Source organism: Pseudomonas sp. 14P5.3.2, assembly GCF_057799175.1.
This window is the reverse complement of the sequence record NZ_JBYOKU010000005.1, coordinates 1-56,070: the sequence shown is the minus strand read 5'-3', so window position 1 is coordinate 56,070 and position 56,070 is coordinate 1. Positions and strand designations below refer to the sequence as shown.

The 56,070-nt window shown below is 59.6% G+C and carries 63 protein-coding genes (1 of these 63 only partly in view); 29 read left to right on the top strand and 34 right to left on the bottom strand.

Annotation, left to right across the window (positions count from 1 at the left end):
• From AC27VU_RS05780 to AC27VU_RS05665, 24 genes are all read right to left on the bottom strand, one after another.
• Positions 1-214, bottom strand: the 5' portion of a protein-coding gene (locus tag AC27VU_RS05780) for a phage tail protein (RefSeq protein WP_488723634.1). Its footprint begins 632 nt before the window's first position; the window shows 214 of its 846 coding nt (coding positions 1-214); it begins with the start codon at positions 212-214; its stop codon lies off the left edge, out of view.
• Between the two features lie 9 nt (positions 215-223).
• Positions 224-2,674, bottom strand: coding sequence for a phage tail tape measure protein (locus tag AC27VU_RS05775; protein ID WP_488723633.1), 2,451 nt, complete (start codon positions 2,672-2,674; stop codon positions 224-226).
• 155 nt (positions 2,675-2,829) lie between these two features.
• Positions 2,830-3,144, bottom strand: coding sequence for a phage tail assembly protein (locus AC27VU_RS05770; RefSeq protein WP_488723632.1), 315 nt, complete (start codon positions 3,142-3,144; stop codon positions 2,830-2,832).
• Between the two features lie 11 nt (positions 3,145-3,155).
• Positions 3,156-3,659 carry a phage major tail tube protein gene (locus tag AC27VU_RS05765; protein ID WP_103368783.1) on the bottom strand — a complete coding sequence of 168 codons (504 nt, stop codon included), beginning with the start codon at positions 3,657-3,659 and terminating at the stop codon, positions 3,156-3,158.
• Between the two features lie 12 nt (positions 3,660-3,671).
• Positions 3,672-4,838, bottom strand: coding sequence for a phage tail sheath subtilisin-like domain-containing protein (locus AC27VU_RS05760; protein ID WP_488723631.1), 1,167 nt, complete (start codon positions 4,836-4,838; stop codon positions 3,672-3,674).
• 102 nt (positions 4,839-4,940) lie between these two features.
• Positions 4,941-5,366 (bottom strand): phage tail protein, encoded by a 426-nt coding sequence (locus AC27VU_RS05755; RefSeq protein ID WP_488723630.1) that lies wholly within the window; start codon positions 5,364-5,366, stop codon positions 4,941-4,943.
• A 9-nt stretch (positions 5,367-5,375) separates the two neighbouring features.
• Positions 5,376-6,875, bottom strand: coding sequence for a phage tail protein (locus AC27VU_RS05750; RefSeq protein WP_488723629.1), 1,500 nt, complete (start codon positions 6,873-6,875; stop codon positions 5,376-5,378).
• Positions 6,872-7,477 (bottom strand): phage tail protein I, encoded by a 606-nt coding sequence (locus AC27VU_RS05745; RefSeq protein WP_488723628.1) that lies wholly within the window; start codon positions 7,475-7,477, stop codon positions 6,872-6,874. The genes AC27VU_RS05750 and AC27VU_RS05745 overlap by 4 nt, the downstream gene beginning before the upstream one ends.
• Position 7,478: 1 nt before the next feature.
• Complete coding sequence (locus AC27VU_RS05740) at positions 7,479-8,363, bottom strand: baseplate assembly protein (protein ID WP_488723627.1); 885 nt, start codon at positions 8,361-8,363, stop codon at positions 7,479-7,481.
• Positions 8,360-8,686 carry a GPW/gp25 family protein gene (locus AC27VU_RS05735; protein WP_103368789.1) on the bottom strand — a complete coding sequence of 109 codons (327 nt, stop codon included), beginning with the start codon at positions 8,684-8,686 and terminating at the stop codon, positions 8,360-8,362. Before AC27VU_RS05735 ends, AC27VU_RS05740 begins: the two co-directional genes overlap by 4 nt.
• Before the next feature lie 5 nt (positions 8,687-8,691).
• Positions 8,692-8,922 carry a hypothetical protein gene (locus AC27VU_RS05730; RefSeq protein ID WP_485613881.1) on the bottom strand — a complete coding sequence of 77 codons (231 nt, stop codon included), beginning with the start codon at positions 8,920-8,922 and terminating at the stop codon, positions 8,692-8,694.
• A 53-nt stretch (positions 8,923-8,975) separates the two neighbouring features.
• Positions 8,976-9,563, bottom strand: coding sequence for a phage baseplate assembly protein V (locus AC27VU_RS05725; protein ID WP_488723626.1), 588 nt, complete (start codon positions 9,561-9,563; stop codon positions 8,976-8,978).
• Entirely contained in the window at positions 9,560-10,081 is a 522-nt protein-coding gene (locus AC27VU_RS05720; protein WP_443526358.1) for a hypothetical protein, read from the bottom strand. The genes AC27VU_RS05725 and AC27VU_RS05720 overlap by 4 nt, the downstream gene beginning before the upstream one ends.
• A gap of 1 nt (position 10,082) precedes the next feature.
• A complete protein-coding gene (locus tag AC27VU_RS05715; protein ID WP_488723625.1) occupies positions 10,083-10,739 on the bottom strand; it encodes a hypothetical protein in 657 nt (218 codons plus the stop codon).
• Positions 10,736-11,050 (bottom strand): head-tail joining protein, encoded by a 315-nt coding sequence (locus AC27VU_RS05710; protein ID WP_488723624.1) that lies wholly within the window; start codon positions 11,048-11,050, stop codon positions 10,736-10,738. The genes AC27VU_RS05715 and AC27VU_RS05710 overlap by 4 nt, the downstream gene beginning before the upstream one ends.
• Positions 11,050-11,268, bottom strand: coding sequence for a hypothetical protein (locus AC27VU_RS05705; protein ID WP_488723623.1), 219 nt, complete (start codon positions 11,266-11,268; stop codon positions 11,050-11,052). Before AC27VU_RS05705 ends, AC27VU_RS05710 begins: the two co-directional genes overlap by 1 nt.
• A 1-nt stretch (position 11,269) precedes the next feature.
• Positions 11,270-12,298 (bottom strand): major capsid protein, encoded by a 1,029-nt coding sequence (locus tag AC27VU_RS05700; RefSeq protein WP_488723622.1) that lies wholly within the window; start codon positions 12,296-12,298, stop codon positions 11,270-11,272.
• A 13-nt stretch (positions 12,299-12,311) separates the two neighbouring features.
• Positions 12,312-12,662 carry a head decoration protein gene (locus tag AC27VU_RS05695; protein WP_488723621.1) on the bottom strand — a complete coding sequence of 117 codons (351 nt, stop codon included), beginning with the start codon at positions 12,660-12,662 and terminating at the stop codon, positions 12,312-12,314.
• Between the two features lie 12 nt (positions 12,663-12,674).
• Positions 12,675-13,907, bottom strand: a complete 1,233-nt coding sequence (locus AC27VU_RS05690) for a S49 family peptidase (protein WP_488723620.1) — start codon at positions 13,905-13,907, stop codon at positions 12,675-12,677.
• 2 nt (positions 13,908-13,909) lie between these two features.
• Positions 13,910-15,520, bottom strand: a complete 1,611-nt coding sequence (locus AC27VU_RS05685; protein WP_459668325.1) for a phage portal protein — start codon at positions 15,518-15,520, stop codon at positions 13,910-13,912.
• Positions 15,521-15,522: 2 nt separating this feature from the next.
• On the bottom strand, positions 15,523-15,738 hold the full coding sequence (locus AC27VU_RS05680) for a hypothetical protein (protein WP_083366729.1): 216 nt from the start codon (positions 15,736-15,738) through the stop codon (positions 15,523-15,525).
• Positions 15,739-15,748: 10 nt separating this feature from the next.
• The gene (locus AC27VU_RS05675) at positions 15,749-17,737 is read right to left on the bottom strand and encodes a phage terminase large subunit family protein (protein WP_488723619.1); all 1,989 of its coding nucleotides are present in this window, start codon (positions 17,735-17,737) and stop codon (positions 15,749-15,751) included.
• A complete protein-coding gene (locus AC27VU_RS05670; RefSeq protein ID WP_488723618.1) occupies positions 17,682-18,206 on the bottom strand; it encodes a DUF1441 family protein in 525 nt (174 codons plus the stop codon). The genes AC27VU_RS05675 and AC27VU_RS05670 overlap by 56 nt, the downstream gene beginning before the upstream one ends.
• A 134-nt stretch (positions 18,207-18,340) precedes the next feature.
• Complete coding sequence (locus AC27VU_RS05665; RefSeq protein WP_459668322.1) at positions 18,341-18,679, bottom strand: phage holin family protein; 339 nt, start codon at positions 18,677-18,679, stop codon at positions 18,341-18,343.
• A 99-nt stretch (positions 18,680-18,778) separates the two neighbouring features.
• Between AC27VU_RS05665 and AC27VU_RS05660 the strand changes: the two genes are divergently transcribed.
• Complete coding sequence (locus AC27VU_RS05660) at positions 18,779-19,075, top strand: hypothetical protein (protein WP_488723617.1); 297 nt, start codon at positions 18,779-18,781, stop codon at positions 19,073-19,075.
• A gap of 508 nt (positions 19,076-19,583) precedes the next feature.
• Here AC27VU_RS05660 and AC27VU_RS05655 read toward each other — a convergent pair.
• From AC27VU_RS05655 to AC27VU_RS05635, 5 genes are all read right to left on the bottom strand, one after another.
• Positions 19,584-19,943 carry a PA0613 family protein gene (locus AC27VU_RS05655; protein ID WP_103520668.1) on the bottom strand — a complete coding sequence of 120 codons (360 nt, stop codon included), beginning with the start codon at positions 19,941-19,943 and terminating at the stop codon, positions 19,584-19,586.
• Positions 19,936-22,152: a VapE domain-containing protein gene (locus AC27VU_RS05650; RefSeq protein ID WP_488723616.1), complete on the bottom strand. Its 2,217-nt coding sequence runs from the start codon at positions 22,150-22,152 to the stop codon at positions 19,936-19,938. The genes AC27VU_RS05655 and AC27VU_RS05650 overlap by 8 nt, the downstream gene beginning before the upstream one ends.
• Positions 22,142-22,369: a TraR/DksA family transcriptional regulator gene (locus AC27VU_RS05645; RefSeq protein ID WP_098968436.1), complete on the bottom strand. Its 228-nt coding sequence runs from the start codon at positions 22,367-22,369 to the stop codon at positions 22,142-22,144. Before AC27VU_RS05645 ends, AC27VU_RS05650 begins: the two co-directional genes overlap by 11 nt.
• Positions 22,362-22,880 (bottom strand): phage regulatory CII family protein, encoded by a 519-nt coding sequence (locus AC27VU_RS05640; protein WP_473014954.1) that lies wholly within the window; start codon positions 22,878-22,880, stop codon positions 22,362-22,364. The genes AC27VU_RS05645 and AC27VU_RS05640 overlap by 8 nt, the downstream gene beginning before the upstream one ends.
• 331 nt (positions 22,881-23,211) lie before the next feature.
• Positions 23,212-23,472 (bottom strand): hypothetical protein, encoded by a 261-nt coding sequence (locus tag AC27VU_RS05635; protein WP_488723615.1) that lies wholly within the window; start codon positions 23,470-23,472, stop codon positions 23,212-23,214.
• A gap of 79 nt (positions 23,473-23,551) precedes the next feature.
• On the opposite strand from AC27VU_RS05635, the gene AC27VU_RS05630 reads away from it, so the two are divergent.
• A complete protein-coding gene (locus AC27VU_RS05630; protein ID WP_488723614.1) occupies positions 23,552-24,283 on the top strand; it encodes a LexA family protein in 732 nt (243 codons plus the stop codon).
• A gap of 6 nt (positions 24,284-24,289) precedes the next feature.
• Here AC27VU_RS05630 and AC27VU_RS05625 read toward each other — a convergent pair whose 3' ends face one another.
• Complete coding sequence (locus tag AC27VU_RS05625) at positions 24,290-25,267, bottom strand: putative phage abortive infection protein (RefSeq protein ID WP_488723613.1); 978 nt, start codon at positions 25,265-25,267, stop codon at positions 24,290-24,292.
• Positions 25,268-25,724: 457 nt separating this feature from the next.
• Between AC27VU_RS05625 and AC27VU_RS05620 the strand changes: the two genes are divergently transcribed.
• The 11 genes from AC27VU_RS05620 (at position 25,725) to AC27VU_RS05570 (ending at position 36,425) form a co-directional block, all read left to right on the top strand.
• Positions 25,725-26,315 (top strand): hypothetical protein, encoded by a 591-nt coding sequence (locus AC27VU_RS05620; protein WP_488723612.1) that lies wholly within the window; start codon positions 25,725-25,727, stop codon positions 26,313-26,315.
• 10 nt (positions 26,316-26,325) lie between these two features.
• Complete coding sequence (locus AC27VU_RS05615; RefSeq protein WP_488723611.1) at positions 26,326-26,610, top strand: phage antirepressor KilAC domain-containing protein; 285 nt, start codon at positions 26,326-26,328, stop codon at positions 26,608-26,610.
• Positions 26,611-26,768: 158 nt separating this feature from the next.
• Positions 26,769-27,086, top strand: coding sequence for a pyocin activator PrtN family protein (locus AC27VU_RS05610; protein ID WP_488723610.1), 318 nt, complete (start codon positions 26,769-26,771; stop codon positions 27,084-27,086).
• A 58-nt stretch (positions 27,087-27,144) separates the two neighbouring features.
• Positions 27,145-27,576: a hypothetical protein gene (locus tag AC27VU_RS05605; RefSeq protein ID WP_488723609.1), complete on the top strand. Its 432-nt coding sequence runs from the start codon at positions 27,145-27,147 to the stop codon at positions 27,574-27,576.
• Positions 27,573-28,214: a hypothetical protein gene (locus AC27VU_RS05600; protein WP_488723608.1), complete on the top strand. Its 642-nt coding sequence runs from the start codon at positions 27,573-27,575 to the stop codon at positions 28,212-28,214. The genes AC27VU_RS05605 and AC27VU_RS05600 overlap by 4 nt, the downstream gene beginning before the upstream one ends.
• Complete coding sequence (locus tag AC27VU_RS05595) at positions 28,115-29,263, top strand: tyrosine-type recombinase/integrase (RefSeq protein WP_488723705.1); 1,149 nt, start codon at positions 28,115-28,117, stop codon at positions 29,261-29,263. Before AC27VU_RS05600 ends, AC27VU_RS05595 begins: the two co-directional genes overlap by 100 nt.
• A 22-nt stretch (positions 29,264-29,285) precedes the next feature.
• Positions 29,286-29,831, top strand: coding sequence for a GTP cyclohydrolase I FolE (folE, locus tag AC27VU_RS05590; protein ID WP_010456659.1), 546 nt, complete (start codon positions 29,286-29,288; stop codon positions 29,829-29,831).
• A gap of 104 nt (positions 29,832-29,935) precedes the next feature.
• On the top strand, positions 29,936-30,307 hold the full coding sequence (locus tag AC27VU_RS05585; RefSeq protein WP_003223187.1) for a glutathione S-transferase N-terminal domain-containing protein: 372 nt from the start codon (positions 29,936-29,938) through the stop codon (positions 30,305-30,307).
• Positions 30,308-30,588: 281 nt separating this feature from the next.
• Positions 30,589-33,792: an efflux RND transporter permease subunit gene (locus AC27VU_RS05580; RefSeq protein ID WP_488723607.1), complete on the top strand. Its 3,204-nt coding sequence runs from the start codon at positions 30,589-30,591 to the stop codon at positions 33,790-33,792.
• Position 33,793: 1 nt separating this feature from the next.
• Positions 33,794-34,984: an efflux RND transporter periplasmic adaptor subunit gene (locus AC27VU_RS05575; RefSeq protein WP_400499212.1), complete on the top strand. Its 1,191-nt coding sequence runs from the start codon at positions 33,794-33,796 to the stop codon at positions 34,982-34,984.
• Positions 34,977-36,425 carry an efflux transporter outer membrane subunit gene (locus tag AC27VU_RS05570; protein WP_201138324.1) on the top strand — a complete coding sequence of 483 codons (1,449 nt, stop codon included), beginning with the start codon at positions 34,977-34,979 and terminating at the stop codon, positions 36,423-36,425. The genes AC27VU_RS05575 and AC27VU_RS05570 overlap by 8 nt, the downstream gene beginning before the upstream one ends.
• A 6-nt stretch (positions 36,426-36,431) precedes the next feature.
• Here AC27VU_RS05570 and AC27VU_RS05565 read toward each other — a convergent pair whose 3' ends face one another.
• Complete coding sequence (locus tag AC27VU_RS05565) at positions 36,432-37,598, bottom strand: aminotransferase-like domain-containing protein (protein ID WP_488723606.1); 1,167 nt, start codon at positions 37,596-37,598, stop codon at positions 36,432-36,434.
• Between the two features lie 82 nt (positions 37,599-37,680).
• Between AC27VU_RS05565 and AC27VU_RS05560 the strand changes: the two genes are divergently transcribed.
• The 3 genes from AC27VU_RS05560 to AC27VU_RS05550 all read left to right on the top strand — a co-directional run bounded on the left by AC27VU_RS05560 (position 37,681) and on the right by AC27VU_RS05550 (position 40,512).
• Positions 37,681-38,127 carry a MarR family winged helix-turn-helix transcriptional regulator gene (locus AC27VU_RS05560; RefSeq protein WP_045122353.1) on the top strand — a complete coding sequence of 149 codons (447 nt, stop codon included), beginning with the start codon at positions 37,681-37,683 and terminating at the stop codon, positions 38,125-38,127.
• 318 nt (positions 38,128-38,445) lie between these two features.
• Entirely contained in the window at positions 38,446-39,795 is a 1,350-nt protein-coding gene (locus AC27VU_RS05555) for an NCS2 family permease (RefSeq protein ID WP_003223176.1), read from the top strand.
• 90 nt (positions 39,796-39,885) lie between these two features.
• On the top strand, positions 39,886-40,512 hold the full coding sequence (locus AC27VU_RS05550) for a LysE family translocator (protein WP_003223174.1): 627 nt from the start codon (positions 39,886-39,888) through the stop codon (positions 40,510-40,512).
• 192 nt (positions 40,513-40,704) lie between these two features.
• Here the strand turns inward: AC27VU_RS05550 and uraH are convergent, their stop codons facing one another.
• Positions 40,705-41,058, bottom strand: a complete 354-nt coding sequence (gene uraH, locus AC27VU_RS05545; protein ID WP_003223171.1) for a hydroxyisourate hydrolase — start codon at positions 41,056-41,058, stop codon at positions 40,705-40,707.
• A gap of 421 nt (positions 41,059-41,479) precedes the next feature.
• On the opposite strand from uraH, the gene puuE reads away from it, so the two are divergent.
• The 8 genes from puuE to AC27VU_RS05505 all read left to right on the top strand — a co-directional run bounded on the left by puuE (position 41,480) and on the right by AC27VU_RS05505 (position 49,681).
• Positions 41,480-42,406 (top strand): allantoinase PuuE, encoded by a 927-nt coding sequence (gene puuE / locus AC27VU_RS05540; RefSeq protein WP_003223169.1) that lies wholly within the window; start codon positions 41,480-41,482, stop codon positions 42,404-42,406.
• Positions 42,403-42,918 carry a 2-oxo-4-hydroxy-4-carboxy-5-ureidoimidazoline decarboxylase gene (uraD, locus tag AC27VU_RS05535; protein ID WP_003223167.1) on the top strand — a complete coding sequence of 172 codons (516 nt, stop codon included), beginning with the start codon at positions 42,403-42,405 and terminating at the stop codon, positions 42,916-42,918. Before puuE ends, uraD begins: the two co-directional genes overlap by 4 nt.
• An 88-nt stretch (positions 42,919-43,006) precedes the next feature.
• The gene (gene alc / locus AC27VU_RS05530; RefSeq protein WP_003223166.1) at positions 43,007-44,002 is read left to right on the top strand and encodes an allantoicase; all 996 of its coding nucleotides are present in this window, start codon (positions 43,007-43,009) and stop codon (positions 44,000-44,002) included.
• A gap of 117 nt (positions 44,003-44,119) precedes the next feature.
• The gene (locus tag AC27VU_RS05525; RefSeq protein WP_007960046.1) at positions 44,120-44,623 is read left to right on the top strand and encodes an ureidoglycolate lyase; all 504 of its coding nucleotides are present in this window, start codon (positions 44,120-44,122) and stop codon (positions 44,621-44,623) included.
• Between the two features lie 51 nt (positions 44,624-44,674).
• Positions 44,675-45,988 carry a urate hydroxylase PuuD gene (locus AC27VU_RS05520; RefSeq protein ID WP_488723605.1) on the top strand — a complete coding sequence of 438 codons (1,314 nt, stop codon included), beginning with the start codon at positions 44,675-44,677 and terminating at the stop codon, positions 45,986-45,988.
• Between the two features lie 236 nt (positions 45,989-46,224).
• Complete coding sequence (locus AC27VU_RS05515) at positions 46,225-47,577, top strand: nucleobase:cation symporter-2 family protein (RefSeq protein WP_003223161.1); 1,353 nt, start codon at positions 46,225-46,227, stop codon at positions 47,575-47,577.
• Between the two features lie 159 nt (positions 47,578-47,736).
• Complete coding sequence (locus tag AC27VU_RS05510; RefSeq protein ID WP_400497475.1) at positions 47,737-48,522, top strand: outer membrane protein OmpK; 786 nt, start codon at positions 47,737-47,739, stop codon at positions 48,520-48,522.
• A gap of 373 nt (positions 48,523-48,895) precedes the next feature.
• Positions 48,896-49,681, top strand: coding sequence for an outer membrane protein OmpK (locus tag AC27VU_RS05505; protein ID WP_003223156.1), 786 nt, complete (start codon positions 48,896-48,898; stop codon positions 49,679-49,681).
• Positions 49,682-49,804: 123 nt separating this feature from the next.
• Here AC27VU_RS05505 and AC27VU_RS05500 read toward each other — a convergent pair whose 3' ends face one another.
• Positions 49,805-50,977, bottom strand: coding sequence for a patatin-like phospholipase family protein (locus tag AC27VU_RS05500; RefSeq protein WP_488723604.1), 1,173 nt, complete (start codon positions 50,975-50,977; stop codon positions 49,805-49,807).
• Positions 50,978-51,012: 35 nt separating this feature from the next.
• Positions 51,013-51,948 carry a lipid A biosynthesis lauroyl acyltransferase gene (locus AC27VU_RS05495; protein WP_103485989.1) on the bottom strand — a complete coding sequence of 312 codons (936 nt, stop codon included), beginning with the start codon at positions 51,946-51,948 and terminating at the stop codon, positions 51,013-51,015.
• A gap of 117 nt (positions 51,949-52,065) precedes the next feature.
• Here AC27VU_RS05495 and minC point away from each other — a divergent pair, with 117 nt between their 5' ends.
• The 5 genes from minC (at position 52,066) to AC27VU_RS05470 (ending at position 56,021) form a co-directional block, all read left to right on the top strand.
• Positions 52,066-52,803, top strand: a complete 738-nt coding sequence (gene minC / locus AC27VU_RS05490; RefSeq protein WP_045122352.1) for a septum site-determining protein MinC — start codon at positions 52,066-52,068, stop codon at positions 52,801-52,803.
• A gap of 199 nt (positions 52,804-53,002) precedes the next feature.
• Positions 53,003-53,815, top strand: a complete 813-nt coding sequence (gene minD / locus AC27VU_RS05485) for a septum site-determining protein MinD (protein WP_003223148.1) — start codon at positions 53,003-53,005, stop codon at positions 53,813-53,815.
• Entirely contained in the window at positions 53,815-54,069 is a 255-nt protein-coding gene (minE, locus tag AC27VU_RS05480) for a cell division topological specificity factor MinE (protein WP_003223146.1), read from the top strand. The genes minD and minE overlap by 1 nt, the downstream gene beginning before the upstream one ends.
• A gap of 168 nt (positions 54,070-54,237) precedes the next feature.
• Positions 54,238-54,873, top strand: a complete 636-nt coding sequence (locus AC27VU_RS05475) for an RluA family pseudouridine synthase (RefSeq protein ID WP_003223144.1) — start codon at positions 54,238-54,240, stop codon at positions 54,871-54,873.
• Positions 54,874-54,923: 50 nt separating this feature from the next.
• A complete protein-coding gene (locus AC27VU_RS05470; protein WP_488723603.1) occupies positions 54,924-56,021 on the top strand; it encodes a hypothetical protein in 1,098 nt (365 codons plus the stop codon).
• The last annotated feature ends 49 nt before the right edge of the window (positions 56,022-56,070 follow it).

Here is a 56,070-nt window from a genome sequence, read left to right as displayed (position 1 = left end):
CCTGCGCGGCGTTGACGCTGCGCATGACACGCTGCAGCTTTGCCCCGACCGCCGGCCCCACGATTGGAATACCTTCCAGCTCCGAGGCCGCGCCGCTGATCTCGCTGATGGCACCGTTGACCGGCCCCATCATGCCGTCGAGGCTACGTCGTCCAGTCTCCCCCGCTGCAGCCAGACTCTTCAGACCGGACTGCAGCTGTTCCATGTAGGCCATTAGCCCTCCTCACACATGCGGTTCGTCGTACAGCTTGCGGTTCTGCAACTGTTGCGTGGCCTGCTGCATCTGCTGCGCGATGAAGGGCTGCAGCTCACGCGCCATTTGCGCCGGATCCTTCGCATCGCCTTGGACGGTGATGTGCAGCGGCGCCGAGATTTGGACCTGTTGCTCGATTTTCGGCGACTCGGCTTTCGTAGCAGGAACCGGTGCAGCCAGAAGAGCCGGTGGCACTGGTGCACTGGCAGGTGCGGCCAACGACCTGGCCACATCGCCCATTGCTGCAGCAGGTGCCAAAGGACCATTGGCCGGCTTGGGTCCGAAGGACCGGGCAATGTCGCCCATCACTGGCGACAGATTTTTCCCAGCATCGACCATCATCAGCGGGCCGGCATCCGGTACCCGCTTCAACGACTCATCGGTGCCGAACAGCTTCTTACCCAGAAAGCCGCCGGCTGCATCGCCACCCATGTAACCTAGGTAACCGCCGATCAGGCCGCCGACGATGTTGCCAATGATCGGCACCGCCGTACCGATGGCTGCACCGGCAGCCGCACCGGCCAAGGTACCTGCCAAACCGCCGGCCGCTTGTCCGTAGCCTTCCGCCTTTTCATCCTGGGTCTCGGCATTTTCATAGGTGTCGTAGGCTTTAAAACCAGCATCGACCACCGCCAGCAGCGCTGGACCTTTCATGCCTCCGACAATCTTGGCGCCACGACCACCACCTCCTCTCCCGCCGCCTTTCCCCCCTTTGCCTTTCTTGCCTTCACCACTGGCATCGAGATCACCGCCACTCAGCCCGCCACCAGCACCGGGAAGGTTGGTGACGATCACCTTTTGCGGGATGTTTGGGTTGCCCATCAGGGTGCCGCGCCCGAGGTTCATAAGCCCCTTGCCGATCTTGTAGGTATGAACCACACCACCCAATGCGACCAGCGCTGCCACGGCCGTACCGATACCGACCACCACGCGAGGGAATTCGTCGGAGAGGCCCGACAGTTTGCGACTGACGTTGTTGATGCCGTCAGCGACGGAATCGGTAACCGGTCGGATCGCATCGCCGATGCTGCGCATGGCATCGTCCATCGACTGGGCCATTTCAGACCATTTCTGCGCCGAGGTTTGCCGGCGCTCGGCCAGGTTCTTGTCGAGGATTCCGGTCGCCCCGGCGGAATCCTTTTTCAGCTGCTCATACAGATCCTTGTTCTGCATGTACGCGGTCAAGGCGGCCTTGACCTGCATATCAGCGAACAGGTCACCGGTGCGCAAAGCCTCCTCCAGAGACTTCATCATCGCCTTGGCTTTCTCGGGATCGGCCTCTTTGCTGATCGCGGCTGTGGCCTTGGCCATCTCGGCAGCCCGCTTCGGATCAGTCGCTTCGATGTACTTCTGAGCCAAGGCAAAACTGGATTCCAGTGTGGATTTGCCATTCTGCAAACCGGTCTGCATCGACCCCTTATAGTCGATCCCGGCCTTCTGGTAGGCCTTGACCGTTTCACCGGAGCCTATTTTCTCCATCCAGTTTTTGAGGTTGTTCGCCGCCTCGTCCGAACCACCGGCCGTTTTCATTTGCACCTGCAGCATCGCGCCCAGTTGCGTTACCGAATCCATGCCGGTGATACCCAGTTTGCCCATGCCGGCCAGCAACTCGGGAAACCACTTGGCCATGTCGACCGCTTCAAAACTGCCAGCCTGACCCTGGTAGGCGATGGCCTCCAGCGCCTGCTGCATCACTTTGGGGTCAGTGATCTTGGCGTTTTGACCCAAGGCGTTGATCATCTTCGCCGTTTCAGTGCCTTCCGATCCTTGGCCCACCGCAAATTTGGCTGCGGTCGGTGCATAGGACAGCGCCTTGTCCAACTCCATACCGGCGCCGACCAGGGCGTTGACCACTTCGGCCACCTGATTACGCGCCATGCCTGTATCGCGTGACGTGTCGATCACAGTCTTGGACAGCTGTGCCTCTTCCGGCGTGTTGGCAATGTTGGCCTTGATCGCAATGTCCCGGATGATCGCCCCATAGTCCGCACTGACCTTCGTCGGGATGGCAGCTGCCGCAGTCAACGCCCCCGCTTGACCGAGGGTGCCTTTCAGTCCTGCCCGGCCCTCCTCGATCTGTCGATGACCGAGTGCCTTCAATTCGGCTCCAGCTGCCACGCGGCCCATCGTGGCGTAGGCCTTGCTCAGCCGCCCGACCTCAACGCCTTGTTTCTTCAGCAGTTCGAGGTTCTTCTCGTACTTGCTCAGTAGTTTGTCCGCGCCGGCGGCACCGGTCATGTGCGCCTTGCGCCATTCATCGCGTAGACGCATGGTGTCGCCGATGGTGTTCTGCAACACGCGGGCCTTGCTGCCCACGCTGTCTAAATGTTGGATCTTGCTTTCGACGTCCTTGAACGCTTTGCCTACCGTCGGATCGACGGCGCCGCCAATGACAAAGCCGAGCGCGAGGTTCTTCGCCATGTGCGTGCCTTATGCGTCGGTAGGGTTGCGCAGTGGCTCAATCGGAGAGCCACCACACCAGTTCGTTGAAGGACATGGCCAGGATCTCGACGGACGAGAACCCGGTCTCTTTGGCCATGCGTTTGGCCAGCATCTTCAACGTGGCTCCGTCGCACTTAGTCGTCCGTGACCAGACGAAAATACCCGGCCTGCAGACGCATGTAATCGACCATCTTGAGCGCGACCAGATCCTCCTCGGGGGTCTGGGTCAGCGAGGCAAACAGTGACAGTTCCCGCTGTTCGGCATCACCGTTGGAGGCCGCTTGCGCGGCCCGCACATCCCGCACGCAAGGTGCGCGCATCGTCAGGCGGTCGACCTGCACACCATTGAGTTCGGTCGGGTATTTGAGGCTGATACGAAACCCTTCCTCGGTCAGTTCCATCCACTTAGGGAGCGACTGTTCGGGTGTAACTTGAATTGCTTGAGTCATTGCGTATGTCCTTAAAGGCCCAGGGCCGAGCGTTCTTCTGCCAGTTGATCAACGCCGTCGACCACCAGCACCATGCCGACCATGTCGATCTCGTAGATCAACCGGCCTCCGACTTCGAGCTTGTAGTAGGTCAACGCCATGTTGTGTTTGCTCTCGGCTTTTTCGCCGGCTTTCCAGTCGCCCATGTCGACTTCCTTGAGACCGCCGCGCATGGTCACGATGACCGGAGTGACCTTGCCCTTGAGGCCTTTGAACGTGGCTCGGAACACCGCCGTACAGGCGGTGCGGTCGGACAAACCGAACCATTTCAATGCCTCGCGGCGCACACCGTTGGTGGTAAACCCGGCTTCAAGTTTCTCGACACCGGTCGGGATCTCGATCTCGCCGGCCATGCCGCCGCCCCGATAGGTTTCAGTTTTCAGCACGACCTTGGGCAGGGTCAGGCTCGGCATCTCGCCGGCAAAACTCACGCCGTCGATAAACCCGGCGCAGTTGGACAGAACTTCAGGAATCATCAGGTGGCCTCCTTAGGCGGCTTCAAGCACTTCGGTCATCCACTCGTTGGTGACTTCGAAGAGGAAATTCGGGTTCTCGGCCGGCGGTACGTCGGTGAAGCGGATCCGCCAATACACCTTGCCCTGCTCGATCTGACTGGCCGTGTTCAGCTCCTGGTCGGCGTACACCTCGAAGTTGATCACCGCGCCCTGATTTTTCAGGTCGCGCATGAAAGCCTCCAGACCGTCGGTAACGTCCTTGACGTAGGTCTTGGTGATCGAGCGGTCGACCGCCCATTTATGACCGGCCTGTACCGCGTCCATGATGATGAACAGCGTGCGGACGCGGGTGACGAACGCCCATTTCGGATCGCTCGATAGCGTGCGGTTGCCCCACAAGCGATAGCCGTCATCACGAATGATCGTGGTGATGTTCGCGTTGTTGAGCAGGTTGGCTCGGCAGGTTTCATCGCCGTCCAGGTATTCGACGGCACGTGTGGTCCCGGTGATGCCGGTGAGTTCCTTGTTCGACGGCGAGGCCCAAAAACCGTAGGTGGCATCCGTCCAGGCAAACAGGCCCGCCGTCCATGCGGAGCCAGGCGCATCCACCGTCTTGCTTTCACCGGTATCCCAGTACTGCACGCCCGGGTCGACCATGAACAGGTTGCGACTGCCGAAGTTTTTCGCGTAGGCCATAGCGGCCTCATCCGTGGTGCATGGCCCGTCGATGATGCCGATTGCCCGCAGCTTCTGCGCCAGGCTGTCCATGGCCGTGGCCACCGCTTGGGTTGCAGAATGGCCGGGCGCGATCAGCAATCGCGGCTGGGCGTTGAACAGGCTTTTGCCATCAAGCAGCGCCTGCAGGCCGGTACGCTGACCGAACGCCAGAACACCGCCGATGATGGCTGATGTCTGCAGCGCCGGATCGTCCATCTTCGGTACGCCGATGGCGACGATCACCGCCTTGGCCTTGGCGTAGATCGCCTGGCAGGCCTTGGTGATCGCTGAATCGGCGCCGAACGCGGCAATGGCTTCACGCTCGGTGGTGATCAGTTTGAGTTCGCCGGCCTTGGCGGTACCGCCACCGAGCAGCCCGGGACTGAAGGTGTCGCATAAGCCGATGATCGACGAGGACGGCAACGAAATAGTGCGTGCGCCGGTATCGACCGAGGTGGTCGTGACGCCGTGAAAGAAACTCATAGAAGTCAGTCTCCAGAAATGACAAAGCCCCGCATGAGCGGGGCTGTGAGATGTTGCTGTTACGTGAAGCGGATAAGAAAACGCCCCGTCGATGCGGGGCGTTTATTGCAGCTCGCCAATCAACCAGGAAGGCTGGAGCGGTCGATGCTCAATCAGCGGAAATTCTCCCGCCTCCGGCCAATTGCGGAGCGCTCGGCGGTACACCTGAAGTTCGGAGTATTGCTCGGGCGTCAACGTGGTGTTTAACGCCCCCTCAATCTCATCACGGTGACGCGAAACCATCCCGTCCGTGGTCGCAAGTTGGACGTCGCGCCATGACCGCTCAACCTCAGCGAAGTAATCCGCAGTCGGCTCAGGGGGATCAACCAACAGCGGATAGCCATCCTCACCCCAGCCAATTACTTTTCCTTGAGCATTTCCTGCCAACAATACGGCATGCGCTTCGGCGGTAATTTCCACCACGTCGCTCGGCATCAAGCTATGAATAGCGGCGTCGTAAAAGCCGCCAGTAGACTTCGAAGCAAACATAAAGGTCCCTTAGTATCCGATGCAGAACCAAGTGAATTGGTCGGGGTACGTCGCAGCAGCGTTGCGATATTTAAACCCCGTAGCGGTCAGGTAATTGTTATGAAAAGAAACACTTCCTTCGTTTTGCCCGAAGACCAACGTTATTGGCGCAGTTGGAAATGCGATTGGAAAAGTAACCAGGTAATCAGCCGCTGAAGCGAGGCTACTGCCCCATTGAATAATCAGGCCGCTAGGTAGACGCTGATAGCCATTGGTGGAAAGCGAAGCAAGACCAGTCCCGCCAACTGAAAGCCAGCCGCCGCCATACGCAATAAATTCAGCAGCAACACCGTTACCCAACACTACATTCGGCGAACCTGCAGGGTTCCCGTTAGGCCCGGAAATATTTCCATTTATGGACTTCACAGTGCATGTAGTTGTTGCTCCCGCCTGAATGTAAAGCCGGCTCCCTGGAGGCAGCAGCGAAGAATCAGGCAATGTAAGGGTAACGGCCGGACCACTGGTATAGACATATTTCCCAACATCAGCAGCCGTCAAAACGGCGCTTGCCGCATAAGCAACGTAACCGGCCAAACTACCCGCAGCACGCTGGACGTACTCGGTCGTCGCAAGCCTCAAAGAGCTATCAAACTGAGGAGGCGTGTTCGCCGTTGGGTTGATCAACGCAGGCGCGTTGATTGGTGCGAAGCCTTGCGTCACGTTCTGGAATGTGAGCGCCGTGGTGCCCAAGACAATTGCCCCGTCAGTGATCAACTGCCACCGGGTGTCGGCCAACGTTGCGCCCTGTTCGACCGACACCAACAGCGCCGATGTGACCTCTGTATTGGAGTCCGCATCCGCCGCTCGCGACCAGCCCGCCGCTGCCGCGACCCATATTCCGTTGTCCTTGGCAGCAATCTGGTTTTTCACCAGTACCCGATCACCGACAACCAGTGCCACGCCATCGATGGACTGAAGCCCGGACAGCACGATGTTTGCCGTCGTCGCGAGCCGCACCGACTGCTTGTTGTCGAGCTTGTACAGCTCTTCCAGAATCTTCGCGTCGACGTATTCGCGTGTAGCCAGCACCACTGCCGGATCGATCTTGAGCTGAATATTGCCAGTGCTGGTGACGATGAAATTCATGCGCACAATTTGCGTGCGGCCTGAACCTTGCGACAGCAGTGGCTTGAAGCTTGGCGCGCAGTTGGCCACCGCCACTAGATCACCGTCCGCGTCGTAAAGGCCGATTTCACGAATCCACTTGCCACCCTCGTCTGCCGGGATGACCTGCTCGGCGATTATGATCGCCGGATTGTTCGGGTCGACCTTGAGTTGATTCAACGGCCGGCGCCGCCATTCGTTGATCAGTTTGGTTTGCAACCGATCAGGAATGGGATCAGCGCCGTTAGCATCACCTACGCCCATTTGGCTGATCAGCCAAGGAACACCGAGTGCATCGGCATTCGCTTGCTTCGCCTCTCCGACCTTGGTCAGGATGGCGAAAAACTGCGAGTTCGCATCAATCATTGGTAAACGTCCAGAGTGTCTACGGAGTGTTCGCGCCCGACCACGCCAAAGCTGCCGGTGACTTCGATGTCACGCATCACTGGCGGGTAAACGTCGATTACGTCGCCCTCGTACAGAGCGACACTGATGTTCAAGTTGCCCTGAGTTTCGAGGCTGATGGCGAGTCCGGTCAGTTGCCGGCTTACGGGTTTGGCGTCATCAATCAGGCGCTCCAGTTCGAGGTACATTTCCTCGGTGATACCGGTGTCGAGTACACCGACCTTCAGCGCGAAGGTTCCCGGTACGCCCTCAGGTACGGTCTGCCACCACTCCAGTACCTCGATCAGATAACCCAGCGGTTCGACTACTCGGCGCAATGCGCCGATAGTGCCCTTGTGCTTGTGGATGTAGAACGAGGCCTTGATCGCGGCACGCTTGACCGGTTCCGGCCACGCCGGATCCCAGCGGTCGACCGACCAAGCCCAAGCCAGATGCGGCAACAGATGAGCCGGACAGGTGTCGGGGTTGTACAGCGTTCGCAACGGAATCAGCGTGGTTTCGGCAAAGGTCGCCTCGATAGCCCGTTCCAGGGGAGTGCTGTTGAGCGGTAGAAGACTGCGCATATCAGCCTCCCAACACGACGGTGAAACCGGTGCAGTACGCCGCCTGCGCCTTGGTGGGTTTCAGATCCTGCCAGTCTTTGAGTTCAACGCGGGCCACACCAGCAACGTGTAACTGCGCATCGACACCCGAGCGGGCCACCTCGACGCCCAAGCGACGGCGTGGATTGATCCAGGCCTCAAGGCGCTTGATCGCCTCGGCGAGCGCGGCGTCGTTTTCCGGACCGGTACCTTTCATGTGCAGCACCGCATCGATCCGGTACCGCAGGATCTCGGCGCCGCGTACCGTGACCCGATCACCGACCGGGCGCACATCGTCGTCATTCACAGCCAAAGCGACCAAGGCCAGCAGCTCCGGCCCAACCACGCCATCCCCTTCCAGCCCCAGCACCGTCACGTCCACACAGGCCGGCGCCGGGCTTTCGGCTGTTGCGTCAGCAACCAGCGCCGAGGCGTTACGGGCATGCAGGATGTAGCTGTTGCGTGGCCCCGCCGTGGTCAACCCTTCGTAGGCCATTTGCACCCGTTCGCGCAGGGCATCGTAGGACTCCAGCACCGCCTCGACCGGCGGCACCGCCAGCGGATCCGCCGCCTGAATGACCAAGCGTTTCAGATTCACGTTGGCGGCCAGCTGCTCCAAATCGGCGCCGATGGCATAGGCTAGCAACTGTGCCTTGGCCGCATCGTTGACCCGCGCCCGGTTGCCGAGTTTGATGTAACTGCCGACTTCCAGCAGCTTGGTCACCGGATCGCTCTCCAACAACGCTGTCCAGTTGTCTCCCATGTAACCGCGAAACACATTCAACGCTTCGCCGTACACCTCTTCGAAGTCCAGAGGCTCCAGCACATCCGGTGCGGGCAGCTCAGTCAGATCCACCAGCGTACTCATACCCACACCTCCAACGTGCCGCGCTCACCGAGATACTCGCCGCTGATTCTGAAATTGATTTTCCCGCCCAATACCGAGATGGCGACTACGCGCTCAAGCTTGAGTCGCGGCTCCCACTGGCGCAGCGCCCGGGCCGCTTCCGCTTGAGCGGCGCTTTTCCAGCCTTCGTTGATGGGCAGGTCGACCATGCGCCGCAGCTTGCTGCCGTATTCCGGACGCTCGCGGCGGCTCAGCAGCGGCGTGCCGAGGATGTCCGCCACCGACTGACGTAAATGCTCGATGCCGGAGATGGGTTGCCCGGTGTGGCGATCCATTCCGATCATCGGGATTACTCCTTGAGTTGCTCGAACTCGGCGTGGGCTTTGAGGCACTTCAGCGCCACATCGTCGGTGCCATCAACCGATACCTGGGCTTTCGCTACGGCCAAGGTGCGGCCGTCAGGCAAGATGACCGTGCGCGAGGTATAGAGGGTGTCGCGAAAGGTCACGGTCGAGGTCATCTGTACTGCGCTGATCGAGACAAGCTCAGGCGCAGCCAAATCATCTTGATGTTTGGCCATGATTTCTCCAGGCATGAAAAAGCCCGCACGCGGCGGGCTGAATGAGTGATGAGTTAGTGCTTGTGGTGGTTGTCACTTTGGCCGGCGGCCAGAATGTCGGCATCGCTGGTGATGCTCTGTGTCGCGTGCAGCGGGCCGTCGATGGTGACCGGCCCTTTGATGTTCACGGCGCCCTCCAGATCGATCGTTCCCGACTTCACGCTGACAGCGTTGTCGGTGACTTCGGCCAGTGTTGAACCGACCTTGATGGTGACCGTACCGCTCGGCAGAGTGATGGTGTAACTGTTGGCCTGCCAGTCGTAGACCAGTGAGCCTCCATCATCGAAGCGCCAGACCTCGACGTGGTCGCGGTTGTCCGGTGGCGGGCCACCATTGCCGTAAAGACCAGGAATGAATGTGCCCTGTGCTACATCGCCGCTGGCACTGATCAAAGTGCCTTGCTCGTCGATGCTCGGTGCCCGCCAGTGCCGCGCCTTGCCAGCTGCAACGCTATGCCAGCGCACCCAGCCGCTGACCCACTCCCCGTCCGAGACTCGACACACCGGAGGTGACGCGGCGAGATCCACCGCCACCACGTAGCAATCCTTGACCAGGCCGGCGAGCATGCGGTCGTGCTGAGCCGCGACGTAACCGGAACTCATTGCACATCCTCCGGACGGAACGGGCCGTCGCCTGGCTCAATGTTCAGCAGCAGGGTGCCCGGTGGCTGATCCGGCCAAGGCCATTCGGCCTCACCGAGGTAGATCTGCTGCGTCCATTCCACGACCCAGACGGTGTAGCCGTCCAGTTCGGGCTTGGTCCAGTCCTGCATGGCCTGCACGAACTCGGCCGGCTCGACCTCCACGCCCCAGCACTGCATGCGCAGCAACGCGGCGAGGTGGCCCGCCAGGAACACCGCCTGTTGATGATCATCTGGCTGAATCGGATCGGTGATCACCCGAGCCTCGAACTTGCAGGCTAAGCCGGTTTCACCAGTTCCCGGATCGAGACCCGGCTCCATCTCGGCCAATTCGATCAGCACCGCAGGCAGCGGTAAGCGATCCAAATCATCCGGCCACATGCACACCGTCTGCAGGTACGGAAAGTGTTGCTGAATGCGCTGCTCGATGGCGCGATACAGCTGCTCAAGACTGAACGGCTCGTCGACTTGATCCGTCACGTCATTTCCCCTTCAAGTGCTTCTGCACTTCGAAATTGAGTTCCTGCTGCAGGACATGCATCAGGTGTTCGTCAGCCTCACGTACCCAGCTCTCGAAGTGCGGGCGGGCCTGCTCCAACGACACCTTGGCCTTGGCCAGCGGGAAGCGGTTGTCGTGCTCGGCGATCCAGCCCGAACTTGCGCCGACCGCACCGCTGACATCGCTGTCGGGATAATCGCTCGCCCTGAAGTGCTTGCTGCCGGTACGAATCCAGACGTCTGCGCTGTTGCCGTAGACCTTTTTGAAGAACGCGCCCTGAAAACGCCGGCCGGCAACCGAGACACCGGAGCGACTCTGCCGAGGCCGGCCGATGCGGCTGGCCTCCATGGCGTTGAGACCGAACCACAATTTGCCGCTGTTCGCTCCTCCGCTGATCGGATAGGCCCGCAGTCGCTGACGCACAGCAGCGACCGCAATGCGCTCCTGCCGGCCGACGGCGCGGGCAATTTGTGTGGCAAGCCAGCGCAGGGTTTTGTTGATGGCCCGGCGCTGGGCGTTGGCCGCTGCTTTTGGCAGCACGGCGGCAAAGTCCTGAAAGGCTTTCAGGTCTGCCGCCGAGGTCTGCAACGAGATCGTCCCGCCGCCGGCCGAGGGCTTGAAGTGACTGCCAACGCTCATGCTTTAGGCCTCAATAGCAATGCCACCCAGCCGGTGCCATCTGGCTCCAGTTTGACCAGGTCGTACTGGCCTCCGCCGTCTTGCCTCGCAAGATCAACAACCACCAGCTGTCCCGGCTCTACACCTGCAACATCGACGACGCGAATCTCAAATTGCGGCTCGCGCAATGCGGTGTTGATTCGCCCCATGCGCGGCTGCAACCAAGGCGCAGAAAAGAAACCGGCGATCTCTCGACCGCCGACCGTTGCCATATCGCCCAAGCCATCCAGAACCAAGGCATCCATGTCATCGCTCAATTCGCGAAAGCCCATCACTCACCTCCGCTGTCTTCGTCCTCATCAGCAACGTCTGACTGTTGGCGCAGCAGTTCTTGTGCTCGCGGATCCTTGAGCGGGGCGATACGCCCCTCAGCGAGTAACGCTTCCTCGATTTCTTTATTCGGCGGATTGTATGGCTCGCCCTTTACGACAACGAGGCGACCATCCTGCACGCAACCATCGATCACCAGAAATTCGGCTTTCTTGGCCATGTCACACCACCTTGGCGTAGATGAAGGCATCCGGTTCGAGCAGGCCAGCCAATGCTGCACTCTGGAGCTTCAGCCAACGAGCGCTTGGTTCTTGGGTCACCCAGCTCTTCGGAAAGCGCGCCGCTTCAACCAAGCCGCTTTCCACGGCTTCCAGATCCTGGATCGCGCCATACAACATGGCGTTGCGCGTCGAGGTGGAACCCAGAATCAGGCCGCCGGCCGGAATCATCGGCTGTTCTTCTTCGTCGTCATCCAGGTACCACTCGTCATAGCTATAAAGGTCGACGCCGGGGTCATTCAGATAACCGAGATAGGTCACACCGTCGGGCAGTTCCTCGGGCTTGATCAGGCCCATATCGACGCGGCGAGTGTTGAGCTGCTTCATCACCGTCGCATTCGACTGGAAGGCATCCAGTGCTTCACCGCTCATGGCGACGATGTTGGCTGTACGTCCAGAGTCCTTGGCGATTTTGCGTTTCCAGCCACGCAGATTGGCAATAGGGTCACCGTCAGAACTGTTCCATTGCCCGCTGCCCAGGCTGATCTTGTGATCACTGGACATCAGGAAGTCGATGGTGTCGTCCACGCCTTCGCCGATCACGCGGACTTTGCCGGTGGTGAGGGCTTGAGCACACATCCACTCCTCACGGCGTACGATTTCATCGTCCAAGTCACGCAGATCCTTGCCGAGCAACTGCCCTGCCCGCTCCAATGGAGTACGCGAAGAAAACGGGTTGTCACCAGCCGAACGCTTGAGTACCAACTCGGCAGTGGTTTCGCGCTTGGGTTGGATGTAAGGCGGGGTGTAGTTGCTGGTGGTGTAGCCCTCACGCAACGACACACTGCCAGGCAGACGCGGGTGAACAAAGGGAGCCATTTTTCGCTTGCCCTTGATAATGTCGATGTCGACCGTTTTGGTCGGGAACGTCACTGGGCTGCCACCGTTGAAAAACGTGTTCAACAAAAAACGGCGCGCAGTCGGCATCTGCTCGACCGCTTCGAGCATGGTGCGGGTATCAAAAATATCCATTTAGAACTCCGAATTAACGAACGAACAGACTCAGGGCACGTAGCGCGGCTTTCGCCTGCGCCAGGGTGAAGCCCTCGCCGAGAGTGAGTTGGCTGGCCAGCACTTCGCCGGTCAGGCGGATAGGCGCGATCTGCGCACCTTTGGTCGAATCGGTGGCCTGATCGAGGATTGCCAGTGGCGTCTCGGAACCATCAGTTGCTGCCGCTTTGGCCAAGACAAACTCACCACTGGTTTTGACCTGACCGAGGACGGCGCCACGGTTGAGTTTTTGTCCGGAAGCAATCACGACGGTATCGATGATCACCGGAAAGGCGCCCGCCGACAGTTGGTCGGGGAAGTAGGTTTGGCGTTCAGGATTACTCATGAGGATCTCCAATCAGCGGCGCGAGGCGCCTTCAACAATGGCGTTCACAACTGCTTTACGTTCACCCTGAGCCGCATCGCCCGTCGGAGTAGATGTCGACGCGCCGGTGGCATCAGCCTTGATCGCACTCAGTGAAATACCGCGATCCTGCGCCGCCTTAAACAGCTGCAGAGCGGTGGCCTCGACCGAGGTGCCGGCATCGATGGCGGCGGCGATCTCGGTCTCGAAACCCTTGCTGGCCATGGCGTTGATACCGGTGATGCGCTGTCGCTCGGCGGTAGCACCCTCCTCACGGCTTTGGGTGCGAACACTCTCAAGATCCGGTTGACCGGCTTGAGCGATCTCGATGGTTTGCGGATCCGTGCCGGCGGCCAGCGCCTCACGCAACTCCGCCGTGCTGCTGACGGTGGTCATGTTGTATTTCCTCGGTTGGGTTGCGGCCGGTTTGGCCAGTTCTGTAATCAATGTTTCGAGTGAGCCAAGGCGATGGGCCAAGCCGGACTCAACGGCGGCGGCGCCCACGCGCAAACCGCCGAAGTCTCCCATCTCGGGAACGCGCTCAGGATCCACCCCCAGGTTGCGGGCCACTTTGGCCACGAACACGTCGCCCATGGCGTCGACCGTCTCGCCGACCTTGGCCCGACCTTCTTCGGTGGCCAGATCCACTCGCTTGTTGGGCGCGTTGCGACTGACGATCTGGTAGCGCTTGCGACCGTTGGCTTCTTCACCGCCGACGACAGCCTCGACGACTACACCGATGCTGCCAGCGAGTGCGGTTTCGTCGATAACGATCTCGCTGGCCGCTGAAGCAATCCAATAAGCGGCGCTGGCACCAGTGCCGCCGATGTAGGCGACAATGCGTTTACGATCACGGGCCGAATGGATCTGGTCGGCCAGCTCGTTGATGCCAGCCGCTACGCCGCCAGGGCTGTCGATGTTCAGGATGATTGCACTGACCTTGGGATCATCCAGCGCCGTTTGCAGGTCGGTGGCTAACAACTGAGTGCTCGTCGCGCCGCTGATCTCAGTGAAGAGATTGGCGTAACGAAACACCGGGCCGACCACCGGAATGATGGCCACGCCATTGCGCACACTCACAGTTCGACTGTTATCCAGCCGCATACCGGTGCGGGTTTCCAGCGCTGCCGGATCGCCCATCCGATCTGCAATGGTCAGCAGGTTGTCCAGGGCGCCAGGCAGCATCAGCCAAGGCTGCGATGCAGCCAGCTCAAATGCGCGGGGCATGGTTATTCCTCGTTGGGGTTGTTGGGCGGTGGAGTTTCCTGTTCTCGCCCTTTGGGCAAGACGTGCAGGCCATCCTTGCGGCGTTGCTCGACCTCGCGAACACGCTGTCGGTAAACCTGCTGCCACGGTTCACCGGTCATTGCGGCTGTTTCCAGCGTTTCATTGCTGACGCCGATTTCAATGCGCTTGCCGGCGGCGTTGGCCTCCTTCAGTTCATCAATAGCGCCACGGGCCGGACCGATCCAGATCGCTTGGCAGTACGCTTTGCGTTTGGCCGGATCGGCGTAGCCCGGCAATTTGATCAGCCCCCTTGCCACCGCTTCATCAATCAGCAGCTCTCGACTGGGCTGACAGAAGTCACAGATCAGCCACCAACGACGCAGGCTGTAGAACCGCCACGCCTGCAACATGGCGGCGCGGGCAGCGCTATAGCTGCTGCTGTAATGCAGCAAAAGCTCTTCCATTGGCTGTTCGAGCGCGGCGCCGATTTCCTTAACGACGGCGGTAAAGAACGGATCGAATTGCGCGTTGGGTCGCGCAGGATTGGCGATTACTGGCTCTTCACCTTGGCCCAAATCGACAATGGCGCCCTCGCCCAAGGCCAACTCACCATCGCCGGTGGTGTCGCCTCCAACGCCGTCACCTTCGTTGGCCAGTGCCGTCAGCGGCAGATTGCCAACCTGAAAGTCATTGGTCTTTTTGATGAACACGGTGAACATCGCCGAGATCACCGCCGCCATCAGTTCGGCGCTGCTGTAGCGCTCCAACTTTTGCAGCGGCTCCAGCACCGGAGCCAGATACGGCGCGCCTCGCTTCTGCCCTGGGCGCTCCTTGTCGGCCATGACGTGCATCACCCGGCGCCGGCCAGTGGCTTCTCCGAAGGCCGGCAACCGTTCCCACTTAAGCGCTTGGCCGGAGGTGTATTCGTTCTGGTAGCCGCTGCAGACGTGATAGGCCAACGGCGCACCGAGCCGATCAAACTCGACTCCGTCCACCAGGTTGACGCCATCCAGTTGCCCAGCCGGGTTGCACACGCGATCCGATTCGATCAATTGCAGCCGGGTACTGAACACACAGCCAGGACGCTCATCGTCGGGACTGGCCACCAATACATCACCGCCTACCATCGACGATATCAACACCAGTGCCTGCAGCTGATAGTGATTGAGCGAGGCCTCAGCGTCACATTCCCGAGGGTCATCGGCATACAACGACCACAAACGATCAAGTTGGGCGTTGATTGCATCGGCCTGCAGCTCGTCGAGGCCAAGCGCGTCATGGTCGATCTGTGCGCGGCAAACCAGTCCGGTGCCAACGACGTTGGTACGCAACCGAGTGATGGCTGCACGGGCGATCAGGTGATTGCGCATGGCATCCCGCGAACGAGCCACCAGCATTCGCCGCTCATTCTGATCGAGATCCCGACGCGGGCTACCAAGACCGGGTATCCAGCTGGCCATGCTACGCAGCACCCGGGAGGCACCGCGCCACCGAGTCTCAACACCGCCACCGCCGCCTTGAGCGACGATAGGTCGGGCTTCGTTTGCCGACTTGGCGAGCTTGATCGCCTCACGCATCAGCAACTCGGCCGGGTCTTTTCGAAAAAATCCCATAGTCAGATCTTCATGTAGGAGATGCGGTTACGGCCGCGTCCCTGTTGTTGGGCCTGTTCCAGCGCGACCTCCTTCGCGTATTGCTGCTCTAGCAGGCGAAGGCTGTTCAGCTCGGCGCGATACAGTTCGCGATCCGCACGACGCAAGCGCTGGCCTTTCTTCAGGACGTCAGAGATCGCCGCCCGGACTTCCGCGAGGCGCTGTTGTGCGTCTGTCATGTTTGTTTTCCTAGTAGCCCGCGCGACTGCGGGTGCCCCGTCCACGAGCGACGGCTCGGCGCGGTACCGGTGCGACCGGTTGTTCGGTGGTGAACAGAGTTGGCTGTAGCAGTTGCTGCTCCAGCTGATCCCATTCGTGATCGCGCAGCAGGTGGGTTTTCAGACTGCGCGCCGCATGCAAGGCGTACACCTCGCAGTCGAGCGCTTCGTTGCGCCGTCCGGCCTTTTTCTGCCAAACCATCTTGCTGGGGTTGCGTGGGTGCGGCGCCAGCACTTCGTTGGTGAGCTGCTCGTAGTAGTCCGAGCGGATCTCGCTATACCAGTGCATTCGGCCAGGCCCTGCGCCTTTCAGCCGAAGTCGGCCGTCGATCAGGGTCTTGGCTTTGTGCGTGCCAACGATGTGGACCCTCAGCCCGTATTTGGCAGCCTTGGTGTTGTCTTGCGAGGTGTCCACCGACTGCGGCGGCTTGGTGAAAATCTCCTTGTCGCGGCTGTCAACGGAAGCACCTTTGATCGCCATGACGTTGTAGCGTTGACGATCACGCACATACGCATAAACCGCATCGCTGGTATTACCGTCAGAGCTGTCGATGCTGACCGCCGACACCGCCAGTTGGGCGCCGCTTGCGATGGGAATCGGTCTGGAGATGACCCTGTCCAGCTCTTGCCAGACAGCGTCATGCGGATCGATGGGGTTGCCGTGCAGCTCGCCCCAATACAGACGCCATGACTCTTCACCCCGTCCCCATCCAGTGATCACTAGCGCCAAGCGGTCGCCTTGCACGTCGACGCCGACGGTGACCAAAAGCACACCTTGGGGTGCGGTGAGTTCCGCGTAGGGTTCGGCGCGCTTCTCCAGTTCATCAGTCTTCGGAGCATCGCTCTGGTATTCGTAGCTTTCGCCTTTGGAGCTGTTGACGAAGGCGATCATCGGGCCGATGTTGCCCTGCGCCGCCGCGTGCTCAGCCTGGAGTTTCTTTTCCATCAGCACCTCAAAGCGCGATCCCCAAAACGTCGCGTAAAGCTCGTTGAGGATGTAGCCCGCGATACCACGAAACTCTGCTGTAGCTGACCAGCGCCCATGCTTGAGGTTGGCGTTTTTCTGGTTATCGTCCCAGATCCCGCCGCAGTGCGGGCAAGAGTAGAAAGTATTTTCCGGACGCTTCTTGCCGTACACCTCGTGCTGGTACTGAGGATCCTCATCGCAGTGCAGGTTGTCGAAGTTCAGCGCGTGCTCTTGCCCGCACTCGTGACAGGGCACCAAACCAACACGCTTATCTGATAGCTCCAACTCCGCATCGATGGCCGATAGACCTTTGATGGTCGGTGTGCCGCCGATGATGATTTTCGAACGACGAAAGGTTTTGAGTCGCTCCTTCGCCAGCTTGATGCTATCGCCCTGCCCGCGCAGGTTGAGGTTGCAGTCGTCCGGTTCCTCAATAGCCACCCGTGGCACTGGCGTGGACTTCACGCTGGCCGGGCTGTTGGAGCCAACCATTTTCAGGAAGCCACCAGGAAAACGCTTGAAGTCCTGCCTTTGTTGAAGCTTGCGGCTGCGCAGGTCGACTTTCTTGCGCAGCCGTGGCGTGGCTTCAATCATCGGTTCGAGCTTTTCGCCGACGTACTGTTTGGCCGCTTCGGCTTTGGGAAACAACACCAGGATCGGGGACGGGTCAATGTCGATCCATTTGCCCAGGGCATTTCCCAGAACGCCAGACGTCCAGGCCACCTGCGCCGATTTGCGTCCGACGATCTCGCTAACAGTCGGATCGTCCAGTGCCTCCAATGGCCCACCGGGCCAGATAAGGTGAGGTGTCACGTCAAAGCGATACTTGCCGGGGCGTGCCGCTTCTTCCGGTGCGAGCCAGCGGTACTTGTCCGCCCACTCGATAATGCTCATGCGGGGCGGCGGTGCCCACTTGCGGCAGGCGCCGCGCAGCGCTTTAGTCGCCGTCTTCCTCAAGGCCCTCCGAATCGTCCGGTTCGTCAGAATATCCATCTGACGGGGCATCATCCTTGTCATAGTCAGAAAGCCTCCTCAGGATGGCTTCAATGGGGTCGCGAATGAGCTGCTCGTCAACTTCCACGTCGTAGCGCGCCGACAATTCGGCGGCTAACTCGTCCGGAAAGGAATTGAGCAGCTCCACTTTGGCAGCGGTGATCATGGCTTCGAAACGCTCGACCAGATCAGCCGCAATCACAACTTCGCCCAGATCCTTGGCCATCGCGAGTTCTTCGCGGTCGGCACGGATCCGGTCGAGCCGGTCGCGTGAAGATTCTTTTTTGCCGTTGAGTGCGGCCTGGTGCATCAGCCATTGAATGACGGCTTCGGTGTCGTATTGGTTTTCGTTGCCCCGACCGAGGCCGAACTCGGTCACAGGCATGCCGTCGTTCTGCCATCGGGTCAGGGTGCGTTCATCACGGCCGACGATCTCGCTCAAGTCGGCCTTGCTAACTGACCTGCCCATATCTAACCCTTTGAAAAGACGGACATCCCTGCCAAATTCTCAGCTGCAGAGATCCCGCGAGTTCGCTAACCCGTGTAGGGGGCGGCCCTCGGGGAGGACCCGGAAAAACCGCCCCCCCCCGGTCGGCCCCGCACCTAGGTTCGGTCGGTCGATGCCGACTCGGAAAGGCCCAGCCGCTTGGCAGCCCATCGTTCGTACAACCCGATGGCCACATCGGCACCGGCCATCGCCGTCAGGCAACCCAAGGCGCCTGCCGTCCAGATCGTCATGCCGGCTGCGATCATCAACATCATCGCCGACACCCCGCAGACAATGCAGGCCCCGGATCGAAGCGCGAGTCTGCGCAACAGTGCCCATCCCCGCGCCCCGTCCTTGTCGGCCCGCCACATCTCTCCCGATACGCCACCGACCAGGGCCAGGACGATCACTAACCAGATCGGCATCTCTGCCAGTGCTTGTTGTTCGTTTGTCATCACGTCTCCAAATCAAAACACGTCTGAGCAATTCACTTGTCGGCGGTCATTGAGAGGCTTAGGCTCAAGCCTTTCGACTCATGTTTAAGGGAACATCCAATGGAAAAAGCAACGTTTGTTTTGGCGCTTCTTTCTGCCGTATTCACTTATTTTTCAATCAGTGAAAAGCGACTCATTGAGTTCAAAATTTTCGCAGCCTGGTGTTGCCTTGCTGCGCTCACATTCAGCCATGCCCATAGTCTCTATCTCTTGGGCACGAGTGACGCCCCCGTTAGCCTAACGCGCACCCTTACTCTGATCATGGCTGCTCTCGGTGTGCTGGTATTGCTGGCCACTGCCTACTTCTTCAAGAACTACCTGCGCTACTCGCTTGAGTACAAAAAACCTAGTCAATAAAAAACCCGGCGCAATGGCCGGGTTTGGTGGTGGGTGCCTGCCGCTCTCTGCGGTCGCACCTATCGAAGATGACTACTTTTTACAGGTCGATTCCGGTGGCAGCAACCCTGTTTTAATGCCACCCGGTGAATAAGTGGGTAACGCAGGGTGAACGCCTAGCGAATGTCGGCGAATACACCACCCCGGCATTCTGTTGCTTCGGTGGTGTCCCATACGTCCCACTTTTCGGAATCGAAGTGGGACGCCTGAGAGCGCCTAAATTCGGGGCTTCGCCCCACTGTCCCACTTATCTTTCTCTTTTCTCGTGTAAAGGAAGAAAATTAAAGAACACGCGTTCGCGCGTAAGCGCGTACTGCTCGCCCGCTCCGCTTACACGGGCGGGAGGTACTTCTAAGCGGGACGGTGGGACAGGCCAACAACGACAAGGCCCGCACCTGTCCCGCTGCATCGAAACGCAGCGAGACAAGGCGGGCCAGTAGGACAGCAATAGCGGGAGCAATGCCTGGAGTCACGCAGCCATCCCCATCATTACACCGAAGATCTGCAGGTGCGCGTCATGCAAGCGCTGGTAATACGTGTCGCGGCCGCAACCGCAATGGGCGTACCGCAAACGCATATCCACATCGTGCGTGCAGTAATGCTCACGCACGACCGTCACCAGCTCGGGCGCGAGATGCTTGTTCACGATCAGTTCGATGTCCAACGAACTCTCCAGCGGCGCACGGAAGGCTCGTCGCCCCCGAATCAGTTGACCATTGGTCTCCATCATCATGGCGACCATATTCCCACCTGCGAGACCTCCACTTGAGAGATCCGAATGCAGATCCAGTGCCCACGACCGAAGAAGCGAATCGATCTCCTTAATCAAAGCAAGGCTCCTCAAACGCTTCCCGCTGCAACGCCGAAGCACCGCCCCACCCTGCCGGCTTCTTGTAAGCCCACGGCCGCTGCCCACTTTTCACCAGCGCAGGCAACCGCACACGCCGCCACCCCAACCGATGCATGATCGCCCCGACACGCATCTGCTCCGGCTTACCCCAATGCCCGAAGTCCAGCTTCAGCGCATTGGCAAGCACCTCGCTACCCGTGGTGGTTTCGCCGATCTGCGACTCCTCAAGCCAGGTCAGAATTGGACCTTCCCACTCATCCACCACAAAGCGCTCGTCCTGCTCCTCACCGAACATCGACGCCTCATCCAGCGTCACCCACCAGAGATCGCCCGCGTCGTAGCAGAACACCGCTTCAGCCCAAAGCTGATCGCGCATCGAGCGCAACAACTCCAGATCCACTTTGGTACACGCCACCGGCCAGTAACGTCGGTTACCGGTCGCGTCCTTCAGGTACTCGTCCTGGTTCGTCGTACCCACGAACACGCACTGACGCGGCACGTCCATAGTGCGGCGGCCGTAGCTCTCGCGGTAGGTGTCCGTCGACGCGGAGAAAAACTGTTTAGCCTTGGTGCTCTCGGCCTTGTTGAAACTGTCCAGCTCGCCCAGCTCGACGATCCACTTGCCCCGGATCGCCTGAAACCCGTCCTTGTCGCCCAGGGCAAACGGCGTATCCATGAACCACTCACCACCGAGAATGCTCATCGCCGTTGACTTACCAGCGCCCTGCGCACCCTCAAGGATCATCACCGAGTCAGCCTTGCAGCCCGGCTTCATCACCCGCGCCACGGCTGACAACATCCAGCGCTTGCCAACCTTGGACGAATAGTCGGTTGCCTTGACGCCCATGACGTCCGTGAGCCAGCTTTCCAGGCGCGGCACGCGATCCCACTCAAGCTTGCGCAGGTACTGCCGCACCGGATGAAACGCATGGTCATGCGCAACCACACTCACCGCCTCGATCACATGCGAGGCCTTGACCCGCAAGTTGTACTGCTGCGCGAGCCACTTCATCACCCGCACATCGTCGATATCCGCCCAATCGCCTGTGCCGCCGCCATATGGGGCCGCACGCAGCTTTACGATCTTCGAACTGAACGCGCTGTAGCTGATCACCCCGGCCCAGCGTTCGTCATTGGCCAGGATCAACTCGACGTTCTGCATGTGCGCAATCAACGCGCCGCTTTCACTGCGGGCCAGCATGTCCTTCCAGCCACCAGCGGCCGGCGGCTTGACCACTGCCAGCACCTGACGACGCACCGCTTCCAAACCTTCCGCGACATGCAGGTCGTTGAAGTCGGTCCACTTGGCTTCCCGCTCTCCGGAAAAGATCGGCGCGACCACCTGACCACCGACAATCAGCGCCGCGTTGTTCGCTTTCTCTTCACCGGGGTTCCACGCATCGCCATTCGGCTTCGTGGTCTTCCAGTCATCATCTCGGCAGATGATCAGCGGGCAACCAGCGAAGCGCTCGCGCATGGCCTTGCAAACCACCAGCAAATTGCCCGCATCAAACGCAACGGCCACGGTCAGTGACGTAGCCATATGCAGGCTTGCGCCGGTCGCGTAGCCCTCACATACCAATACAGGCTCGCCCGGATCCGGGTGCGGCCCGATCAGATGGAAAGCCCCCTCTTTGGACATGCCGTAAGGCCAATAGGATTTGTCCCGGCCGGTATCCTCTTGCTTGGTCGGGAACACCACCTGCAGGCCGACAATCTCGTCGCGCACATTGCTCATTGGTACCAAAAACGCCCCGGTGCGCGGCGCATACCGAACCCCGAAGCCGACAATCTGCTTTCGATCCAGATAGTCGCTACGGCCCTTTTCCGGCATGCGTTTGAACATCCCCGCCGCCCGATTCGCCGCACGACGGGCCGCATTGGCCGAGATCTCGGCAGCCCGACGCTTTGCCTCATCCTGCCGAGCGCGCATGACCTCACGTTCTTCCGGCGACATCCGCCCGGCCTTCACCTTGATCTTTTGCGACTCACCCGAACGCCAATCACCGAACGCTCCGAAAATCAGCGTCTCGCCTTTCTCCGTGCGCTGCTCGTGAACGACATACCAGCCGTTCTTTTCCTTCCCTTTGTCCTGCGCGGTCTTACACCGTGTCAGCTTGCCGAACACCAGCGGTTGCGCAGGTTCAAGCCCGTAATCGGCGAATTGCCCCAATACCTCATCGAGCATGGTGTGCCCCCTTCAATTCCACGAGAGAAAGGCACCCAACGCACTGTGTGCAACCGGGCTGCGCCAAACGACGAGCCTCAGGGATCGGGTCATCACACGTTTCGCAGAACAGAAACGAATGCGCCACCAAGGCAGGCTTGGTGGCGTTGCGTGCAGCGAGCGCCTGATCGATACGCTCCTGCACCAGGTCATTTGCGAAGTCAGCAATGTCAGCCACGATCAACACCCCGCGTCGTCTGGTTGACATACGTGGCGCGGTTGAACAACCCCAACAGCCCCTGAATCCCACGGAACACCTGCAGGCGAATCGCGGCGAGTTCCTCATCGGAAACCACCCCGTCGCCAATGCTCTTGGCCCAGGTATCCGCCAGATCCGCCACTTGCCGGAAGTACTCGGCAATCCCGGTGGTCAGCGTCTCGGGCATGTCGTTGGTGTACGCCTCAGCCAACTCCTGCCAAGTCGTGTCACCGACCAATGCATGCACCGCATCCAGAATGCGGCGATCCTTCGTCAGCTCCAGAATCTCGCCGAACTCTTGAATGTTCACTGTGTGGCTGGGATGGGTTGGGGACAGCTTGTGCTGCAGCGTGGTCGCATTACGGCCGGTGGTGGCGGCGATGGCGGCGGCGCCACCGGGGTAGTCCCGGGCAGCATGGTAAAGCGCGAGATCGAGCGGCAAAACTTGCCGCTGCGCCCGCTCAACGGAGCTCAGAATGATACGGCTCATGGCATTAATCCTTGTAAGTTGCCAGTGCCGCGCGACATGTAGTGGTGATACATTTGCCGCGTGGCTTGAAAGGGCCCAAACGCCGGCTAGATCTTAGGGATCGATACCGGCACCGTGCCGGGGCGAGCAATCCGTTGCTCACCCCTGGCGCAACAGCTGCCCAATCTGTGGTGGAAAAGGCAGCAACACCAAGGCTTCCGAGCCTTGGAAAAGCGCGAAAAAGAGAGGTGGTTGCATGTGGTGTGCCCGCCTATCTTTATCGCGCCCCGACAGCGCTGTGGTGGTGCGTGTCGGGAGGAACTGGGCGACCTTTGGGTCGCCTTTTTTCTTACTACGCCGCAGCTTTTTGAGGGGCAGAAGCGTTCAACAGCCAAGCAGCTTGGAAGGCATTACCTTTCTCCCTCGCGGCTGCCGCCAGCAGTTCGGCGTATTTGGTTTCACCTGTGTAATCCGTTCGCGGCAGGCATGCAGCCTGACGCCATTTGTTCAACGCCTGATAGCTTCTATTGCATACCCTCGCGGCGGCCCCGATGCCGCCTACGGCTTCAAACGCGAATGCAATCGCGCTAGGAAAATCTGCGGGGTCCAACATGACAACCTCCATTTATCAACTTGCGGTTGATGTTATAGATCAACTGACTATTGCGCAACCTTTATGAGACTCTCAACCCATGGTTGATAAAAATTCTCTCCGCGCAGCTTTTAGCGAGCGCCTACACAAAGCACTAGACGATGCCGGCGTACGCAGCAGAGGTCGTGGTGTGGATATTCATCGTCAGTTGAAAAGCGTGGGCGTTGATAAAACGACCCAGGCCATCAGCAAGTGGCTGAATGGAGAAGCGATGGCTGAGGCAGACAGCATGTGTGCCCTCTGCTCTTGGCTTGGGGTTAGGCGGGAATGGCTTGAATACGGCGTGCTGCCAAAAGAGCAAACTGGGAATAGTAATGTTCGTAACATAACTACTGATGACGCCAGCAACGTACGTGAGATCAGGCAGCGCTTTGGCAAAGTTCCATTGATTTCTTGGGTGCAGGCTGGGGCTTGGTGTGAGGCGATCTCAAACATCGAGGACTATGAGAGTGACTCTTGGTTATCGTGCCCGGTTCCTATTAGCAACCAAGGGTATGCCTTGAAGGTTCTCGGAGACTCCATGACGAATCCTGGCCCTGGGCGCAGTTACCCAACAGGATGTATCATTTTTGTGGATCCTGAGGCAGAAACAAAGACCGGCGACCGAGTAATTGCCAGAGTGCCGCGCACAAATGAAGCAACCTTCAAAATATTGGTAGAAGACGCTGGCCGACAATTTCTCAGGCCAATCAACCCGCAATATCCAATTATTGACATCACGGAAGAGACGCACATTTGCGGTAAGGTGGTCGGATCATTCATCCCTGAATGAAGTGGCCTACCTATTACTACTATACGTGGCTCGCAACTGGCTATAAACTCGGGATTTTGTGTATTTCAGAATACTGCCAATCCCAATATCTTCATAATCTGCATAAGCTATATCTTCATACAACTCATACAACTCTTGCCTTCCAGCGAGAAATTCAGCTGTGTGCAAATGCTTCAGTAAAGAATATTGCTCTACATAACTCTTCAACCCAGAACCATTTACCGTCACACAATTAAAAAACAACAACTTTAGTTCATCATCGGAAAGCTGAGCCCTTAGAATATTAGAATATTGTCTTTTATGAAAATACTCCAACCTAACCTGTCGAACAGAGCGCCGTGCGGCATGATCTTCATTGGCCAGCTTAAAACCGTCTACCAGCTTAAGTATCTGGTAAATATTTCTATAATACTGAGAAAGCATTACACGAATTTCAGGATAGACACCTTCATCAAAAGCCCGCTGCAACAACTCTTGCTCGGTTGTTTTTTCGGGATCTTTCGCCTCATACTGTGGCTTCGGTTTTGACCTTTGAGCGTCAGCTAAGTCCTCACAAGCGTAACGATACTTCAATACAATTTGCTCAACGGCACGTCCAAAACCATTCCCGCCCATTAGGCCAGTCTTGTCACGAATTCTCTCAGCAATATTTGAATGAACATCAATTAGCCTAAAAAATACAGATTCAAAATTCTGACGTTCAAACACAGCCGTCTGCTTATCTTGAATTCGGTTGGCTATCCTAGTTTCCTCTCTAGCTTCTTTTAATTCCTGCCCTTGAGTCCGAATTGTGTACAGCACCCCAAGTAGTGCCATAAAACTTAGTAGTGGGTTGAGGACTCCACCAAAAAAGTCTCCAAACTGCCCAAGCTTATCGGACTGCCCCGCAAAGTTTAAACCAATAAGCGGCAAGTCAATTCCGTAGGTTAGCTTCAATACAATGTATAGCCCCACCCCACCAATTAGTGTCACGCTCATCATCATTAGTAAGGTTCCGAACCCGAGACCGCTTATAATCGAGTTCATGCGTCGATAACTATATGAACGAGCATCCTTGATAACCTGTCGAATATTACTCCATCCCTTTTTCAGCACAAACTGCATCCACAAATAGATTGAAATGAATGTTTATTAGTCCTTAGATGCTATCGAATCGCCACTATTTCGTCTACCCACATAAAGCCATGCAAAAATCAACCTGCGATTGACATTTTGCAACCGCTGGTTGATATTCGCCTCACTCTTCCACCACAGAGCGAGGCAAAACCATGCACACCACAACAACTTTGCACGTCCATCCAGCCGCTGCTGACCCTTCTCGCATCTTCGAGATCCGCCGTCTAGCACGCGAGACCGGCTGCTTGTTTGTAACCAGCAAACCGAAGCAGCAAGCTCGCGCTACCTCCACCCAATTCGATCCGAACGGCGGAGGGCACGCAGCATGATCAAGTACAAAATCGACAACCTCACGCTTCAGTTGCTCAATGCCCAGGTCAACCTGACCGAGACCTTCAACCACGTTCTCCGGACAGCGCCCAAGCGTGAGTGCCTGGCATTCCGGCTCAAGGTCGAACGCGGCACATCAGAGAGCACCTTCGTCGTCGAGCTGGGCAGCGAACGCCACACGCTGACCCTGCAGAACGACAAGAAAACACACCTCAAACTGGCCGACTTCATCGAAGAAATCGCCAACGGCCCGTTCGACGCAAGCAACACCAGCGACTTGGTGCACCGCCCGCACGCCAGCCGCGAATATGGCCGCTTCGAGGTCACCGACAAGCAACGCGTGTTCGAGCTGGTACGCACCGGCGGTGTGCTGAGCCTCGAAATGGGCTTCGACTACCCTCTGCAAGTCGCGGTACACAGAACGCAATCGCGCTCAGGTATCACCACCATCCTGAGCATCGGCAACAAAAGCCCGCACACCCGCTGCTTCACCGCGTACGGGACTGATGTCGAGATCTACGGCAAGGTCACCGAGTCCATCAACCACCTCGCTGCAGCGGCCACCCCAGCCGCGCACGCGGCATGAGGGGGACGCCATGGAACGCAACCTCACCCAAGCCGCAACCCAACTCGGCCTCACCCGGCCAAAGCTCATCGCCCGCATGCGGGAAAAAGGCCTGCTCAACGAGAAGAACCTACCGGCCTACCCCAATCGTGACCGCGACTACATGCGCATCAAGGACGGCCAGTGGTACCACGACCAGCTCGGCATGCAGTACAGCCAGTCGACCAGGGTGAAACAACCCGGCATCCGCTGGCTGGCCGAACAGTTGGACATCGACCTACCTGCCATACCGGCAGACAACCGTGACGTGGCCTAGGGAATATGCCCGCCAGATCATCGCCATGCGGACACGAGAGGAGCGCAACGCCGCGCTCCTCGAAGTGCCCGAACATCTGCGCGAGCTGACCAGAACACACTGCCTGAACGCCTGGAACCACCCGGCCCGAAAACAACGCCAGGAGGCCCAACAAAGCCATGAGTAACACAGCACAAAACCCGCTGCGCCTACACCCGGCACCGGAGTCAGCCACAGTCGAGCTGCTCTTTCGCACCTTCGGCGACGTCCTGATCCCGCTAGACAGAGTTCGCGAACGCTACTTTCGCAACCTCAACGAGCAATCGTTCGCGGCCGAAATCAGCAGCGGCCGCATCCAGCTCCCCATCACCACACTGGACACCAGCCGCAAGGCACCGAAGTACGCCCACATCAGGCACATCGCCTCACTGATCGACATCCGCGCCTACAAGGCCGACGAAGACATGCAGCGACAGCAGGACGACACCAACGAGTAACAATCACAAACCAAGCGGCTGCCACCACCGGCCGATGACATCACCAGGAGCACACCACATGACAGCAATTCAAATCTGCGCGCTGATAGCAATCGTCCTCATGACCGCTGGCATTTACTGGCTTGCCTACCGGAACGGATTCAACAACGGCCTCACCGAGGGTTATGCAGATGGCTACAGCGAAGGCATAGCCGTTCGGAGCGCTGACAAATCTGAAGATATCCGCAACCTCACGCTATCGCTCAAGCAGGTTCAAAACAAACACGAGCAACTTTACGACTTCTACAAACGCGCCGTAGAGGCCGCGCAGCTTGGAGAACCTGCACGGATCACCCTGCTGGAGATTGCCGAGAAACTGCGGATCGCAGCCGATACGTTCGCCGCCTTCCGCACAGGCAAAAAACTCGAACGCGAAACCAGAGCCTTGCGCGACCAAGCGCTGGCCATGGCAAAACTTCTGCAGGTTACAAATGAGGGAGAGGCCGCATGAACGGCACACTGTCTTACTTCGGACCGACTCATTATCGAATCTCAGAGCAAGGCGACGAGCAATCTCGCATACGAGCACGATTATCGACCGCGTTGCTCTGCGACAGCACGCGCGTCGACACTCAAGGAATAAAAGGTCTCTGCTGCGCAGCAGCAGGCATTAGTGCTTTTCCTCAAGCCGCTACCGAGGCACTTCCCCCCCAAGAAAAGCTGCGCCGGGCAGCGACACCCAATGCAACGCTGACCGCTCAGCATCGCCCGCCCGCGCAGCTTGCCGAGGGGTATACGCCCGTTGATGACGATGCAGACTTATCGCTGCCGACCTACCACCTGGACAAGATTCCAGAAGACAAGATGGCCGAGTTGGTCGGCACCACCCGCCGAGCGCTTCAAGGTAAGCGCGCCAGAGGCGTCATTCCCAAAGGTGTCTGGAACACCATCGATAGCCGCATTTATTACAGTCTGAGGAGATACGAGGCATGGCTAGAAAGCCAATGGGATTGCCCACCGGAGTTGAATTTGCTGGACAGTCCGTCCGCATTCGCTTCACCTGGAACGGGCAGCGCCGTTGCGAAACCCTCCCCTATCCCCCAACGCCGAAGGGGATTAAGGCTGCCGCCGACCTACGCGCTAACGTAACCAGCCTGATCAAGCACGGCGTTCTGGATGATCAGCGATATGCCGAACTGTTCCCCAACTCCACCTATGCCAACTACTCGGCGACTCCCCGCTTCGGGGAGTACGCCCAGGAGTGGCTCAACAGTCGCGAGATCGTGGCCGGGACACGCAAGAACTACCTCGGCTCGCTCAATCTGTACTGGATGCCGTATCTGGCAATGCTGCCCATCGACAGCATCACGTCGGTGATGCTGCGCAAGGTGGTGGCCAATACCGAATGGCCGACGCCGGGCGTGAAGCGCGCGGCGATCCAGCGCCTGACCACGGTGTTCGGTACCGCAGTGAAAGACGGCCTGATCAACCGTAACCCGGTGGAGTCCATCGAACTGCCGGTGAAGGCCAAGAAACCCATCGATCCCTTCACGGTCGGTGAGGCCAACCAGATAATCGAACACCTATATAAAACGCTGACCCATTCAATGCGGATCTACGCGGCGTACTTCGAGTTCGCCTTCTACACCGGAATGCGCCCCAGCGAGATCGCGGCGCTGCGCTGGGAAGAGGTCGACAAGGAAAAGCGACTGGTCAACGTGTGTCGGATCGTCGCGGACTACAAGATCGAGGAGCGCACCAAAACCCGGAACGTGCGACAGGTCATGCTCAATAGCCGCGCGCTGCACGCCCTCGAGCAGGCAGAGCTGGAGGCGCAACAACGCGCCCTGCAGAGCCGTCGTAAACGCGCCGAATCGCCCTACGTGTTCCCGCCAACCAAGAACTTCGAGTTCATTCAACAATCGAGTGTGACCGACAAACACTTCCAGGCTGCACTGACCGAATTGGGGATTCGCGCCCGCCGGCAATACAACTGCCGACACACATACGCTACCATGTGCCTCATGGCGGGTATGAACCCTGCGTTTATTGCCACTCAGCTCGGTCATAGCGTTCAGATGTTGCTATCGACTTACGCCCGATGGATCAATTCCAGCACTGACTGGGGTGAACTCGGTAAGCTCGAAAACAGCTTGATTGGTACAAAATTGGTACAGACAGAAACAGTACCCCTCTGAAACCCTTATGGAATCAGCCCCTGTGACACTGGAACAGAACTACACCGCGATTCTCGGCCAACTGGGCGAGGACGTGTCCCGCGAGGGCCTGCTCGACACGCCAAAGCGTGCCGCTAAAGCCATGCAGTACCTCTGCCGCGGTTATGAACAGACGCTCGAAGAGGTCACCAATGGTGCCCTGTTCAGCTCCGACAACAGCGAAATGGTGCTAGTCAAGGACATCGAGCTGTACTCGTTGTGCGAACACCACCTGCTGCCGTTCATCGGCAAGGCGCATGTTGCGTATATCCCGAGCGGCAAGGTGCTGGGCCTGTCGAAGGTCGCGCGGATCGTCGACATGTACGCCCGCCGCCTGCAGATTCAGGAAAACCTCAGCCGCCAGATCGCCGATGCGGTGCAGCAAGTCACCGGCGCGCTGGGCGTGGCCGTGGTGATCGAGGCCAAGCACATGTGCATGATGATGCGCGGTGTCGAGAAACAGAATTCGTCGATGATCACTTCGGTGATGCTCGGTGAGTTCCGCGAAAACGCGGCAACCCGCAGCGAATTCCTCAGCCTGATCAAGTAATTCGCGGTACGAAGAAAACCGGCATTCATCGCCGGTTTTTTTTCGCCCGCAAAAAATCGGGTAAGCTGCGCGCCCTTCTCTTTTTGCACCGTGAGGCTTTCAACGTGTTCGTCAAAGCGCTTCGTGTCGGCCTCGGCCAACTGATCATCTTCATCGACTTCATTACCCGCCCGGGCAAGAAACAGCGTCCGGCCGAAGTTCAGGCACAGGTCAACTCGGCCGCCAAAGACCTGACGCTGTACCAGTTCCACGCCTGCCCGTTCTGCGTGAAAACCCGCCGCACCCTGCGTCGCCTGAATGTGCCGGTCGCACTGAAGGACGCGAAGAACAACGAGCATGACCGCCAGACGCTGCTGGAACAGGGTGGCAAGATCAAGGTGCCGTGCCTGCGCATTGAAGAGAATGGGCAGACGACCTGGATGTATGAGTCCAAGGTAATCATTGATTATCTGGATAAGCGGTTTGCTGCTATCTGAATGATTTTCGGTGTCCTGAGCGACGCCTGCGCGAGCAAGCTCGCTCCCACAGGGGGCGGGTCACGCCTGATTGCTTACCAAGCTAACTAAATATTCATCTACTGTTGGTCGATTTGCCGGCTGCCACAGTCACGGCGGTCTATTCTGCGAGAAGCAGAGCCAGAGGCGCATTCACCTGCCATCCGGGCTCACCCACGCTCCCACGGACAGGCAGTCGATCAAGCGCTCACGGCCCGTTCCTCGCTCGTATCGCTGTCCGCTCCGTTGCCCGGACAATCGCAATGCATGCACTGGTACGTATCGCGCTGGGAAAACCGTATACCTTTGTGGTGCTGGCGATTCTGATCCTGATCGCCGGTCCGCTGGCGGCGCTGCGTACGCCCACCGACATCTTTCCCGAGATCCGCATTCCGGTGATCGCGGTGATCTGGCAGTTCACCGGTTTGTCGCCCGACCAAATGGCCGGACGGATCACCTCACCGTTCCAGCGCGTATTGACCACCACGGTCAACGACATCCGCCACATCGAGGCGCAGTCGCTGAACGGCTTCGGGATCGTGAAGATTTTCTTCCAGCCCAACGTCAATATCACCAACGCCAACGCGCAAGTGACTTCGGTGTCGCAAGCGATCCTGCGCCAGTTGCCGCCGGCGACCACCCCGCCGCTGATCCTCAACTACAGCGCCTCGACGGTGCCGATCATTCAACTGGCGTTGTCCGGCAAGAATCTGAGCGAACAACAACTGGGCGATATCGGCCTGAACACCGTGCGATTGATGCTGACCACTGTCGCCGGAGCGGCCATCCCCTATCCGTTCGGCGGCAAGAGCCGGCAGATCCAGATCGACCTCGACTCGGCCGCCATGCAGGCCCGCGGGCTCTCGGGGCAGGATGTAGCTAACGCACTGGCCACGCAGAACCTGATCACCCCGGTGGGCACCGAAAAAATCGGCGACTATGAGTACCCGCTGCTGCTGAACAACGCGCCGACGGACTTCAAGGATCTGCAGGATTTACCGATCAAGACCGCCAACGGCACCACAGTGCTGATTCGCGATGTGGCGACCGTGCGTGACGGCAATCCCCCTCAAGCCAACATCGTTCACGTCAACGGCAGCCGCTCGGTGCTGCTGACCATTCTCAAGACCGGGTCCGCCTCGACCCTTGGCGTGATCGACGGTATCCGCAACAAACTCGCCGACTCCAAGGCTGCGCTGCCTGACAACCTGAAAATCGAGTTCATCGAGGATCAGTCAGTGTTCGTCCGCGCGGCGATCAGCAGCGTGGCCAAGGAAGGGATCATCGCGGCAGCCCTGACCAGCCTGATGATTCTGCTGTTCCTTGGCAGCTGGCGCTCGACGGTGATCATTGCCGTGTCGATTCCGCTGTCGATTCTGGCCTCGATCGCGACCCTCGCCGCCCTCGGCGAAACCCTCAATATCATGACCCTCGGTGGCCTCGCCCTGGCAGTGGGGATTCTGGTGGATGAAGCGACGGTCACCATCGAAAACATCAACTGGCACCTGGAACAGGGTAAAGAGGTGAAGACCGCGATCCTCGACGGTGCCGCGCAAATCGTCACCCCGGCCTTCGTTTCGCTGCTGTGCATCTGCATCGTGTTCGTGCCGATGTTCTTCCTTGAAGGCATCGCCCGCTATCTGTTCGTGCCGATGGCCGAAGCGGTGGTGTTCGCCATGATCGCTTCGTTCCTGCTGTCGCGGACGCTGGTGCCGACCATGGCCAACTACCTGCTCAAGCCGCACACCAAGGAGGAACAAGCAGCGCACAATCAGCGTTCGCGCAATCCGCTGGTGCGTTTTCAACGCGGTTTCGAGAAGCGCTTCGAGGCCGTTCGCGATCGCTACCACGCGATGCTGGAAACCACCCTGCACCACCGGGGAATTTTCGTTGTGTGCTTTTTCGGCTTCGTGCTTTTGTCGTTCACCCTCGTGCCGTTTCTGGGGCGCAACTTTTTTCCGGCGGTCGACGCGGGACAGATCCTGCTGCATGTACGCGCGCCGGTCGGCACCCGCGTAGAGAAGACCGCCGAGCTGATTTACGACGTCGAGAACGCGATCCGCCGCATCATCCCGCCCGCCGATCTCGGCTCGGTGGTCGACAACATCGGCCTGTCTATCAGCGGCATCAACATCACCTACAACAATACCGGCACCGTGGGTTCGCAGGACAGCGACATCCACATCAAGCTCAATGACGGTCACCGCCCCAGCGCCGACTATATGCGGCAGATTCGCGAGCAACTGCCCAGGCAATTTCCCAGTCTGGTGTTTTCCTTTCCACCGGCGGATATCGTCGGGCAGATCCTGAATTTCGGTGCGTCGGCGCCCATCGACCTGCAGATCCAGGGCGGCAATCAAGTCGCCAATTTCGCCTACGCCAATACCTTGTTGCGTGAGATCCGGCGAGTCCCGGGAGTGGCCGATGCGCGCCTGCAACAATCCGAGCAACTGCCAACCTTTCAGGTCAACGTCGACCGCACCCGCGCGCAATTGGTGGGCATCACCGAACGCGATGTGACCAACAGTCTGGTGGTCAACCTCGCGGGCTCGAGTCAGGTGGCGCCGACGTACTGGCTCAACACCGCCAACGGCATTTCTTATCCGATCGTGATGCAGACGCCGCAATACAACCTCGACTCGCTGTCAGCGCTGAACAACCTGCCACTGAGTCCGACCGGCGCCGGCAATGACCAGCAGATTCTCGGCGGTCTGGCGACGCTTGAGCGCACCAACAGCCATTCAGTGTTCAGCCAGTCGGAATTGCAACCGGTGGTGGAGATTTTCGCGTCGACTCAGGACCGCGACCTTGGCGCCGTGGCGGCGGATATTCAGGACATCATTAATGCCCACGCCAAAGATGTTCCGAAGGGTTCGAAAGTCGCCCTGCAAGGCCAGGTGCAAACCATGAACAGTGCGTTCAACGGCATGCTCTACGGCTTGCTCGGCGCAGTGGTGCTGATCTATCTGGTGATCGTGGTCAACTTCCAGTCGTGGCTCGATCCATTCGTGATTCTCATGGCGTTGCCGGCGGCACTGGCAGGGATTGTCTGGATGCTGTTTCTCACCCACACGCCATTGTCGGTGCCGGCGCTGACCGGGGCGATCATGTGCATCGGGGTGGCAACCGCCAACGCGATTCTGGTGGTCAGTTTCTGCCGCGAGCGCCTCGATGCCCATGGTGACTCGGTCAGTTCGGCACTGGAGGCCGGGTTCACCCGTTTTCGCCCGGTGCTGATGACCGCGCTGGCGATGATCATTGGCATGACCCCGATGGCCCTGAGCCTGGGAGAAGGTGGCGAGCAAAACGCGCCACTGGGTCGGGCGGTGATCGGCGGGCTGTCCTTCGCCACGATGGCGACGTTGTTCCTGGTGCCGATCATTTTCAGCATTGTCCACGCCCGAGACGCCCGCGAGCCAGCCCCGGCCGCTGACGCGCCACTGCCTCCTGCCCCGGAGGGCGCCTGACATGACTGACGAGCACATTGCCCCGGACACCCCTGCGCCCCAGCGGCGCAAGCACAGTCTGTGGCGCATCGCATTGACCGGGCTGGTGCTGGTGTTGATCGTCATCGCGTGCATCATCTGGCGCGTCAGCGAATCGCGCACGCTCAAGGACTGGACCGACAAACAGGCCGTGGCCAACGTGGTGCTGATCTCGCCAAGCATCGCCCCGCAAGGTCCGGTGCTGAATCTGCCGGGACGGCTGGAGGCGTACTCCCGCGCCTCGATTTTCGCCCGCGTCAGCGGGTATTTGAAGTCATGGAAATTCGACATCGGTGCGCCGGTCAAGGCCGGTCAATTGCTCGCCGAAATCGATGCCCCGGAGCTTGATCAACAACTGCTGCAAGCCCGCGCCGACCTCGCCACCGCCCAGGCCAACGAGTCGCTGGCGGCGACCACGGCAAAGCGCTGGCAGGCGATGCTGGCCTCCGATTCGGTGTCGCGCCAGGACGTTGATCAACGCAACGGCGACCTCAGCGCCAAGCAGGCGCAGGTACTGGCGGCAAAAGCCAACGTCGACCGATTGGTGGCAACCAAAGGCTTTCAGCGTCTGGTAGCGCCGTTCGATGGCGTGGTGACCGCGCGCGAAACCGATGTCGGCGCGCTGATCAACGCTGGCAGCGGCAGCAACGGTCCCGAGCTGTTTGTGGTGTCCGATGTCAGCCGCTTGCGGGTTTATGTGCAGGTACCACAGAATTTTTCGCCACTGGTCCGTGCGGGGACCAGCGCCAATCTGACCGTGCCGGAATATCAGAAGGAGCAGTTTCCGGCCAAGGTCATCGCCACCGCCGACTCGGTGAATGCCACCTCCGGCACGACACTGGTTCAGTTGCTGGTGGATAACCCCGGCGGACGCCTGATCCCGGGCGGCTTCACCAATGTCGAGTTCAAGTTGCCGGTGCAGGTCAACGCCTTGCGGCTGCCGGCCAGTGCGTTGCGCTACGACGAACACGGCTTGCGCGTGGCGACGCTGGATGCAAATGACAAGGTGCGTTTCAAGACCATCACCATTGCCCGCGAGTTGGGAGATTCAGTGGAGATCGGCTCCGGCCTGCTGGCCAGTGACCGAGTGATCGATACCCCGCCGGACGGCCTCGCCGACGATGACAGCGTGCAGATCGTGCAGCCCGACAAGGGAGGCAAAAACAATGGCTGAGCGCTCGGCGTTGTGCACCGCCGCGTGGGTTTTGGGCGCGGCGCTCGGGCTCAATGCCTGTTCGCTGGCACCCACCTACCACGTGCCGCCGACGCCGGTTGCCGCGCCGTTTCACACGGTCGCACCGTGGACCACGGCGCAGCCTTCCGACCAGTTGAACCGCGATGGTTGGTGGCGGATGTACAACGACCCGCAGCTCGACGCGCTGCAACAGCAATTGCTGCACAACAATCCCGACCTGAGCGCCGCGCTGGCGCATTACGCCCAGGCCCAGGCGTTCGTCAAACAGGTCGAGGCCGGGCTGTTTCCGAGCATCACCGGCAATGCCCAGCCGCAGCGCATTCGCCAGTCGGACAACAAGCCGCTGCGCAATGGCGGCCCGGATGAGTACAACTCGGTGACGCTCGGGGCCGAGATCGATTACGAGGTGGATTTGTGGGGCCGGGTGCGCGACACGGTCGCCGCCGGCAAGGACGAAGCCCAGGCGCAGAAGGCTGACCTGGCCTCGGCGCGCCTGAGCCTGCAGACGCAACTGGCCGACACCTACATCCGCCTGCGCGGACTGGATCAGCAAACCCGCCTGCTGAAGGAAACCGGTGCGGCGTTCGAGAAAGCCCTGAACCTGACGCAGGGCCTGCATGACGGCGGCATCGTCTCCGGACTGGACGTGGCCCGTGCCCGCACGCAATTGTCATCGACCAAATCGCAGCTGACGCAAAACCAGGCGCAACGGGCCTTGCTGGAACATGCGATCGCCGCGTTGGTCGGCGCATCGGCCTCGGACTTCAGCATCGCCGAGAGCACTCATCCGGTGACCCTGCCGGTAGTGCCGGTCGGGTTGCCGTCAACCTTGTTGCAGCGCCGCCCGGACATCGCCGCCGCCGAGCGCCGCACCGCTGAAGCCAACGCGAAAATCGGCGTGGCCAAGGCCGCGTTCTATCCCAGCCTGACCCTGAGCGCGCAGGCCGGTTTTCAAAGTGCCGAGTACGCCAAACTGCTTTCCGCACCCAATCTTTTCTGGGTCATCGGCCCTTCGCTGTTGGGCACTATTTTCGATGGCGGCGCACATCAGGCTGAACTGGATGCAGCACGGGCCGCCACCGACGAAGCCGGCGCGCACTATCGCAGCGTGGTACTGGCGGCGTTCGCCCAAGTCGAAGACAACCTGTCGCTGGTGTCCGGCCTGGGCTCGGCACTGAAGGATCAGCGCGACGCGGCGGACGCGGCGCAGCAGTCGGAGAACCTTGCGCTGGACCAGTATCGTCAAGGGGCGGTGGGTTATCTGGATGTGGTGTCGGCGCAGACCACCGCCCTGCAGGCGCAGAGCAGTGTGCTGGATGTGCAGACCCGTCAGCTCAGCGCCAATGTCGGCTTGATCAAGGCGCTGGGTGGCGGCTGGTCGAACGAAGAGTTGGCGAGCATCGCCGCGCAGAAAGAGTGATCACTCTTACGCCGCTAACGCTGCCTGGGCTTGGCGCACCACCGCCGCCAGTCGCTTGAGCCCTTCATTGAGACGCGCCGGATCGATGTGGCTGAAGTTCAGGCGCAGATGCCCGTGATGGTTGTCCGGATCCGCAAAGAACGGCTCACCGGGCATGAACGCTACGTCGTTGGCCAGCGCGGCGTTGAGCAGCGTTCGCGTATCCAGCGGTTGCTTTAGCGTCAGCCAGAAAAACAGCCCGCCCTGCGGCATGTTCCAGTGCGCCAGATCAGAGAAATGCGTTTCCAGCGCAGACTGGAACGCATCCCGGCGCTGTCGGTAGAAGCCACGCAGCTCACCCAAATGCTGCTGATATTTTTCCGTGCCAATCCATTGCAGCGCCTGCCACTGGCCGATGCGGTTGGTGTGCAGATCCGCCGACTGTTTGAGCTTGAGCAAATGCGGGAACAGGTCCGGACTGGCGATCAGGTAGCCGACGCGCAAACCCGGCAGCAAGGTTTTCGACACGGTGCCGGTGTAGATCCAACTGGCTTTCTGCAGGCGCCCGGCAATCGGTTTGGCGCTGCCGCCGTCGAAAGCCAATTCGCGGTACGGCTCGTCTTCGATCAGGGTCACGCCGAATTCATCCAGCAACGCGGCGACGGCGGCGCGTTTGGCTTCGCTGTAGCGCACGGCGGAGGGGTTCTGGAACGTCGGGATCAGGTAGATGAACGCCGGGCGATGTTGCTCAAGTCGACTGCGCAGTTGAGCGAGATTGGGGCCATCGGATTCTTGCGGCACGGTCAGGCATTCGGCGCCGAACAGCTGGAAGATCTGTAGCGCGGCCAGGTAGGTCGGCGCCTCCAGAAGAATTTCGGTGCCCTTGTCGATGTACAACTTGGCCGCCAGATCGAGGGTCTGCTGGGAACCGCTGACCACCAGCACCTGACTCGCCTCGCACGCCAGGCCCAGCGCCCTCGCCTCCGCCGCCAGCGCTTCACGCAGCGCCGGCTCGCCCTCGCTCATGCCGTACTGACCCAGCGCCAGCGGCATCTCGGCCCATTCGACTTTCGGCAGCATGGCTTCGGCGGGCAGGCCACCGGCGAACGACATCACCTCCGGGCGCTGGGCGGCGGCGAGGATTTCACGGATCAGAGAACTTTTAAGGCGCGAGACACGTTCGGAAAAAGCCATGGGAGTCACCGGTAGCGAGGCTGGAGAGATTTGAGTCAAACTGCTTGACCGAAACTACGACAGCTTGAGCGAGTACGTCAACATGCTTGACCTTAAAAGCCCCGCCAGCCAGCAACAGGCGATGGAAGCGTTTTTCTTCGGCTATCAGGCGTTCACCGCCAAGGCCGATGAAATGCTGGAGCGCCGCGGTCTGTCCCGGGTGCATCAGCGGATTGTATTTTTCATCGCGCGTTATCCGAATTTGAGTGTGAAGGAGTTGCTGGGATTGCTCGGCGTAAGCAAACAGGCGCTGAACATGCCGTTGCGCCAACTGCAGGAAATGCACCTGGTGGACAGCGTGGCGTCGGCGGCGGACAAGCGTAAGCGTCTGCTGGAATTGACCGTGGAAGGTGCAAAGTTCGAGCAGGCGTTGCGCCGTGAGCAAGTGAAGTTGCTCGAGCGGGTGTTTGCCGAGGCTGGGGAGGCGGCGGTGAATGGCTGGCTGGCGGTGAATATGGCGCTTGGGAACACTCAGTCACCTCTCGATTGACTGGGCTGGCCTCTTCGGGAGCAAGCCCCCTCCCACAGGGTTCTGCTGGTTACCCATGATTCGGGTCCACTGGAGATCCACTGTGGGAGGGGGCTTGCTCGCGAAGGGGCCCCCAAGAGCGATATATCCCTATCGCCTGACCTTTCGTAAACAAAACCAAAAACAATATTTGCTTTATTTGTACACAAAAGCATAATCCACTGCGTGCGAGTTCCTGACCGCATGGTCAACAAATTCGCGTATGCCTCAAAGGGCTGCTGCCACCCCTCATGGGTCCGGCCCTGGAAATAACAATAAAACTCTTGAGGAGTACTCGCTGTGGAAAGCCGCAAATCCGAAGCATCGACGCTGGAACTCTCGCCGCCCTTACGCACAGGCGTGCTGGAGCGCATCTTCAAACTCAGCTTGCATGGCACCACGGTGAAGACCGAGCTGATTGCCGGTCTGACAACCTTCATCACCATGGCCTACATCATCTTCGTCAACCCGAACATCATGGCCGATGCCGGGATCGATCATGGCGCAGCTTTCGTCGCCACCTGCATCGCCGCCGCGCTCGGCTGCCTGCTGATGGGTCTGTACGCCAACTGGCCGGTGGGCCTGGCGCCGGGCATGGGCCTCAACGCATTCTTCACTTACACCGTGGTCGGCACCATGGGCTACAACTGGGAGACCGCGCTCGGTGCGGTATTCGTCTCCGGCGTGCTGTTCATGATCCTGACCTTCTCGCGCATTCGCGAATGGCTGCTCAACAGCATCCCGGTCAGCCTGCGCTTTGCGATGGGCGCCGGTGTCGGTCTGTTCCTCGGGCTGATCGGCCTGAAGACCGCCGGTATCGTCGTCGACAGCCCGGCGACGCTGATCAAACTCGGCTCCCTGCGTGAACCCGGCCCGCTGCTCGCTGCGATCTGCTTCCTGATGATCGCGATCCTCAGCTACCACAAAGTGTTCGGCGCGATCCTCATCAGCATCATCACCGTGACCCTGGCCGGTTGGGGCCTGGGCATCGTGCACTACTCGGGCATCATGTCGACTCCGCCGAGCCTGGCGCCTACGTTCATGGCCATGAACATCGCCGGTGTGTTCAACGTCAGCATGATCAGCGTGGTGTTGGCCTTCCTCTTCGTACACATGTTCGACACCGCCGGCACCCTGATGGGCGTCGCCCAGCGCGCCAATCTGGTCAACGCAGACGGGCGTATCGAAAACCTTTCCCGAGCGATGAAAGCCGACAGCGCCTCCAGCGTCTTCGGTGCGGTGGTCGGCGTTCCGCCCGTCACCAGCTATGTGGAAAGTGCCGCTGGCGTAGCGGCTGGTGGTCGGACTGGTCTTACCGCAGTCACCGTGGGTGTGCTATTTATAGCCGCGATGTTTTTCGCGCCACTGGCCGGCATGATTCCGGCTTACGCCACAGCCGGTGCGCTGATTTATGTCGCGATGCTGATGATGGGCGGCATGGCGCACATCGAATGGGATGAGGCCACTGACGCCATCCCGGCGATTGTCACCGCGATCATGATGCCGCTGACCTTCTCGGTCGCCGATGGCATTGCGCTGGGCTTCATCACCTACGTGGCGCTGAAGGCCGGCACCGGCAAGTACAAGGAAATTTCCGTCAGCCTGTGGGTGCTCTGCGCGATCTTCATCGCCAAGTTCATCTTCTTGTAAGCGACACGCGGTTCAAGCGTCAAACCAGCCTCACCCTCGCGGGTGGGGCTTTTGCACATTCTTGAGTACAACAAAAAAAGGAGGAAAGTGATGAGTCTGGAAACCTGGTTGCTGTTCAGCGGCGCTGCATTGGTGGTGATCCTGATTCCGGGGCCGCTGTCGTTGTTGATGATCAGCAACAGTCTGAACTACGGCTTGCGCCGCTCTTACCCGGCATTTCTCGGCGGCGTGATCGCCTCGATCTGCCTGCTCAGTGCTTCGGCGCTGGGGCTCGGCGCCCTGCTGCTGGCGTCGGAACAACTGTTCAGCGCCCTGAAAATCGTCGGCGCGCTGTACCTGTTCTATCTCGCCTGGCAGAGCTGGCAGCAATCGCGTCAGCCAGCGGTCGGTGCCGAAGTGCCACAAGCCGCACCAGTGCCACGCTTTCGCACACTGTTCGGGCGCGCCTTTGTCTTGGGCGCGAGCAATCCGAAAGACATTCTATTCTTCGCCGCGTTTCTGCCGCAGTTCCTCAGCGCACAACAGCCGTTCCTGCCGCAGTTGCTGATCATGATTGCCACGTGGGTGGTGCTGGATCTGTGCTGCAAACTGGCTTACGGGTTGGGCGCGCATGGTGCGGCGCGGTATCTGCGTAGCGGCAAGGGACAGAGCTGGTTCAATCGGGTGAGTGCCGGGTTGTTCAGTGGTGCCGGGGCTGCTTCTCTGTTGAGCCGCTGACAGCAAAAGCTTCGCGAGCAAGCCCGCTCCCACAAGGGAATGCATTCCAAATGTGGGAGCGGGCTTGCTCGCGAAGGCGTCAGATCAGACAACACTTTCCTCCAGGCGAAAAAAAGCCCGCAGTGTGAGCGGGCGAAAGACCAAAGAAGCTATATGCGCAGTCGCTTCCCGGTGGGGGCAGCTGCTTGGGGGTCAGCTGCCCCGATAGGTGGAATAGCTGTAAGGCGAGATCAGCAGTGGCACGTGGTAGTGATCCTGTTCGGCGGAGATGCCGAAACGCAGCACCACCACGTCGAGGAACGCCGGTTCCGGCAACTGAACGCCACGGGCGCGGTAGTAATCGCCGGCGTGGAACTGCACCTGATAGACCCCGGTGCGGTAATCATCGCCTTGCAGCAATGGCGCATCGACCCGGCCATCGCTGTTGGTTATCGCACTGGCGACCAATTCCAGGTGCGAACCTTCGACGCGGTACAGCTCGACCTTGATCGAGCTGCCCGGGCAACCGTGTGCAGCGTCCAAAACGTGTGTTGTCAAACGTCCCATTGATTCTGCGCGCCTGGCCGCAAAGAGCAGTCAGACTTCGCGCCTCCCGAAGTCAGGTAAAAAGGAGACCGCACCGATTCGGAGCACGAAAAGTTGCGGCGAGCGACTGATTAAGACACTTTTCAAAAAAATTGTACACAATAAAAACGACATTTTTCGCATCACCCCCGTCATTCGGGCGTTTAACGCGAATCTGCGCCTAAAGCGCCTGGCTATTGAACCTCGCATCCATTAGCTGACTGATCAGGCAGGTTTCTTGCAGGTTTACGCCATTAGCAGCAAAAGATGACAGTCGGTGAAAAATGCGAAAAATCAGGCTTACAAATTGAGAATAAAGTTGTATACAATCAGCCCATCGCTGTGACGCCAGCCTGTGCATGCCGTTACACAAACCTGTCAACGAACAAGAAGGAAGACTGCAGTGAGCGCTGACTACCCACGCGACCTGATCGGTTACGGCAGTAACCCTCCTCACCCACACTGGCCGGGCAATGCCCGCATCGCCCTGTCGTTCGTGCTCAATTACGAAGAAGGCGGCGAACGCAACATCCTGCACGGCGACAAAGAATCTGAAGCCTTCCTCTCGGAAATGGTCGCTGCCCAGCCGCTGCAAGGCGCGCGCAACATGAGCATGGAATCGCTTTACGAGTATGGCAGCCGCGCCGGCGTCTGGCGGATTCTGAAACTGTTCAAGGAATTCGACATTCCACTGACCATCTTCGCCGTGGCCATGGCCGCCCAGCGCCACCCGGACGTGATCCGCGCGATGGTCGAAGCCGGTCACGAAATCTGCAGCCACGGCTATCGCTGGATCGACTACCAGTACATGGATGAGGCGCAGGAGCGCGAGCACATGCTCGAAGCGATCCGCATCCTCACCGAACTCACCGGCGAGCGCCCACTGGGCTGGTACACCGGCCGCACCGGCCCGAACACCCGTCGTCTGGTGATGGAAGAAGGTGGTTTCCTCTACGACTGTGACACCTACGACGACGACCTGCCCTACTGGGAACCGAACAACCCGACCGGCAAGCCGCACCTGGTGATCCCGTACACCCTCGACACCAACGACATGCGCTTCACGCAAGTTCAGGGTTTCAACAAGGGCGACGACTTCTTCGAATACCTCAAAGACGCATTCGACGTGCTCTACGCCGAAGGTGCCGAAGCGCCGAAGATGCTCTCGATCGGTCTGCACTGCCGCCTGATCGGCCGTCCGGCGCGTCTGGCCTCGCTCAAGCGCTTCATCGAATACGCTAAAAGTCATGAACAGGTGTGGTTCAGCCGTCGCGTCGACATCGCACGCCACTGGCACGCAACCCACCCGTACCAAGGGGCCGCCAAATGAGCCGCTTTCAAACCCTGCAACCGTCGACCCTGAGCCGCGACGCCTTCGTCAAAGCCTTCGCCGACATCTACGAACATTCGCCATGGGTGGCCGAGAAGGCCTACGACCTGGGCGCGGATGCTTCGATCGACGAGATCGAAACCCTGCACCAGCGCATGAGCGACATCCTGTTGAGCGCCGATCACACCAGTCAACTGGCACTGATCAACGCTCACCCGGACCTGGCCGGCAAAGCCGCCGTCCAGGGCCAATTGACCGAAGCCAGCACCAATGAACAGGCTGGCGCCGGTATTCACCAATGCACGGCCGAAGAGTTCCAGCGCTTCACCGAGCTGAACGACGCCTACAAAGCCAAGTTCAAGTTTCCCTTCATCATGGCGGTAAAAGGCAGCAACCGGCATCAGATCCTCGCGGCGTTCGAAACGCGCATTCACAACTCGGTCGACACCGAATTCAAATGCGCGCTGGCGGAGATCAACAAGATCGCCCTGTTCCGTTTACTGACTCTCTAGCGAAGCCTGGCCCGAGTGCATCAAACGCGGAGAGCACCCAGGGCCTTGCAAGCATCCCCAGCCAACTTATTAAAGGCAGACAAGAAGAATGAAAGCTTACGCCGTACCTTTCGAGAAGTTCGTCAACCTGGCCGATGCCCGTCTGGGCACCAAAATCATCTCGGTCACCGATGACTGGTTCGCAGACGCCAATCGTCTGTTTCAGCCGACCCCGGCCGTGTGGAAGGAGGGTGTGTTCGACGACAACGGCAAGTGGATGGACGGCTGGGAATCGCGTCGCAAGCGCTTTGAAGGCTACGACAGCGCGGTGATCCGTCTGGGCGTACCGGGCTCGATCAAAGGCGTGGACATCGACACCTCATTCTTCACCGGCAACTTCCCGCCATCGGCCTCGCTGGAAGCATGCTTCCTGGCCTCGGGCGAGCCGGACGAAAACACCCAGTGGACTGAAGTGCTGTCGGCCGTCGAGCTGCAAGGCAACAGCCACCACTACCACGAAATCAGCAACGACCAAGCGTTCAGCCACCTGCGCTTCAACATCTACCCGGACGGCGGTGTCGCCCGTCTGCGCGTGTACGGCATTCCGTTCCGCGACTGGTCGGCTGTTGGTGACAACGAACAGGTTGACCTGGCAGCAGCCCTCAACGGTGGCCGCGCCCTCGCCTGCTCCGACGAACACTTCGGCCGCATGAGCAACATCCTCAACCCGGGCCGTGGCATCAACATGGGCGACGGCTGGGAAACCGCACGTCGTCGTACCCCGGGCAATGACTGGGTGATCGTCGCGCTGGGCCATCCGGGCGAGATCGAAAAAATCATCGTCGACACCCTGCACTTCAAGGGCAACTACCCGGACACCTGCTCGATCCAGGGCGCGTTCGTCAAGGGCGGCACCGACAGCCAGATCGAAACCCAGTCGCTGTTCTGGCGTGAACTGCTGCCGAGCCAGAAGCTGGAAATGCACGCCGAACACACCTTCGTCGAGCAGATCAAGGCACTGGGCCCGATCACCCACATCCGTCTGAACGTGTTCCCGGATGGTGGTGTGAGCCGCCTGCGCGTTCTCGGCAAGGTAGCGAAGTAAGCGGCGCGACCATTCGCGAGCAAGCTTGCTCCCACATTGATCGCAATTCCTGTGGGAGCGAGCTTGCTCGCGAAAGCGTCAGATCAAACAACACAGAATTCGGATAAGAAGAACAGCATGCGCACACTAACGATTGAACCGCTGACCAAAGAAGCCTTCGCCCCCTTCGGTGACGTGATCGAAACCGACGGCAGCGACCACTTCATGATCAACAACGGTTCGACCATGCGCTTCCACAAACTGGCGACGGTCGAAACCGCTACGCCTGAGGACAACGCGATCATCAGCATCTTCCGCGCCGACGCGCAGGACATGCCGCTGACCGTGAGCATGCTGGAACGCCATCCGCTGGGCAGCCAGGCTTTCATTCCGCTGCTCGGCAACCCCTTTCTGATCGTGGTCGCGCCACTTGGCGATGAACCTGTATCAGGCTTGGTCCGCGCCTTCGTCACCAACGGCAGGCAGGGCATCAATTACCATCGCGGCGTCTGGCACCACCCGGTGCTGACGATCGAAAAGCGGGATGACTTCCTGGTGGTTGATCGCAGTGGCACAGGCAATAACTGCGATGAGCATTTTTTCAAAGAGGATGAGCGTTTGATCCTCGCCCCCCACCAATAAGAGAAGGTCTGATCACCCGACAACAAGGGTGACAGGCGAGAGGTAAAGACTGTGGAAGCACATCTGTTGGAATGGCTGAACCTGAGCGTGCGCTGGGTTCACATGATCACTGGCGTGGCCTGGATCGGCGCGTCGTTCTACTTCGTCTGGCTGGAGAACAACCTCAACCGCGTCAACCCGAAAACCGGTCTTGCCGGTGATCTGTGGGCAATCCACGGCGGCGGTATCTATCACCTGGAAAAATACAAACTGGCCCCACCGTCGATGCCGGAGAACCTGCACTGGTTCAAATGGGAAGCCTACTTCACCTGGATGTCGGGGATCGCGCTGCTGTGCGTGGTGTTCTACTCCAACCCCGTGCTCTACCTCGTGGCACCCGGCAGCGGCCTGACCGGCCCTGAAGGCGTGGCCATCGGCATCGGTTCGCTGATCGCTGGCTGGTTCGTCTACGACTTCCTCTGCGATTCGCCACTGGGCAAAAAACCCGCCCTGCTGGGCTTCATCCTGTTCGTGCTGATCATCGGCGCGGCGTATGGCTTCAGCAAGGTGTTCAGCGGTCGTGGTGCGTACCTGCACGTCGGCGCGATCATCGGCACCATCATGGTCGGTAACGTGTTCCGCATCATCATGCCGGCGCAACGTGCACTGGTCGCGGCCATCGCCGAGAACCGCACACCGGATCCGGCGCTGCCAGCCAAGGGCCTGCTGCGTTCGCGTCACAACAACTACTTCACCCTGCCGGTGCTGTTCATCATGATCAGCAACCACTTCCCGAGCACTTACGGCAGCCAGTACAACTGGTTGATCCTGGCCGGGATCGCGGTGTTGGCGGTGTTGGTGCGTCACTACTTCAACACCCGTCACGACAGCCACAAGTTTGCCTGGACTCTGCCGGTGGCAGCGGTGGGCATGATCACCCTGGCGTACGTCACCGGCCCTGCGCCGATGCCGACCGCACCGGACGTGGCCAAGGCACCCGCGAAAATCGAATACCAGCCACTGCCGGAAACGGCACTGGGCGGTGGCGCGAAACCGGCTGAAGCGGCGGCACCTGCAGCGCCAGCAGCCCCTGCGGCAGCACCGGCGCAAGCGTCCAACGTCGGTCCGGCCTTCGACAAGGTGCACAACGTGATCCAGGAGCGCTGCGCGGTCTGCCATTCGGCCAAACCGACCAGCCCGTTGTTCAGCGCGGCACCCGCCGGTGTGATGTTCGACACCCCCGAGCAGATCCGCCAGAACGCGGCGCGGATCCAGGCGCAAGCCATCACCACGCAGATCATGCCACTGGGCAACATCACGCAGATGACCCAGCAGGAACGTGACCTGATCGGTGCATGGATCGCGCAGGGAGCCCAGACCAACTGAGCTAGACAAAAGCCTGTGTAAAAGCAGGCTTTTGTGGCGAGGGAGCTTGCTCCCGCTGGGTCGCGAAGCGGCCCCTCTCTTTGCCTGAAGAGCAGGGACTGCTGCGCAGTCCAGCGGGAGCAAGCTCCCTCGCCACAAACAAGCTCTGCAGCCACAACTATGAATGATGCAAAAGGACAGCTGTGAGCAACCCAACAGCTGTTAATCACAAGAATAAAAAAGATCCGAGGTGTTGCATGTCCGAGCTGTCCAAAGCGCGCATCCCCGACGCACCCGCCATTCAGCGTTTGCCCCTTTTGCAACTGATCCTGGTCGGTTTGCAACATGTTCTGCTGATGTACGGCGGTGCCATCGCGGTGCCGTTGATCATCGGACAGGCCGCTGGCCTGAGTCGTGAAGAAATCGCCTTCCTGATCAACGCCGACCTGCTGGTCGCCGGTATCGCCACCATCGTCCAGTCGCTGGGCATCGGCCCGATGGGCATCCGCATGCCAGTGATGATGGGCGCGAGTTTCGCCGCCGTCGGCAGCATGGTCGCCATGGCCGGCATGCCCGGTATCGGTCTGCAAGGGATCTTCGGTGCAACCATCGCCGCCGGGTTCTTCGGCATGCTCATCGCGCCGTTCATGTCCAAGGTCGTGCGTTTCTTCCCGCCGCTGGTGACCGGCACAGTCATCACCTCGATCGGTCTGTCGCTGTTCCCCGTGGCCGTGAACTGGGCCGGTGGCGGCGCCGCCGCGGCGCAATTCGGCTCGCCGATTTACCTGGCCATCGCCGCCCTGGTGCTGGCTACCATTCTGTTGATCCACCGCTTCATGCGCGGGTTCTGGGTGAATATTTCCGTGCTGATCGGCATGTGTTTCGGCTACGTACTTTGCGGCGCGCTCGGCATGGTCGACCTGAGCGGCATGGCCAGCGCGCCATGGGTTCAGTTCGTCACCCCGCTGCACTTCGGCATGCCGAAATTCGAACTCGCGCCGATCCTGTCGATGTGCCTGGTGGTGGTGATCATCTTCGTCGAGTCCACCGGAATGTTCCTGGCGCTGGGCAAGATCACCGGCCAGGAAGTCTGCCCGCGCATGCTGCGTCGCGGCTTGATGTGTGACGCGGCTGCATCGTTCTTTGCCGGGTTCTTCAACACCTTCACCCACTCCTCGTTCGCGCAGAACATCGGCCTGGTGCAGATGACCGGCGTGCGCTGCCGTTCGGTGACCATCGTTGCCGGTGGCCTGCTGATCGTGCTCAGCCTGCTGCCGAAAGCCGCATTCCTGGTGGCGTCGATTCCACCGGCGGTGCTTGGCGGTGCAGCGATTGCGATGTTCGGCATGGTGGCGGCTACCGGGATCAAGATCCTTCAGGAAGCCGACATCGGTGACCGTCGCAACCAGTTGCTGGTGGCGGTGAGCATCGGCATGGGACTGATCCCGGTGGTGCGTCCGGAGTTCTTCGCGCACCTGCCGATGTGGATGAGCCCGATCACCCACAGCGGCATCGCCATGGCCACGCTCAGCGCGCTGACCCTGAACCTGCTGTTCAACATCCTCGGCGGCGCCGAACGCGCAGCGATCAACGACTGCCATGCGCATTAACAGCATTACCGATTACCCCTGTGGGAGCGAGCTTGCTCGCGAAGAGGCCATGTCAGTCAACATCACTGTTGAATGACACACCGCTTTCGCGAGCAAGCTCGCTCCCACATGGACTATGCAACACCCTGCCTCAACAATAAAAACAAGAGGGAGCAACAGATGATTCGCACGCAAACCAACGTTCTGTTGAGTGGCGGCCTGCTGGCCGCGAGTCAGGCCATGGCCGGCGATTTACTGCTGTGGCAGACCAATAGCCTGAGCTACCTGTATGGCAAGAACTTCGCGATCAACCCGTCGATCCAGCAGACGGTGACGTTCGAGCACGCTGACAAATGGAAGTACGGCGACAACTTCCTGTTCGTCGACAAGATCTTCTACAACGGCCAGGACGACCGCAACAAAGGCCCGCACACCTACTACGGCGAATTCACTCCGCGCTTCTCGTTCGGCAAGATCTTCGACCAGAAGCTCGAGTTCGGCCCGATCAAGGACGTGCTGCTGGCGATGACCTACGAGTACGGCGAAGGCGACAGCGAGGCCTACCTGATCGGCCCCGGCTTCGACCTCAAGGTGCCTGGCTTCAACTACGTGACCCTGAACATCTTCCGCCGCCACACCGAAGGCCCGCGCCCTGGAGACGGTGTGTGGCAGATCACCCCGGGCTGGTCGTACAGCGTTCCCGTGGGCAATTCCGATCTGCTGATCGACGGCTATCTGGACTGGGTCGTCGACAACGACCAGAACTCGCGCGGCACCTACCACGCCAACCTGCACATCAATCCGCAGATCAAATACGACCTGGGCAAAGCCCTGGGCTGGAGCCACAAGCAACTGTACGTCGGCACCGAATACAGCTACTGGAAGAACAAATACGGGGTCGAAAGCAGTCACAACCTCGACACCCATCAGAACACCGCCAGCCTGCTGGTGAAGGTGCACTTCTGAGATGGCCCGCAACCGTGCCCCATACCTGTCGTCGGTGCTCTGTTGCGGGGCACTTGAGAGCTGGCCGAGGAGTCAGTATTCTCCGCGGCCTCTTGAATTCGGTCTAAAAAAAAGCCCGGATTTAATTCCTGACCGAAGAGCCAACTTATCCCGGCCCCGGTCAGTACCGAGGCATCCCGAAAACACGCTCAATCGACTGTTTTTCAGCAGCCGAACGGGCGTTTTTTTGCTTTCTGAAAGCCTTGGCCCAGCTCTTGCTATCACCAGCGAAGCTGACCGATCGGATGACTTTTGCAGCAACGAAAAAAGGCGCCACACCAGAGCGCCGATCTTAAAAAAATAAACGTGGAACACCTACTTTGGGAGCAACCGAATGAAACGTATGTGCACCAGCCTGATGCTCGCGGGATCGATGTTGGCCGGGGGTCAGGCCATGGCCGATGGCCTGCTGCAATGGCAGAACAACAGCCTGACCTACCTCTACGGCAAAGACTTCAAGGTCAACCCGGCGATCCAGCAGACCGTCACCTTCGAACACGCCGACGCCTGGAAATACGGGGATAACTTCCTGTTCGTCGACAAGATCTTCTACAACGGCAAGGACGACGCCAACGTCGGCCCGAACACCACTTATGGTGAGTTCCAGCCACGTATTTCGCTGGGCAAAGTCCTGGACCAGAAGATCGAATTCGGCCCGATCAAGGACGTGTTGCTGGCGATGACTTACGAGTTCGGTGAAGGCGACGTCGAGTCGTACCTGATCGGTCCTGGCTTCGATCTGGCGATCCCGGGTTTCGACTATTTCCAGTTGAACTTCTACCAGCGCCACACCGACAGCTCGCGTCCGGGTGACAACGTCTGGCAGATCACTCCGGTCTGGTCCTACACCATTCCGGTCGGCAGCTCGAACGTGCTGATCGACGGCTACATGGACTGGGTGGTCGACAACGACGTCAACAACAAGGGCGAGTATCATGCCAACCTGCACTTCAACCCGCAGGTCAAATACGACCTGGGCAAGGCCCTGCATTTTGGCGAGAAGCAGCTGTACGTCGGTGTTGAGTACGACTACTGGAAAGACAAGTACGGGATCGAAGACTCCCGTGGCTTTACCACCAATCAGAACGTGACCAGCTTCCTGGTGAAGTTCCACTTCTGATCCTGGTATCAGTGGCGTCTGCAAGGACGCCTTCGCGAGCAAGCCCGCTCCCACACTGGTTTTGTGACCGACACAGAACCCATGTGGGAGCGGGCTTGCTCGCGAATGGCCGCACCGCAAATCTCAGGCCGGCACCACCGCTTCGCTGATCCCCAGAAACCGGCACAACTCCTCACGCTTGGCCAACGCATCGCGCCGTCCCAGTTCGATCAGCTCGCTGCAATACCCCGCCTCGAACAGCAGATAGCTCAACACCCCTGCCCCACTGGTCTTGGTCGCACCCGGGCCGCGCAGGAACAGGCGCAACGCCGCCGGCAACTCCTGGCGATGCCGCGCCGCGATTTCATCGATCGGCTGACTCGGCGCAATCACCAGCACCTCCACCGGCGCCACCCCCAGCTCCCGAGTCGGCACGCCCTCGGGCATCAGGTGACTGAACTGGTTCAGACGCTGCAGCAACTCGATGTCGCTCTCCAGGCTGTCGATGAACGTGCTGTTGAGCAGGTGCCCGCCAATCTGCGCCAGGGTGGGCTGCTGACCGGTGTAAGAGCGCTCCAGCGGTTGCTGAGGATCGAAACCGCGCGGGTTGCCGCTGACGCCCACCACCAGCACCCGGCTCGCGCCCAGGTGCAGCGCCGGGCTGATCGGCGCCGATTGGCGGACTGCGCCGTCACCGAAATATTCCTCGCCGATTTTCACCGGGGCGAACAACAGCGGGATTGCTGAACTGGCCAGCAAGTGGTCCACCGACAGCTGCGTCGGCACACCGATACGGCGATGCCGCAACCATGCATCGATCTTGCCGCCGCCCTGATAGAAGGTCACTGCCTGCCCCGACTCATAGCCGAACGCGGTCACCGCCACCGCATGCAATTGCTTGCGCGCGATGGATTCGGCGATGCCCGGCATGTGCAGTTTTTCATTGAGCAGATCGCGCAGCGGCGAACTGTTGAGCAGCGCCACAGGCAGGTGGCGGCCCATACCCAACAGGCTGTGGCTGACAAAGCGGCTGGCCTGGCGGATCACCCCCGGCCAGTCGCTGCGCAGCACCCGGTGGCTGCGAAAGCCCTGCCAGAACAGCGTCAGGCGTTCGATGGCCGCGCGAAAATCGGTGGCGCCACTGGCCAGGCTGACCGCGTTGATCGCCCCGGCCGAGGTGCCGACGATCACCGGAAACGGATTGTCCGCACCCAGTGGCAGCAATTCGGCAATCGCCGCCAGCACCCCCACCTGATACGCCGCCCGAGCCCCGCCGCCGGAAAGAATCAAACCTGTGACCGGTTCAGCTGGGCTCATCGCAACGCTCCATGGTGCTTGAAAGGGTAAGTGAATCAGCCGCGCCGTTTGGGGTAAAGCTTCGGCTCACCCGGTGGACGGCTCTTGAACCGGCGATGCGCCCACAAGTATTGCTCAGGGCAGGCGCGCAATGCACTTTCCACCCATTGGTTGATGCGGATGCAGTCGGCCTCCTCGGTTTCGCCCGGGAAGTCCTCCAGCGGCGGATGGATCACCAGTTTGTAACCGCTGCCATCCGCCAGACGTTCCTGAGTGAACGGCACCACCAGCGCCTTGCCCAGCCGGGCGAACTTGGTGGTGGCGGTCACCGTTGCAGCCTGAATGCCGAACAACGGCACGAAGATACTTTGTTTGGCGCCGTAGTCTTGATCCGGTGCGTACCAGATCGCCCGGCCCGAACGCAGCAGCTTGAGCATGCCGCGCACATCGTCACGCTCCACCGCCAGCGAATCGAGGTTGTGCCGCTCGCGGCCACGACGCTGGACGAAGTCGAACAACGGGTTCTTGTGCTCGCGGTACATGCCGTCGATGGTGTGCTGCTGACCGAGCAGCGCCGCACCGATTTCCAGGGTAGTGAAGTGCGCGGCCATGAGGATCACGCCTTTGCCTTCGCGCTGGGCCTGTTGCAGATGCTCCAGCCCTTCGACGTGGGCCAGCTTCGCCAGACGCTCACGGGACCACCACCAACTCATCGCCATTTCAAAAAACGCAATGCCGGTGGAGGCGAAGTTTTCCTTGAGCAGGCGTTTGCGCTCGGCGGCGGATTTTTCCGGGAAGCACAGTTCAAGATTGCGCTTGGCGATGCGCCGCCGGTCGCCGGCCACGCGATACATCAATGCGCCCAGAATACGACCGATCGTCAGTAAAACCGCATACGGCAACTGCACGACCAGCCACAACAGCCCCAGACCGCACCAGAGCGGCCAGAAGCGGGGAGAAAGAAAGGCTCTTCGAAAACGCGGGCGATCCATTAAAGCTTCCGTAAATTCAGTGGCCGCGCATTCTACATTGTTCGACCCGGCTTGCGGCTCGCGGGCGTTCTCGTTATAAGTCTCGGCACTTTTAGTGACAAGCCGTTGTATGCCGATATGAGCCAAAACGAATCGCCAGATCAAGATCCTGTGTTCCAGTTGAAGGGCAGCATGCTGGCCATTACGGTGCTGGAGTTGTCCCGTAACGACCTCGACAGCCTCGATCGGCAACTGGCCGCCAAAGTCGCCCAGGCCCCGAACTTCTTCAGCAATGCCCCGCTGGTCCTGGCGCTGGACAAACTGCCGCCGGGCGAAGGCGCGGTCGATCTGCCCGGTCTGATGCGCGTGTGCCGCCAGCATGGCCTGCGTACCCTGGCGATCCGCGCCAGTCGCATCGAAGACATCGCCGCCGCCATCGCCATCGACATCCCGGTGCTGCCGCCGTCCGGCGCCCGGGAACGACCGCTGGAAGCCCCGGAACCGGAAGTCAAAAAGAAGCCGGAAAAGCCGCCGGAGCCGACCGTCAAACCGACCCGTGTGATCACCACGCCAGTACGTGGTGGCCAACAGATATACGCCCAGGGTGGCGATTTGGTCGTGGTTTCCTCGGTCAGTCCGGGGGCGGAACTTCTTGCCGATGGCAACATCCATGTATACGGCCCGATGCGCGGTCGTGCGCTGGCCGGTGTCAAGGGCGACACCAAGGCGCGGATTTTCTGTCAGCAATTGAGCGCTGAACTGATATCCATCGCCGGGCATTACAAGGTTTCCGAAGATTTGCGCCGCGATCCACTGTGGGGCTCCGGTGTACAGGTCAGCCTGTCGGCCGACGTGTTGAACATCATTCGGCTTTAACGGATACTGCCGCATTTTCCAAGCATCTCTAAAACGTAGCGAAAACGGCTCAAACGAAGTAGGAAAAAGGATCAAGGAGCGTTTGCCCCTGGCAAGTGCGACTTGCGCCGAACTCCAGCCAAGGCTGTCCGACTGCAGTAGTTTTCAAGAGATGTTTTTCAGGGGCTAAAAAGTCCTTCTTCCTTAGGGGTGAAACACCTTGGCCAAGATTCTCGTGGTTACATCCGGCAAGGGTGGTGTGGGTAAGACCACCACCAGCGCCGCTATCGGTACCGGCCTCGCTCTGCGCGGCCACAAAACAGTGATCGTCGACTTCGACGTGGGCTTGCGTAACCTCGACCTGATCATGGGTTGCGAGCGTCGCGTGGTGTACGACTTCGTCAACGTGGTCAACGGCGAAGCCAACCTGCAGCAGGCCCTGATCAAAGACAAGCGCCTGGAAAACCTCTACGTGCTGGCCGCCAGCCAGACCCGCGACAAAGACGCGCTGACCGTCGAAGGCGTGGAAAAAGTCCTGATGGCGCTCAAGGAAGACTTCGACTTCGTGGTCTGCGACTCCCCGGCGGGCATCGAGAAAGGTGCGCACCTGGCCATGTACTTCGCCGACGAAGCGATCATCGTGACCAACCCGGAAGTATCCTCGGTACGTGACTCCGACCGCATGCTGGGCCTGTTGGCCAGCAAATCGCGTCGCGCCGAAAACGGCGAAGAGCCGATCAAGGAACACCTCCTGCTGACCCGTTACAATCCGCAGCGCGTCAGCGATGGCGAGATGCTGGGCGTCGAAGACGTGAAGGAAATTCTGGCCGTGACCCTGCTGGGCGTCATCCCTGAGTCGCAAGCGGTTCTGAAAGCTTCCAACTCGGGCGTCCCGGTGATTCTCGACGACCAGAGCGATGCCGGTCAGGCGTACAGCGATGCCGTTGATCGTCTGCTGGGCAAAGAAAAAGAACATCGTTTCCTCGATGTTACGAAGAAGGGATTCTTCGAGCGCCTGTTTGGAGGTAGGTAATGAACCTTTTTGACTTCTTTCGTGCCAACAAAAAGCCAAGTACCGCCTCGGTAGCGAAAGAGCGTCTACAGATCATCGTGGCGCATGAGCGCGGCCAGCGCAGCACGCCGGATTACTTGCCAGCCTTGCAGAAGGAACTGGTCGACGTGATCCGCAAGTACGTCAACATCGGTAACGACGACGTACATGTTGCACTGGAAAGCCAGGGCAGTTGCTCGATTCTGGAACTCAACATCACCCTGCCAGATCGCTGAGTCGATCCGGCAGTCGCTACGGCGGCTCGGGCTGCTGATGCTCGTGTAGGAGCTGCCGAAGGCTGCGATCTTTTGATCTTCAACGTCAAAAGATCGCAGCCTTCGGCAGCTCCTACAGGGTTATCAGCAGCCTGAGCCGCCGTTGGCATTTGTTACGAGGCTGTTTTAATGCCGCTGTCCAACATCCGCATCATTCATCAGGACGCCGCCGTACTGGTGGTCGACAAACCAACCTTGCTGCTCTCGGTGCCCGGTCGCGCCGACGACAACAAGGACTGCCTGATCACTCGCCTGCAGGAAAACGGCTACCCCGAAGCGCGCATCGTCCATCGTCTGGACTGGGAAACCTCCGGCATCATTCTGTTGGCCCGAGACCCCGATACCCATCGCGAACTGTCCCGCCAGTTTCACGATCGTGAAACCGAAAAGGCCTACACCGCCCTCGCCTGGGGTCAGCCGGAACTGGACAGCGGCAGCATCGATCTGCCGCTGCGCTACGACCCGCCGACCAAACCGCGGCATGTGGTCGACCACGAATTCGGCAAACACGCACTGACCTTCTGGCGCGTGCTGGAGCGTTGTGGCGATTGGTGCCGCGTGGAACTGACGCCGATTACCGGTCGCTCGCACCAGTTGCGCGTACACATGCTGTCCATCGGTCACCCGCTGCTGGGCGACGGCCTCTACGCCCACGAACAGGCCCTGGCGGCGTGGCCTCGCCTGTGTCTGCACGCGAGCATGCTGAGCTTCACCCACCCGCAAACCGGCGAACGCCTGCGTTTCGAATGCCCGGCACCGTTTTAAGCGCTGCCTGAGCGGCAGCGCTTTTTTTTGTACAAGGATTTTGTTTTCGGATGAGTTGTATTGATTCCCTGGTAACACCCCTCACGAAAGTTCGTCATCAACTGCTTTACCTGGTTTACGGCAATCAGGATGTATACCGGCGCGAAGCCAAGTTCAGCATCCTGACCGCGCTGTCCCAAGCCAAAAACGGCGACCGGCCGGCCATCAGGATTCTCACCGATCGCCCCGAGGACTACGCCGGCTGGCCGGTCGACACGGTGTTGCTGGACGAAGCGACCCAGACCCGCTGGCAAGGCACTCATGGCTATCACCACCGACGCAAGGCCTGCGCCATCGCCGCCGGTATGCAGTGGGCGGAAAAGACCCTGTTCGTCGACACCGACACCTTGTTCACCCGTCACCCGAGCCAACTGTTCAAATTCATCGAGCCGAACCGCTCGGTGATGGATCGCTTCGAGTACAACTGGAAAGATGTGCACCAGCGCAGCGACTATCAGAAACTCGGCCGCGATCTGCGCGTGCACGGTGTGACGCCGGATAACGGTTTCAAACTCTATAACAGCGGTTTGTGCGGCGTGACCGAAGCGGATTCGGCGCTCTTCGAAGAGTCGATCCGACTGATCGATGAATGGACACTCGGCGGCTTCGAAATCCATACCATTGAGCAGATCGCGCTGTCGTACGCCATGCGCAAGCGTCAGGTGGTAGAGGCGCGCAAACACGTTTACCACTACTTCGCGGAAAAACGCTTCTTCCACGCGATGCAGACGTACTTCTTCTCCCAGCACGGCGAGCAGTTCAGCCAGCGCCTGGTGGACCTGTGTACCGACGTGCCACGGGTCAAACCGTTCCCGTCTGCCTGGCGCCGATTGAAAATCAAATGGAAGCTGCGCAATCAGAAAGGTGCGTTGCGCAAGGTCGGTCGCGATCTGCTGTACGGCAGCGCTGCGCCGGAAGATCCGTACTACAGCGTTTGCCGGCACGAATGGTGGGAATGTGCCTCGCGGGAGATTCTGCGTTGGGACGAGAGCCAGCAGAAAAAACTGCTGAGCCAGAAATCCTGGCCGCAACAGTTGCCGCGTCCGGATAAACCGGAAGATGAAAAAGTCATCATGAACTATTTGAAAAAACGCGTAGCCGCCCGCTGATCCACATCACTCCCTGTGGGAGCGGGGTTTGGTGGGGGGGGGGGGGGGG

Coding starts and splice junctions, on each gene's coding strand:
- uraD (WP_003223167.1), top strand. CDS start 42,403: ATGAGCCGCTTTCAAACCCTGCAACCGTCGACCCTGAGCCGCGACGCC.
- AC27VU_RS05675 (WP_488723619.1), bottom strand. CDS start 17,737: ATGGATATTCTGACGAACCGGACGATTCGGAGGGCCTTGAGGAAGACG.
- AC27VU_RS05640 (WP_473014954.1), bottom strand. CDS start 22,880: ATGAGCCGTATCATTCTGAGCTCCGTTGAGCGGGCGCAGCGGCAAGTT.
- minC (WP_045122352.1), top strand. CDS start 52,066: ATGAGCCAAAACGAATCGCCAGATCAAGATCCTGTGTTCCAGTTGAAG.
- AC27VU_RS05715 (WP_488723625.1), bottom strand. CDS start 10,739: ATGAGCGTTGGCAGTCACTTCAAGCCCTCGGCCGGCGGCGGGACGATC.
- AC27VU_RS05610 (WP_488723610.1), top strand. CDS start 26,769: ATGAGTAACACAGCACAAAACCCGCTGCGCCTACACCCGGCACCGGAG.
- AC27VU_RS05570 (WP_201138324.1), top strand. CDS start 34,977: ATGGCTGAGCGCTCGGCGTTGTGCACCGCCGCGTGGGTTTTGGGCGCG.
- AC27VU_RS05605 (WP_488723609.1), top strand. CDS start 27,145: ATGACAGCAATTCAAATCTGCGCGCTGATAGCAATCGTCCTCATGACC.
- AC27VU_RS05745 (WP_488723628.1), bottom strand. CDS start 7,477: ATGCGCAGTCTTCTACCGCTCAACAGCACTCCCCTGGAACGGGCTATC.
- AC27VU_RS05495 (WP_103485989.1), bottom strand. CDS start 51,948: ATGGATCGCCCGCGTTTTCGAAGAGCCTTTCTTTCTCCCCGCTTCTGG.
- AC27VU_RS05500 (WP_488723604.1), bottom strand. CDS start 50,977: ATGAGCCCAGCTGAACCGGTCACAGGTTTGATTCTTTCCGGCGGCGGG.
- AC27VU_RS05740 (WP_488723627.1), bottom strand. CDS start 8,363: ATGAGTACGCTGGTGGATCTGACTGAGCTGCCCGCACCGGATGTGCTG.
- AC27VU_RS05505 (WP_003223156.1), top strand. CDS start 48,896: ATGAAACGTATGTGCACCAGCCTGATGCTCGCGGGATCGATGTTGGCC.
- AC27VU_RS05705 (WP_488723623.1), bottom strand. CDS start 11,268: ATGGCCAAGAAAGCCGAATTTCTGGTGATCGATGGTTGCGTGCAGGAT.
- AC27VU_RS05710 (WP_488723624.1), bottom strand. CDS start 11,050: ATGGGCTTTCGCGAATTGAGCGATGACATGGATGCCTTGGTTCTGGAT.
- AC27VU_RS05550 (WP_003223174.1), top strand. CDS start 39,886: ATGAGTCTGGAAACCTGGTTGCTGTTCAGCGGCGCTGCATTGGTGGTG.
- AC27VU_RS05670 (WP_488723618.1), bottom strand. CDS start 18,206: ATGGGCAGGTCAGTTAGCAAGGCCGACTTGAGCGAGATCGTCGGCCGT.
- AC27VU_RS05685 (WP_459668325.1), bottom strand. CDS start 15,520: ATGGGATTTTTTCGAAAAGACCCGGCCGAGTTGCTGATGCGTGAGGCG.
- AC27VU_RS05680 (WP_083366729.1), bottom strand. CDS start 15,738: ATGACAGACGCACAACAGCGCCTCGCGGAAGTCCGGGCGGCGATCTCT.
- AC27VU_RS05690 (WP_488723620.1), bottom strand. CDS start 13,907: ATGCCCCGCGCATTTGAGCTGGCTGCATCGCAGCCTTGGCTGATGCTG.
- AC27VU_RS05765 (WP_103368783.1), bottom strand. CDS start 3,659: ATGATTCCTGAAGTTCTGTCCAACTGCGCCGGGTTTATCGACGGCGTG.
- AC27VU_RS05650 (WP_488723616.1), bottom strand. CDS start 22,152: ATGCTCGATGAGGTATTGGGGCAATTCGCCGATTACGGGCTTGAACCT.
- AC27VU_RS05760 (WP_488723631.1), bottom strand. CDS start 4,838: ATGAGTTTCTTTCACGGCGTCACGACCACCTCGGTCGATACCGGCGCA.
- alc (WP_003223166.1), top strand. CDS start 43,007: ATGAAAGCTTACGCCGTACCTTTCGAGAAGTTCGTCAACCTGGCCGAT.
- AC27VU_RS05775 (WP_488723633.1), bottom strand. CDS start 2,674: ATGGCGAAGAACCTCGCGCTCGGCTTTGTCATTGGCGGCGCCGTCGAT.
- AC27VU_RS05615 (WP_488723611.1), top strand. CDS start 26,326: ATGGAACGCAACCTCACCCAAGCCGCAACCCAACTCGGCCTCACCCGG.
- AC27VU_RS05625 (WP_488723613.1), bottom strand. CDS start 25,267: ATGATGATGAGCGTGACACTAATTGGTGGGGTGGGGCTATACATTGTA.
- AC27VU_RS05560 (WP_045122353.1), top strand. CDS start 37,681: ATGCTTGACCTTAAAAGCCCCGCCAGCCAGCAACAGGCGATGGAAGCG.
- AC27VU_RS05700 (WP_488723622.1), bottom strand. CDS start 12,298: ATGGATATTTTTGATACCCGCACCATGCTCGAAGCGGTCGAGCAGATG.
- AC27VU_RS05750 (WP_488723629.1), bottom strand. CDS start 6,875: ATGATTGATGCGAACTCGCAGTTTTTCGCCATCCTGACCAAGGTCGGA.
- AC27VU_RS05510 (WP_400497475.1), top strand. CDS start 47,737: ATGATTCGCACGCAAACCAACGTTCTGTTGAGTGGCGGCCTGCTGGCC.
- AC27VU_RS05660 (WP_488723617.1), top strand. CDS start 18,779: ATGGAAAAAGCAACGTTTGTTTTGGCGCTTCTTTCTGCCGTATTCACT.
- AC27VU_RS05755 (WP_488723630.1), bottom strand. CDS start 5,366: ATGTTTGCTTCGAAGTCTACTGGCGGCTTTTACGACGCCGCTATTCAT.
- AC27VU_RS05575 (WP_400499212.1), top strand. CDS start 33,794: ATGACTGACGAGCACATTGCCCCGGACACCCCTGCGCCCCAGCGGCGC.
- AC27VU_RS05770 (WP_488723632.1), bottom strand. CDS start 3,144: ATGACTCAAGCAATTCAAGTTACACCCGAACAGTCGCTCCCTAAGTGG.
- AC27VU_RS05580 (WP_488723607.1), top strand. CDS start 30,589: ATGCATGCACTGGTACGTATCGCGCTGGGAAAACCGTATACCTTTGTG.
- AC27VU_RS05695 (WP_488723621.1), bottom strand. CDS start 12,662: ATGAGTAATCCTGAACGCCAAACCTACTTCCCCGACCAACTGTCGGCG.
- AC27VU_RS05730 (WP_485613881.1), bottom strand. CDS start 8,922: ATGGCCAAACATCAAGATGATTTGGCTGCGCCTGAGCTTGTCTCGATC.
- AC27VU_RS05620 (WP_488723612.1), top strand. CDS start 25,725: ATGATCAAGTACAAAATCGACAACCTCACGCTTCAGTTGCTCAATGCC.
- AC27VU_RS05665 (WP_459668322.1), bottom strand. CDS start 18,679: ATGACAAACGAACAACAAGCACTGGCAGAGATGCCGATCTGGTTAGTG.
- uraH (WP_003223171.1), bottom strand. CDS start 41,058: ATGGGACGTTTGACAACACACGTTTTGGACGCTGCACACGGTTGCCCG.
- AC27VU_RS05635 (WP_488723615.1), bottom strand. CDS start 23,472: ATGTTGGACCCCGCAGATTTTCCTAGCGCGATTGCATTCGCGTTTGAA.
- AC27VU_RS05735 (WP_103368789.1), bottom strand. CDS start 8,686: ATGATCGGAATGGATCGCCACACCGGGCAACCCATCTCCGGCATCGAG.
- AC27VU_RS05565 (WP_488723606.1), bottom strand. CDS start 37,598: ATGGCTTTTTCCGAACGTGTCTCGCGCCTTAAAAGTTCTCTGATCCGT.
- AC27VU_RS05470 (WP_488723603.1), top strand. CDS start 54,924: ATGAGTTGTATTGATTCCCTGGTAACACCCCTCACGAAAGTTCGTCAT.
- AC27VU_RS05525 (WP_007960046.1), top strand. CDS start 44,120: ATGCGCACACTAACGATTGAACCGCTGACCAAAGAAGCCTTCGCCCCC.
- AC27VU_RS05475 (WP_003223144.1), top strand. CDS start 54,238: ATGCCGCTGTCCAACATCCGCATCATTCATCAGGACGCCGCCGTACTG.
- AC27VU_RS05600 (WP_488723608.1), top strand. CDS start 27,573: ATGAACGGCACACTGTCTTACTTCGGACCGACTCATTATCGAATCTCA.
- AC27VU_RS05630 (WP_488723614.1), top strand. CDS start 23,552: ATGGTTGATAAAAATTCTCTCCGCGCAGCTTTTAGCGAGCGCCTACAC.
- minE (WP_003223146.1), top strand. CDS start 53,815: ATGAACCTTTTTGACTTCTTTCGTGCCAACAAAAAGCCAAGTACCGCC.
- AC27VU_RS05725 (WP_488723626.1), bottom strand. CDS start 9,563: ATGAGTTCCGGTTACGTCGCGGCTCAGCACGACCGCATGCTCGCCGGC.
- AC27VU_RS05515 (WP_003223161.1), top strand. CDS start 46,225: ATGTCCGAGCTGTCCAAAGCGCGCATCCCCGACGCACCCGCCATTCAG.